Origin of the sequence: Streptomyces sp. NPDC002588 (assembly GCF_040295925.1) — a bacterium.
Taxonomy (GTDB): domain Bacteria; phylum Actinomycetota; class Actinomycetes; order Streptomycetales; family Streptomycetaceae; genus Streptomyces.
The window spans coordinates 57,672-115,342 of the sequence record NZ_JBEOWF010000016.1 but is presented as its reverse complement, the minus strand read 5'-3'; the positions used below and the strand labels follow the sequence as shown (position 1 = coordinate 115,342).

Here is a 57,671-nt window from a genome sequence, read left to right as displayed (position 1 = left end):
GCTGGCCCAGGTGGCGGGGCTGCCGCCGGCCGGGCCGGGCGACGCGTCGGTGGTGACGCTGCCGCAGCGGCGGGACCCGCAGTCGCGCTGACGTTCCCCGGCAGTCGCCGACCGACGGGGACACCCAAACCACATTGACCATCTCTTTGTCGATACGGCCACTTTCGATCCCGTACCGCACCCACTTAAACCGATTCGATCTTCGGATGATCGATCGCATGTCCGAATTGCACGTATTGTTACTCACTAGATCGTGATCATTTTCTAAAGGACCCCTGGTTCGCTGCCGAAGACGACTGTGACCTTGAAAGCACGGTTCGTCCCGGCTTCATCCCCACGAGCCCCACGAGCCGGCCCCGTCCCCCCACCAGGAGGCCTGGTGTCCGTTCTCCTCGAGCAGCCCGCAAGCCTGGTCGCCTACCGCCCGAACAAGCCCACCGCGATGGTGGTCGTGGCCGATCCGCGCGTGCGTTCCACCGTCACCCGCCATCTGTGGGCGCTCGGTGTGCGCGACGTGATCGAGGCCTCGTCCATCGCGGAGGCTCGTCCCCGCATCGGCAACCCCCGTGACATCTGCGTGGCCGACGTCCACCTGCCCGACGGCTCCGGCCTCACCCTTCTGTCGGAGACCCGCGCCGCGGGCTGGCCCAACGGGCTCGCCCTCTCCGCCGCCGACGACATCGGCGCCGTGCGCAACGCCCTCGCGGGCGGCGTCAAGGGCTATGTCGTCACCGGCACCCGCACCAACGTCGGGCTCCCCACCCGGCCCGGCGCCGCCCCCATCGGATCCGCCGCCGCCCGTCTGCACCGCCGCCCCCCGGGTGCCCCGAGCCACCCGGGCGGCTACCGCGAGCTCTCCGGCCGTGAGGTCGAGGTGCTGCGGCTGGTCGCCGAAGGCCAGTCGAACAAGGCGATCGGCGTCTCGATGGGCCTGTCCGCGCTGACCGTCAAGAGCCACCTCGCCCGCATCGCCCGCAAGCTCGGCACGGGCGACCGCGCCGGCATGGTCGCGGTGGCCCTGCGGACCGGCATCATCCATTGAGAACACCCGTTGACACCCCCGTCGACACCCCCGTCCCGCACACCGGGAAGGGGCCGTCCGAAGCGGTCCGTTCCGGTCCGTTCACCCACTCTGCCGCTCCCTGACCACCCCCTGACCGATTCCTGACCGGTTTACGACCCTGAGGTGCCTGCCGACGGAACGTTCCGTCGGCGGGTGCCGTCCACACACGGATACCCTTGACAGGTGACCGACGCCCAAGAAACCGCAGCAGCCAGTTCACTGCGAACCACCGGAGGCGCCCCTCCGGACGACGGCGGATCAACTGCTACTCCAGTTTCCGGGGCGCCGACACCACTGCTCGAACCACGCGAGGGCATCCCCGACGTGATCGCCGACGAGGAGGCCCTCGCCGAGACGATCGCCGCCTTCGCCGCCGGCACCGGCCCGGTCGCCGTGGACGCCGAGCGCGCCTCCGGCTACCGCTACGGACAGCGCGCGTATCTGGTGCAGCTGCGCCGCGAGGGCGCCGGCAGCGCACTGATCGACCCCGTGGCCTGCCCGGATCTCTCCGGCCTCGGCGCGGCCCTCTCCGACGTCGAGTGGGTGCTGCACGCCGCCACCCAGGACCTGCCCTGCCTTCGCGCGATAGGCATGGTGCCGACGCGGCTGTTCGACACCGAGCTGGCCGGGCGGCTCGCCGGGTTCCCGCGGGTCGGCCTGGGCGCGATGGTCGAGGGCGTCCTCGGCTTCGTCCTCGAGAAGGGGCACTCCGCGGTCGACTGGTCGACCCGCCCGCTGCCGGAACCCTGGCTGCGGTACGCCGCGCTGGACGTCGAGCTCCTCGTCGACCTGCGGGACGCGCTGGAGAAGGAGCTCGACCGGCAGGGCAAGCTGGAGTGGGCCCGCCAGGAGTTCGACGCGATCGCCTCCGCCCCGCCGCCGGAGCCCCGCAAGGACCCCTGGCGGCGCACGTCCGGCATGCACAAGGTGCGCAGGCGCCGGCAGCTGGGGGTCGTCCGGGAGCTGTGGGAGACCCGGGACCGGATCGCCCAGCGGCGGGACGTCTCACCGGGCAAGGTGCTGTCGGACGCCGCCATCGTGGAGGCCGCGCTCGCCCTGCCCGCCAACGTGCACGCGCTGGCCGCGCTGAACGGCTTCGGGCACCGGACGGGGCGACGGCAGCTGGAGCAGTGGCAGGCGGCCGTCGACCGGGCGAAGTCGCTCGCCGAGGCGCAGCTGCCGCAGCCGGGACAGCCGGTCGCCGGGCCGCCGCCGCCGCGGGCCTGGGCCGACAAGGATCCGGCGGCCGCGGCCCGGCTGTCCGCGGCGCGGGCCGCCGTGTCCGGGCTGGCCGAGCAGCTCGGCATGCCCCAGGAGAACCTGATCGCTCCGGACACCGTCCGGAGGGTCTGCTGGGAGCCGCCGGCCGCGGTGGACACGGAGTCCATCACGGCCGCGCTCGTGGAGCTCGGGGCCCGTCCGTGGCAGGTGGAGCAGGTCACGCCGGTGCTGGTCGCGGCGCTGTCCGACTGAGGCCGCCGCCCCAGGAAGACGATCGGGGTCGGCAGGATCACCGGCACGGCTCCTGCCGAGATCGTCTCCCGGTGCGCCGCGCAGAGGCCCTTGAAGCGGAACGGGGACGTCGAGATCACGCCAAGATCTTGTGACGGCATACGAAGTGCTCTCGTACAGGACGTTCCGGGCCCATGCCGAGCTCCGAGCGGGTCGACCGCTGCGCCGAAGGTGTGACCTTCGCCGCTTGGACCTCCGGGACTGGGCAGCTACGTTACCGATAAGTAGCATGGGTTCTGAGCGCGCGCTCAGCGCTTGCGTGCCGCAGCAGTGCCATCCCGCACCCTCTGGAGGAGAGCCATCGTGCCTCGTACCGTCAGGGACGTCGTCTTCGTCGACGGCGTCCGTACCCCGTTCGGCAAGGCGGGCCCGAAGGGCATCTACCACGAGACCCGCGCCGACGACCTCGTCGTGAAGGCGATCCGGGAGCTGCTGCGCCGCAACCCCGGCCTCGACCCGAAGAAGGTCGACGAGGTCGCCATCGCCGCGACCACGCAGATCGGCGACCAGGGCCTGACCATCGGCCGCACCGCCGGCATCCTGGCCGGTCTGCCGACCTCCGTGCCCGGCTACTCCATCGACCGGATGTGTGCCGGCGCGCTGACCGCCGTCACCACGGTCGCCGGTTCGGTCGCCTTCGGCGCGTACGACGTCGCCATCGCGGGCGGTGTCGAGCACATGGGCCGCCACCCGATGGGCGAGGGCGTGGACCCGAACCCGCGGTTCGTCTCCGAGAAGCTGGTCGACGAGTCCGCCCTGTTCATGGGCATGACCGCGGAGAACCTGCACGACCGCTACCCGCAGATCACCAAGCTGCGCGCCGACGAGTACGCGGTGCGCTCGCAGGAGAAGGCCGCCAAGGCGTACGCCAACGGCAAGATCCAGGCCGACCTGGTGCCGGTCTCGGTCCGCCGCACCAACCCGGAGGCCGGTGAGACGGGCTGGGGCCTGGTCACCGCCGACGAGCCGATGCGTCCCGGCACCACCCTGGAGAACCTCTCCGGTCTGAAGACCCCGTTCCGCGTCCACGGCCGGGTCACCGCCGGCAACGCGGCCGGTCTGAACGACGGCGCGACCGCCTCGCTGATCGCCTCCGAGGACTTCGCCCGCGAGAACGACCTGCCGGTGAAGATGCGCCTCGTCGCGTACTCCTTCGCGGGCGTCGAGCCGGAGGTCATGGGCTACGGCCCGATCCCGGCCACGGAGAAGGCCCTCGCGCAGGCGGGTCTGTCGATCTCCGACATCGGTCTGTTCGAGATCAACGAGGCCTTCGCCGTCCAGGTCCTGGCCTTCCTCGACCACTACGGCATCGCCGACGACGACGAGCGCGTCAACCAGTACGGCGGCGCCATCGCCTTCGGCCACCCGCTCGCCTCCTCCGGCGTCCGGCTGATGACGCAGCTGGCCCGCCAGTTCGAGGAGCAGCCGCAGGTCCGCTACGGCCTGACCACCATGTGCGTCGGCTTCGGCATGGGCGCGACGGTCATCTGGGAGAACCCGCACTTCGAGGGGGACAAGTGAGCACCACCGCCGAGCTGCTGAAGGGTGCGGCCGACCTGTTCCCGGACGAGGTCGTCACAAGCGCACACGTACGCCATCTGGACCTGCCGTTCGGGGCCGGGCGCTTCGCCCTGATCACCCTGGACAACGGTCTCGACCACACCAAGCCGACCACCTTCGGCCCCGCCTCGCTCGCGAACCTGAACACCGCGATCGACCAGGTGGAGAAGGAGGCGGCGGCCGGCGAGATCGTCGGTGCCGGTGTCACCGGCAAGCCGTTCATCTTCGCCGTCGGCGCCGACCTGAAGGGCGTCGAGCTCCTCAAGGAGTACGACCACGCGCTCGCCATCGGCAAGGGCGGCCACGAGGTCTTCAAGCGCCTGTCGGGACTCGCCGTCCCCACCTTCGCGTACTACAACGGCGCGGCGATGGGCGGCGGTGTCGAGGTCGGTCTGCACTGCTCCTACCGCACGGTGTCCACGGCCCTGCCCGCCTTCTCGCTGCCCGAGGTCTTCCTCGGCCTGGTCCCCGGCTGGGGCGGCTGCACCCTGCTGCCGAACCTGATCGGCGCGGACAAGGCCGTCTCGGTGATCATCGAGAACAGTCTCAACCAGAACAAGCAGCTGGGGGGCGCCCAGGTCTACGAACTGGGCATCGCCGACGCCCTGTTCGAGGGCGCGGACTTCCTGGAGCAGTCGCTGCTCTGGACGGCGTCCGTCCTCAAGGGCGAGATCGTCGTCGACCGCCCGGTCGTCGACCGCGGTGAGGCCTGGGACCAGGCCGTCGCGCGCGGCCGGTTCGTCGCCGACTCCAAGGTGCACGGCGCGGCCCCGGCCGCCTACCGCGCGCTGGACATCATCGCCGCCGCGAAGAACGGCGACCTGCAGCAGGGCTACGACGCCGAGGACGTGGCGCTCGCCGACCTGATCATGGGCGGTGAACTGCGCGCCGGCATCTACGCGTTCAACCTGGTGCAGAAGCGCGGCAAGCGGCCGGCCGGCGCTCCGGACAAGAACCTGGCCCGTCCGGTCACCAAGGTCGGTGTCGTCGGCGCCGGTCTGATGGCCTCTCAGCTCGCCCTGCTCTTCCTGCGCCGCCTGGAGGTGCCGGTCGTGCTGACCGACATCGACCAGGAGCGCGTCGACAAGGGTGTGGGCTACGTCCACGCGGAGATCGAGAAGCTGCTCGGCAAGGGCCGGATCAACCAGGACAAGGCCAACCGTCTCAAGGCGCTGGTCTCCGGTGTCCTGGACAAGGCCGAGGGCTTCTCGGACGCGGACTTCATCATCGAAGCCGTGTTCGAGGAGATCGGTGTCAAGCAGCAGGTGTTCGCGGAGGTCGAGGCGGTCGCCCCGGCGCACGCGATCCTCGCGACGAACACCTCCTCGCTGTCGGTGACGGAGATGGCGTCGAAGCTCCAGCACCCCGAGCGGGTCGTCGGCTTCCACTTCTTCAACCCGGTCGCGATCCTGCCCCTGCTGGAGATCGTGCGGGGCGAGGCGACCGACGACGCGTCGCTGGCCACCGCCTTCGCCGTCGCCAAGAAGCTGAAGAAGACCGCGGTCCTGGTGAAGGACGCCCCGGCGTTCGTCGTGAACCGCATCCTGACCCGCTTCATGGGCGAGATCCAGAACGTCATCGACGAGGGCACCCCGGTCGAGGTCGCGGAGAAGGCGGTGGAGCCGCTGGGCCTGCCGATGTCCCCGCTCGTCCTGCTCGAGCTGGTCGGTCCCGCGATCGGTCTGCACGTCTCGGAGACCCTCAACCGGGCCTTCCCGGACCGCTTCACGGTCTCCCCGAACCTCGCGGCCGTCGTCAAGGCGGGCAAGCGCGGCTTCTACGTCTACGACAGCGGGAAGCCGGAGCTCGACCCGGAGGTCGCCGCGCTGCTGAAGCAGGGCGACGTCGTCCTGAGCGAGGAGCAGGTCCGCGAGCGCGTCCTGGACGCGGTGGCGCAGGAGATCGGGCTCATGCTCGACGAGGGCGTCGTCGCCGAGGCCCAGGACATCGACCTCTGCCTGATCACGGGCGCGGGCTGGCCCTTCCACCTGGGCGGCATCACGCCGTACCTGGACCGCGAGGGCGTCTCCGAGCGGGTGACCGGCAAGCGGTTCCTGGCGGCCGGCGTGGCGTCGGTTCCGGCGTAACCGTCGCACTGATGTGAAGAGGGCCTCCGCCGGTACGGCGGAGGCCCTCTCTCATGTCAGCCGAGGGAAGTCCACGGTCCGGACTCGGGCGACCCCTGGGCGAGTTGACGGGCGGCGGCGAGGCGGCCGTCGGCGCCGAGGACCGCGATGACGGCGCGGCCCAGGGCGTCGAAGGCAGCGGCGGGCGCGCCGGTGATCGTGCCGCCCGGTCCGGTGGCCGGCAGCTCGCGCCAGGGTTCGTCGCCGGGCAGGAAGCGGTGGGCCACACCCCCCTGGTCGCCGCGGGTGACGACGAGCGTGCCGGTCTCGGGGGACGGCGAGGCGGTGACGGCCGGGTTGCCGGGGTGGCGGTGGCGTACGACAAGACCGACCCGAAACGGGTCGTGGCCGCCGAGCCGCAGGCGTCGACCCTGTGGAAGGCGATCCGCTCCGACCCGGAGATCCCCGAGTCGGCGAAGAAGTCCCCGGTGACCGGCGGGAGTTCGTGACCTCCTGACCTCGTGCCGCGGCTCTGCCGGTCAGACCGGGCGCCAGGCCTCCAGGGCCAGGCCCGGTTCGTCCTTGCGGCAGGTGATCAGCAGGTCGCCCGTGGACGGTGACAGGGCGGCGGCGACGACCCGGCCGGCCTCGTCGACGGCGAGCGACACCTCGGCGTCGGTGGGGAGTTGAGGCCCGGAGTCGGTCCACCAGGCGCCGGCCGCCTCCTGTTCGGTGGGGTAGGCGGCGAAGGCGACCCGGCCGGAGGCCGACCGCTGGGCGAGCAACGTGCAGTCGTGGCCGTCGAGTTCACAGCGCACGGCGGCGACCGGGCCCGGACCGGCCGCGGCCAGCAGCGAGACGGGCTTGTCGCCGGGGCGCCAGGCGCACAGGTCGCCGGACTCGTCGGTGAAGAACAGCGTCGTGCGCTGCGGCGAGGTGGCCAGCGCGCGCAGTGTCCCGGACCGGACCCGCGCCTCCAACGCCTCCTCCAGCACCGGCTGCGCCCCCGGCTCCTCCTGCACCCAGTGCAGCAGGGCCCCGGGCACCGAGGCGTACACCTCGACGCGGCCGGACTCCCCGGTCACGGCCGCGAGCCCGTCGTGCAGGCCGTTCCCCTTGAGGTCGCACCACGGTTCCCAGCCGCCCTTCTCCTTCTGGGCGACCATGCTCAGACCGGTCCCTCTGTTGCGGACGAAGACATGCGCGCGTCCCTCGGCGTCGACCGCGACCGCGGGGGTGCCGGTGCGGTCGCCCTTGTTGTCGGGGTGCCCGATCGGGGTCCAGTCCAGGGCCGCCAGACGGGGCCGGAAGTGGGTCGAGTGCACCAGGCCGGCCTCGTGGGAGCGGGTCGGCCGCCAGGCGGCCAGATGGGCGTACGCGTCGGCGCCGTGCCCGATCGCGGCGACCGGGTGCAGTTTCTGGTCGCCTCCCGTCCTGCGTGCGGGCCCCCAGGCGCCGCCCGGCCCGCTCTCCGCGCGGCACAGGACGGCGTCGCCCGAGGACAGATAGACACTGAGCCTGCCGTCGCGGCCGCGTATGAACCAGTCGCCGTTCACCGGATCACTGTAAAACGCCGTGCGGCCCGGCATGCCGTGCGGGGCGTCACACGGGTCCGTCCGTCCGCCCCGTGCACCGCTCCCCGTGCGACGCTTTCCCCATGAGCGACCTCGGCCACGACTCTCCTCTGCTGGTGATCGTCGACGCGGCGAACGTCGTGGGCTCGGTGCCCGACGGCTGGTGGCGGGACCGCCACGGCGCGGCCGTCCGGCTCCGGGACCGGCTGGCGGCGGAGGGTCTGCCCGGCCATGACGGCCCGGTGGAGTTCGTCCTCGTCGTCGAGGGTGCGGCCCGCGGGGTGGAGTCCGTGCCCGGCGTGCCGGTCGAGGCGGCGCCCGGCAGCGGCGACGACCACATCGTCGCCCTGGTCGCCCGCCACGCCGGACGGCCCCGCCTGGTGGTCACGGCGGACCGGGAACTGCGGCGACGCGTGACGGAGTTGGGCGCGGAGGTCACCGGCCCCCGGGCGGTACGCCCTTGATCGCACGCTCCGGGCCACCGCTCGCCCCGGCTACGGCGCGTCCGTGGCCGCGGGTTGGGCGGGGCGGCTGAGGAGGCTGTGGGAGCGGCCGTAGAGGAAGTAGACGACGAAGCCGACGACCATCCAGATGCCGAAGCGGAGCCAGGTCTCGGCGGGCAGGTTGAGCATCAGCCACAGCGAGGCGCACACCGACAGGATCGGGATGACCGGCACCCACGGGGTGCGGAAGGCCCGGGGCAGGTCGGGACGGGTGCGGCGCAGGATGATCACACCGATCGCGACGACCACGAAGGCGAAGAGCGTGCCGATGTTCACCAGTTCGGCGAGCTCGCTGAGGCTGGTGAAGCCGGCCAGGATCGCGATGAGGACGCCGAGCAGGATGGTCGGCCGGTGCGGGGTCTTGAACCGCGGGTGGACGTGGGAGAAGAAGCGCGGCAGCAGTCCGTCGCGGCTCATCGCGAAGAACACCCGCGTCTGGCCGAGGAGCAGGATCATGCAGACGGTGGTGAGGCCGACGGCGGCGCCGAAGCTGATGAAGCCCGCGAACCAGGGGTGCCCGGTGGCCTTGAAGGCGTCGGCGAGCGGGGCGCTCACGGACAGCTTGGTGTAGTGCTCCATTCCGGTGACGACGATCGACACCGCGACGTACAGGACCGTGCAGATGATGAGGGAGCCGATGATGCCGCGGGGCATGTCGCGCTGCGGGTTCCTGGTCTCCTCGGCGGCCGTGGCGACGACGTCGAAGCCGATGAAGGCGAAGAACACCACGGACGCGGCGGTGAAGATGCCCATCACGCCGAAGTTGGAGGGCGCCCAGCCGAACATCAGCTGGATCAGCGGCGACTGCAGGTTGTTGCCGGCCTCGACGGTCTGCGCCTTCGGGATGAACGGGTCGTAGTTCTCGCCGTGGATGAAGAAGAGGCCCGCGATGATCACGGTGAGGACGACGGTCACCTTGACGGCCACGACGACCGTGGTGACCCGCGCGGAGAGCTTCGTGCCGACCACGAGGATGGCGGTCAGCACCAGGACGAGGGCGGCGGCGAGGATGTCGAAGCCGAAGCCGTCGGCGCCTTCTCGTCCGCTGAGCGCCGCCGGCAGGTGCCAGCCCGCGTTGTCCAGGAGCGAGGCGATGTACCCGGACCAGCCGACGGCCACCACCGCCGTGCCCAGCGCGAACTCCAGGACCAGGTCCCAGCCGATGATCCAGGCGGGCAGTTCCCCGAGGGAGGCGTACGAGAAGGTGTAGGCCGAGCCGGCCACCGGGACGGTGGAGGCGAACTCGGCGTAGCACAGCGCGGCGAGCGCGCAGGCGACCCCGGCGGCGACGAAGGCCAGGGCGACGGCGGGACCGGCGTTGTTCTTGGCGACCGTGCCGGTCAGCACGAAGATGCCCGTGCCGATGATGACGCCGACGCCGAAGACGGTCAGATCCAGCGCGGACAGGGATTTCCTGAGCGCGTGCTCCGGCTCCTCGGTGTCCTGGATGGACTGCTCGATGTTCTTCGTCCTGAAGAGGGTGTTGCTCACGGACATACCTCCCACGCTGTCTCGTCCTCGACATGATCGAGAGGGGGCGTATTGCGTATGCCCCGGCGCGGGCGACTTCACGCGAATGGGCCGGTTTCACCACTCTGGCCCGTGGTGAAACCGGCCCGTACGGGCGTGTCGGGAGGTGTCAGTCGCAGGCGGGCTGCACGGAGTCCACCTCGGCGGCCGAAGTGCCGTACTTCCCATCGAGCTTGGCGACCAGGCCGGTGACCTGGCGGGCGATGTCGGGGGCGGTCAGGCCGATCTCCGCCATGACCTCGGCACGGGAGGCGTGGTCGAGGAAGCGCGGCGGGATGCCGAAGTCGCGCAGCGGGACGTCGACGCCGGCGTCCCGCAGGGCCTGGGCGACGGCCGAGCCGACGCCGCCGACGCGGGAGTTGTCCTCGACGGTGACGACCACGCGGTGCCGCTCGGCGAGCGGGGCCATCGCCTCGTCGACGGGCTTGACCCAGCGCGGGTCGACGACGGTGGTGGTGATGCCCTGTTTCTCGAGCAGGCCGGCGATCTCCAGGCACATGGGCGCCAGGGCGCCCACGGAGACGAGCAGCACGTCGGGCCGGTCCGTGCCCGCCTGCCGCAGGACGTCCATGCCGCCGACGCGGCCGACGGCGGGTACGGCGGGGCCGACGGCGCCCTTGGAGAAGCGGACGACGGTCGGCGCGTCGTCGACGGCGACGGCCTCCCGCAGCTGGGCGCGGACCTGGTCGGCGTCGCGCGGAGCCGCGAGGCGCAGGCCGGGGACCACCTGGAGGATCGACATGTCCCACATGCCGTTGTGGGAGGCGCCGTCGGTGCCGGTGATCCCCGCCCGGTCCAGTACGAAGGTCACACCGCACTTGTGGAGGGCGACATCCATGAGGACCTGGTCGAAGGCACGATTGAGGAAGGTGGCGTAGACGGCGAAGACGGGGTGCACTCCGGCGTGGGCGAGGCCCGCGGCGGAGACGGCGCCGTGCTGCTCCGCGATGCCGACGTCGTAGACCCGCTCCGGGAAACGCTTGGCGAACTTGTCGAGGCCTACGGGCTGGAGCATCGCGGCCGTGATGGCGACGATGTCCTCGCGCTCCTCGCCGAGCCTGACCATCTCCTCGCCGAAGACGGAGGTCCAGTCGGCGCCGGAGGAGGCGATCGGCAGGCCGGTGTCGGGGTGGATCTTGGGGACGGCGTGGAAGCGGTCGGCCTCGTCCTGCAGGGCGGGCTGGTAGCCGCGGCCCTTCTCGGTGAGGCAGTGCACGATCACCGGGCCGCCGAAGCGCTTGGCGCGGGCCAGCGCGGATTCCAGGGCCTCGAGGTCGTGGCCGTCGATGGGGCCGACGTACTTCAGGCCCAGGTCCTCGAACATGCCCTGCGGGGCGATGAAGTCCTTGAGGCCCTTCTTGGCGCCGTGCAGGGTGTCGAAGAGCGGCTTGCCGACGACGGGGGTGCGCTCCAGGAGGTCCTTGCCGCGGGCCAGGAACCGTTCGTAGCCGTCCGTGGTGCGCAGGGTGGCGAGGTGGTTGGCGAGGCCGCCGATGGTGGGGGCGTAGGAGCGCTCGTTGTCGTTGACGACGATGACCAGCGGGCGGTCCTTGGCGTCGGCGATGTTGTTGAGCGCCTCCCAGGCCATGCCGCCGGTGAGCGCGCCGTCGCCGATGACCGCCACGACGTGGCTGTCGCGGCCGAGGATCTCGTTGGCCTTCGCGATGCCGTCGGCCCAGCCCAGCACCGTGGAGGCGTGGCTGTTCTCGATGACGTCGTGCTCGGACTCTCCTTGCGAGGGGTAGCCGGACAGGCCGCCCTTCATCTTCAGCTTCGAGAAGTCCTGCCGGCCGGTCAGCAGCTTGTGCACGTAGGACTGGTGGCCGGTGTCCCAGAGCACCTTGTCCTTCGGCGACTCGAAGACCCGGTGCAGGGCGATGGTGAGCTCGACCACACCGAGGTTGGGGCCGAGGTGGCCACCGGTCTTGGACACGGCGTCGACGAGGAAGGTCCGGATCTCCCCTGCCAGCTGGTCCAGCTCCTCCGGGCTGAGCCGGTCCAGATCGCGCGGTCCCCTGATGCGGGTCAGCAGCGGCACCCGTGCCTCCTTGCAGTAAAAGCTGTTCGAGCTGTTGCCGGGCGTGTCGAGTCTAATGTTCCGCCCGGGCGGGCGGACTCCGGCCCATGGGTCATAGGTCACGCGAACGGCCGTACCCATGATGGGCACGGCCTATGACACGCCTGTGCCCGGCGCCTTGTGGGCGCCGGGCACAGTGAGGTTTCCGCCGCAGGTCAGCCGCGGCCGGCCGCCTTCTGGCTCTTGCGGGACACGGAGTCGATGACGACCGCGCCCAGCAGAACACCACCGGTGATCATGTACTGGATCGAGGTGCTCATGTTCAGCAGGTCGAGGCCGGTCTGGATGGACTGGATGACCAGCATGCCCAGGAGGGCGGACCAGACGGTGCCGCGGCCGCCGAAGAGGCTGGTGCCGCCGATGACGGCCGCCGCGATGGCGAGCATCAGGGTGTTGCCGCCGCCGGCGCTCAGCGAGGCGCCCGCGGTCTGGCCCGCGAAGAACATGCCGCCGACCGCCGCGAAGGCGCCGGAGATGGCGAACACGGTGATGCGGACCATCGGCACGTTGATACCGGCACGGCGGGCGGCCTCGATGCCGCCGCCGACCGCGAACACCTTGCGGCCGTACGTCGTGCGGCGCAGCACGAAGTCCACGATCACCAGCGCCGCCAGGAAGATCACCAGCGAGTTGGAGACACCGGCCGCGTCGTTGAGCACGGCCGCGGACACGAACGCCGCGACCGCGAGCAGGCCCACGCGCAGCAGGATCTCGCTGGTCGGACGGAACGGCACACCCGCGGCACGGCGGCGGCGCTGCTCGCCCAAGTTGCCGACCAGGGACAGCACGACGGCGAGACCGGCCAGCAGGTAGGCGCCGATGATGGCCTGGTCCATGAAGAAGGAGTTCTGGCCGAACAGGTGGATCGGGCCGGAGTCCGAGGGAAGGTTGATCGTGCCGCTGGAGCCCAGCAGCCACAGCATCAGACCGTTCCAGCCGAGGAAGCCGGCCAGGGTCACCACGAAGGCCGGTACACCGATCTTCGCGAAGAACCATCCTTGGAGGGCGCCGATGCCGACGCCGACGGCGATCGTCAGGACGAGCGACACCCATGGGTTCATGGAGTGGTCCACCACGAACACGGCGAACAGCGCGGACGCCAGGCCGCTGACCGAACCGACCGACAGGTCGATCTCACCGAGCAGCAGGACGAACACCAGGCCGATGGCCAGCATGCCGGTGGCCGACATGAAGTAGCTGATGTTCGAGAGGTTGTCGGCGCTCAGGAAGAGGTCGTTCTTCAGCTGGAAGATCGTCCAGATGACGATCAGGCCGAGGACCACCGGGATCTGGCCCAGCTCGCCGCCCTTGACCTTGCGCTTGAACTCCGTGACGTAGCCCTTGAGTCCCTCTTCGCGGACCAGCAGACGCGGGTCGACGACGGAGACCGGCGCGGCCGTCGGGTCGTCGGCGGGGGCCACGGTCGTCTGCTCCTCGACCACACCCTCGCCCTTGTCGAGCTTCGTTGCCGTGCCGGCCTTCTCGGGCTCCGGGGAGTCGCCTTGCACGGTCTTCGACGTGTCGCTCACTTTGCCGCCTCCGTGGTGCGACGCCCCGCACGACGGGTCACGGCGTTGTCCGTGGCCCCGGTGATCGCGGCGATGATCTCTTCGTGGCTGGTGTCCTTCACGGGGAAGGAGCCGTTGTTCCTGCCGAGGCGCAGCACGGCGACGGTGTCGGCGACCGCCTTGACGTCGGCCATGTTGTGGCTGATGAGGATGACGCCGAGGTTGCGCTCGCGCAGCCGCTCGACGAGGTCGAGGACCTGCGCGGTCTGCTCGACGCCGAGGGCCGCGGTGGGCTCGTCGAGGATGACGACCTTGGGGTCGCCGATCAGGGCGCGCGCGATGGCGACGACCTGGCGCTGACCGCCGGAGAGGCTCGCGATCGGGATGCGCACGCTCGGGATGCGGATGGAGAGCGTGGACAGCAGCTCGCGGGAGTTCTTCTCCATCGTCACCTCGTCGATGACGCCCCGGCGCAGCAGCTCGCGGCCGAGGTAGAGGTTGCCCACCACGTCGAGGTTGTCGCAGAGCGCGAGGTCCTGGTAGACCGTCGCGACGCCGAGTCCCTGGGCGTCGTGCGGCTTGTTGATGCTGACCGTGCGGCCCTCCCACTCGATGACGCCCTCATCGATGGGGTGGACTCCCGCGATCGTCTTGACCAGGGTCGACTTACCTGCGCCGTTGTCGCCCACGAGGGCGACCACTTCTCCGGCGTGGACCTCCAGTTCGACGTCGGTGAGTGCCTGGACCGCACCGAATCGCTTGGAGACTCCGCGCAACGCCAGCACGGGCGTAGCGGACACGTGAACCATCTCCTTCGCCGCCTGACCGGCGGGGATGCCGCGCTTGGGGTGATGCGCGGAAGGACGTGCGGGCCCCCTTCGGCGTCCGCACGATGTCTACAGAATGAACATGCGCGAATCCGCTGCGCTCGGCAACGGTTCCGTCCGACGCCCGCCCCGATAGCGGGGTGTGAGTGTGGGGCAGGCGTCGGAGGAGTCTCGCGGGACCGCTAGGCGGTCTGGGCCCGAGTCCCGCTTCGGGACTCGGGCCGGGGTGTGCCCGGCGACGTGCGCCGGGCCGGCGACTACTGCAGGCCGGCGGACTTGCAGGCGGCGGCGAAGTCGGCGGTGCAGATGTCCGCGACCGTCCACAGCCCGTCCTTGACGACCGTGTCCTTGATGTTGGTCTTGTTGACCGCCACCGGGGTCAGCAGCTGCGAGGGCACCTTGTCACCGGAGCCGCTGGTCAGCGTGGTGGGGGCGGTGATCTTCTTGCCGTTCAGCAGGTCGACGGCCATCTGCGCGGCGGCCTCGGCCTCCAGCTTGTAGTTCTTGAAGATCGTGGAGGACTGCGTGCCGGCCACGATCCGCTGGATGGCGGCGAGCTCGGCGTCCTGGCCGGTCAGCGGGATGCTGCTGATCTTCGCACCCTTGAGGGTGTTGGCGATGCCACCGGCCATGCCGTCGTTGGCGGCGTAGACGCCGGCGATGTTCTTGGCGCCCAGCTGGGTGATCGCCGCGGACATCTTCTGGGCGGCGACGGTGTCCTTCCAGAGGCCGGACTGCTCGTAGGCGATGTCGACCTTGCCGTCGAGGGCCTTGTGCGCGCCTTCCTTGAACTGGGCGGCGTTCGGGTCGGCGTCGTCACCGTTGATCATGACGACCTTGGCCTTGGTGGTCGCCTTGGAGCCGAGGGCGTCGAGCAGGGACTGACCCTGGAGCTCGCCGACCTTGACGTTGTCGAAGGAGACGTAGCCGCTGACCGGGCCCTGGGCGAGGCGGTCGTAGGCGACGATCTTGACGCCCTTGTTCGCCGCGGCCTGGAGAGAGGACTTGATGGCGGCGGAGTCCTGGGCGGAGATCGCGATGACCTTCACGCCCTTGGTCACCATGCTGCTCACCTGCTGGGCCTGCTTGGCCGGGTCGGCGGCGGCGTTGGCGTACTCGAGCGTACAGTCCGAGCAGAGCGCCTTGACCTTGGCGTCGAAGAACGGCTTGTCGAACTTGTCGTACCGCGCGGTGACGCTGTCGGGAAGCAGCAGGCCGATGGACTTGCCGCCCGAGCTGCTGCTGTCGGAGCCGCTGTCCTTGTCGTCGCCGGCCTTGCCGCACGCGGCAATCGACAGCGCCATGGACACGGCGGTGGCGCCGATCACGACTCTACGCATCGTTGCGTTCATTTGGGGTGTGCCTCCCTGACAGGGCCGCAACGCTGCGGCCGAGGTGGCTCGAAGTCAACTCGGCCGCAAGTTCGACGTCAAGAAGTAAATACTTAACGAGATGGCAACGGCGTCATTCGTTCTCTAAGTGAAGGCAGGTGTCGCGGTCGGCAAAGTGCCGTCCAAAAGGGTCGAATCACCCATCTCACTGAGCGCGAGAGCGAGTGCTCCGAGCACCTCCGCACGGCCACCGAGCGCCCCCGGGAGAACGGAGAGTTGACGCGCCGCACTGGGGATCGCATAGCGGCCGACGGACTCCCTGATCGGACCGAGCACAAGCTCACCGGCCTCGGCGAGATCACCACCCAGGACCACCCGGCTCGGATTCAGCAGGTTACAGAGATTGGCGACTCCACTGCCGACATGGCGGCCGACGTCGGCGATCACCCGACGACAGCCCGGGTCTCCGTCCCTGGCCAGCCGCACCACACCCTCCATCGTCAGGTCGGTGCCATGGCTGGACTGGAGGAGCGGCAACACGTAGCGCGCGGCCGCGAAGGTCTCCAGGCAGCCCCGGTTTCCGCAGCGGCAGACCGGTCCGGATTCGTCAAGTGTAATATGTCCGATTTCTCCCGCAGTCCCGCCGGGCCCCCGGTAGATCTTCCCCTCGATCACCAGACCGGCGCCGACACCGCTCGCGACCTTGATGTAAGCAAGATCACGCACTCCCCGGCCGCTGCCCCAGACGAGCTCGCCGAGGGCGCCGAGATTGGCGTCGTTGTCCACGTGAACAGGCACTCCGAGGCGGCCTCTGAGTTCCTCGGCCGGTCTGGTGCCGATCCAGCCGGGCAGGATCGCGGAGGAGCCGAGCGTGCCGGACTCCAGATCGATCGGGCCCGGTACGCCGAGACCGACCCCCGCGATCTTCGTGCGATCCACCCCGGTGGCCTCTATCAAGCGGGTGACCAGCTGCTCCGCACGGTCGAAGCCCTGAGCCGAGGAGGCGTCCACATCGAGCGGCTCGGACTCCTCGGCGAGCACCTGGTGGGCGAGGTTGCCGAGGGCCACCCGCAGATGGGTGTGGCCGAAATCCACCCCTATGACGATGCCGGCGTCACCGCTGAGCGAGACGCTGCGGGCCCGGCGCCCGCCCGCCGAGGTGGGCGTGACCTCGACGGTTCCGGCGTCCTTGAGCTCGCGCACGATGTTGGAGACGGTCGCGGCGGACAGTCCCGTGGTCCGGGCGATCTCCGCCTGCGTGAGCGACCCGGCCAGACGCACCGCGCGTACGACCCGCTCCAGGTTGGCCCGATGCAGTGACGACTGCGACCCCGGAGTCTCCACGACGACCTCCTGCGCGCGGGACCGCTTCAATGAGGCCCCGTCTATGTCCAACTAGTGAACTCTAAGCTGAGCCGTTCGGGTCCACTCCCGTCAAGAGGTTGAACACTATCCGCGCGGCCGAACGGACCACGCCGAGATGGTCCGGTCCAATGTTGCGGGGTGTGTGGGACCGGCTGCGGGGCGTTGCGGAAAGTCGGATTCCGGGGTGCGCCGTACGGGTGTGCGGGGGTGCGAAAGCGGACGGGTCGTCATGAAAAGCGGCGTACACGGACAGCCCGTGCACCGGGCGTCCGCGTACGCCGCATGAAGGCGGGCGGTTTACTTCACGGCCCCGGCTGTCAACCCCTGCACCACCTGCCGCTGGAAGACGATGTACGCCGCGAGCACCGGGAGCATCGCCATGACCAGGCCGGCGAACAGTCCCGACCAGTCACCCTTGTAGCCCTGGCTGACGGCCAGTTGGACGAGTCCCTGGGTGAGGACCCGTTTGTCGGGGTCGGTGTTGAGGACCGTGGGCAGCATGTACTGGTTCCACTGGCCGAGGAAGTTGAAGATGCCGACGCTGACCAGGCCGGGCTTGGCCATCGGCAGCATGATCTGGAAGAAGGTCCGGGTGTGCGAGGCGCCGTCGACGAACGCGGCCTCCGCCACCGAGGTGGGCAGCGTGCGGAAGAACGCCGTCAGGAAGAACACCGTGAACGGCAGCGAGTAGGCGATGTAGACCAGGATCAGCCCGTGCAGGGTGTTCAGCAGTCCCATGTTGTTCACCACGTAGAACAGCGGGACCAGCGCCAGCATGATCGGGAAACTCATGCCGCCGACGAACAGGAAGTAGATGAACCGGTTGCCGGGGAAGTCGAAGCGGGCGAGGACGTAGGCCGCCATGGAGCCGAGGGCCAGGGTGCCGATGAGCGAACCGCCGACGACCAGGGCGGTGTTGAGGAAGTAGTCGCTCATGTTGGCCTCGGTCCAGGCCCTCGACCAGTTGTCGAGGTGCAGCCGGTCCGGCAGCGACCAGGGCGAGGAGAAGATCGAGCGGTCGTCCTTGAAGGAGGTCATCACCGCCCACAGCAGGGGCAGCACCACCATGACGGCCCAGATGACGAGCACACCGTGCGAGAAGACGTTCAGGGCCCGGCCTTCGCTCCTCGGCGCGGCGGGCGCCCGCCCGGCCGGAAGGCCGGTCTTGGTGACGGGCGCGGGGGCGGGGACGGGGGGTTCGGTCGTCTTCACTCAGTACTCCAGCCGCTCGCGCCTGCCCAGCCGCATCACGACGGCGGCGAAGGCCAGCGTCACGACGAGCAGGGCGACCCCGATGGTGGTGGCGTAGGCGGCCTGACCGTCACGGAACGCCTTCTGGTACACGTACAGGACCATGACGGTGGTCGAGTAGTCGGGACCGCCCGGGCCGGTCGTCATGATCTGTACGACCGCGAACGACTCGGCGCCGAGGGCGAGGATGCCCATGTATACCCAGCCCGACTGCACGGTGTCCCAGAGCAGCGGCAGGGTGACGCGGAAGAACGTGGTGGACCGGTTCGCGCCGTCCAGGAGGGCGGCCTCGTAGAAGTCGGCGGGGACGGCGGCCATGGCCGCCGAGAACAGGACCACGAAGAAGCCGACCGTGGACCAGACGAGGACCGCCATCACGCACCACAGCGCGAGGTCCGGATCGCCGAGCCACACCGGCTGGACACCGCCGAGGCCGATGCCCCGCAGGAACGAATTGACGGCGCCGCTGTCCGGGTTGTACGCGAAGGCGAACAGCAGCGCGACGATCGCGATCGACAGCACTTGCGGGAAGAAATACACGATCTTGTAGAACCCGGAACCGCGCACTCCGGAAATGGCCGGACCGCCCTTTCTCCGCCGGCCGCCGACATTGATCATGAATGCCAGGAACAGGGCGAACCCGATCGTCACCAACGGCACCAGGAGCGCGAACAGCAGGCTGTGCCACAACGACTTCCAGAAGATCTCGTCGTCCAGCATCCTGCGGTAATTGCCCAGGCCGACCATCTTGAATTCGGGGCTCAGTCCGGTCCAGTCCGTGAACGAGTAGTAGATGGACTGGATGAACGGCCAGACCACGAAGAGCGCGTACAGGCCGAGGGGGAGCGCCAGGAACCCCACGATGAACCGGTACTTGCCATGCTGCATCGCCACTCCGGTGCGTCGTGAATACGTTGCTGGTGCTACTGGTGCTTGTAGTGCTTGATCGACGTGTCCTTCGCCGCCGCGTCGGCGTACCCCTGGATCTTGTTGACGGCCTCGACGGGGGTGAGCCGCCCGGCCATCATCTCGCCGAGACCGCCGACGCCGATCTGTTCCTTCTGCAACTGGACGTACCAGTCCTGCATCCGCGGGTTGACGACGTTGTCGCCGGCCTTCTCCAACGCGGCGACGCCCGACTTCAGGCCCGGGGTGAGGGTGATGCCGTCGGTGCCGCCGTTGTAGGCGGTGAGCGACTTGACCTTGGCGGTGAAGTTCCTGGAGGAGGCCTCGCTCAGCATGATGCGCAGCTGCTCCATGCCGCCCGCGGCGTTCTTCGCCTTGTCGGGGACGATGAACGGCTCACCGCCGGAGGCCCAGATGGTGCCGAAGGGCATCTTGTCGGAGGAGTCGATACCGGTGGGCGCGGAGACGGCGAGGTCGAAGTCGGCCGGGATGACCTTCGCCGACTCGTTCTCCACCCAGGAGCCGTTCGGGATGAACAGGGCCTTGCCCTCGGCCCAGGCGGTCTGCGACTGGATGTGGTCCAGGCCCGGGGTGCCCTTGAGGACGTAGCCCTTCTTGTAGAGCTCGTAGTACGCCTCGAAACAGGCCTTGACGGCCGGGTGTTTCCAGGCGTTCGGCTCCAGGTTGTCGATCGCGTCGAGGACCTCGCGGCCGCCGACCTTGCCGATCATCGGGTAGAGCGAGAAGGGGAGGTAGTACGGGTACTTTCCGGCGTACGTCCAGCCGGCCATGCCCTTCTTCTTGGCCTTCGCGCAGACCGCGAGCATCTCGTCCCAGGTCTCGGGGTAGGCGGCGTCCAGCGAGTCCAGGGCCTTCTGCGAGTACCAGACGCCGTAGACGGTGTAGGCGTAGTACATGATCCAGACCGGGTCGCCGTCGAACTGGCCCATCTCGACGATGCCGGGGCGCAGGGTGTCGCGGACCTTCTTGGCCGGGTCGTCGTAGGAGGGGGCGTCCAGCAGCGGGGTGAGGTCGGCGAGCTGCTTCTTGCCGACCAGGACACCCATGTCCATCTGCTCGGCGCCCGAGTTGTCGATGAGGTCGGGCGGGGTGCCCTGGTTGAAGCGGGGCTGGAGCGTGGACTGGATCTTCTGGGTGGCGGTGAACTTCACCTTTGCCTTCGGGAAGCCCTGCTCGTAGATCTTCACGGCGTCCTCGGCGTACTCCTTGCCGAAACCGCCGTCGAACAGGACGAATTCCATCTGTGCGGTCTCGTTCACCGCAAGGGGGTTCTTGGCCGTCTTCTTCCCGGCCTTGGCCTTCTCCTCGCCTCCGCCGCCGCTGCTGGCACAGGCGGCCAGAAAACTCATCGTGGGCACGGAGACCAGGCCGAGTGCGGCCGACCGTCTGATCAGATCGCGGCGGCCCAGGCCCGCCGATTCCTCGTTCACTGCGCCGTTGTGCTCAGAGCTGGATCCCATGTGCTCAAGTCCTCCGCGGTCGGGTCGAGCAGAGTCGTGCGGATCGCGTGAATCGCCGACAGGTATAGTCCAGTTTCCGTCAGCGGATCAAGATCGAGCGCAAGGTTGGCGACCGGTCTTTTCCGAGTTGAGACCTCCCGGAAATATGAGTCATCCGTGGCCGGCTTGGCCGAAAATTCCACGACATGTGCCCCGCTTGGCGCAATCAACATCCTTGACACCGACCACCACTTGGCCCACTACTGATTCCTGCGCACCGAGATGGACAACGTTGTCCGGGGGCTGGTCCGGGCGGGGAGGATGCTCACGCATGCAGTGGTTCGGACGGTTACGCGCGGTCGCGATCACGGCCGCCCTTGTCATGACGGTCGGCTCACCGGGTGTGGCGGTCGCCCAGCAGGCGCCCGTCAGGCTGCCCGCCAGGGCGTTCGCCTCGTCGTTCGAGGCGGGCCAGCCCGCACCCGACTGGGTCAGCACTCCCGAGCGCGCCTCGGGGGTCGACGGCGGCTACGACAGCGGAAGGCTTCCCGGTGATGTGACCGACCAGGTCACCGGCATCCGGGCGAGCGGAGAGAACGCCGGCTCCTTCGAGGTGAAGGAGAACCTCGTCGACCGCGACCCCGACAGCAAGTGGCTGGCCTTCGCCTCCACCGGCTGGGTGGAGTTCGACCTGTCCGCTCCGGCCGCGGTCAGCACCTACGCGCTGACCTCCGCCAACGACGTCCCCGAACGCGACCCGGCGGACTGGACCCTGAAGGGCTCGGCGGACGGCACCACCTGGACGACGCTCGACAGCCGCAGCGGGCAGTCGTTCTCCCAGCGCTACCAGACGAAGACGTACACCCTCGCCGCCGCGGCCGAGTACCAGCACTTCCGGCTGGACTTCACGAAGAACCACGGGGTCGGCATCCTGCAGCTGGCCGACGTCCGGTTCGGCACGGGCGGGGGCGGCGAGCCGACCCCGCCGGACATGCTGACCGTCGTCGACGACGGCCCGACCAGCTCGCCGACCGCGAAGGCACGGGCCGGGTTCACCGGTCTGCAAGCGCTGCGGTACGCCGGGCGGCAGACGGCCGCGGGCCGGGGGTACTCGTACAACAAGGTCTTCGACGTGAACGTGCGGGTCGGCGCGCGGACCCAGCTGGCGTACCGGATCTTCCCCCAGCTCGCCCACGGCGAACTGGACTACGCGGCGACGAACGTGTCGGTGGACCTGGCCTTCACGGACGGCACCTATCTGAGCGGCCTGGGGGCGGTGGACCAGAACGGGTTCCCGCTGTCGCCACGCGGACAGGGCGCGGCGAAGGCGCTGTACGTCAACCAGTGGAACGACGTGCTGTCGTCGATCGGGTCGGTGGCGGCCGGGAAGACGGTCGACCGGATCCTGGTGGCCTACGACTCCCCCGGCGGGCCGGCGCAGTTCCGGGGCTGGGTCGACGACATCGCGCTCCGGACGGCCGCACCCGAGCCGAAGAAGGCGCATCTGTCGGACTACGCGCTGACCACGCGCGGGACGAACTCCAGCGGGAATTTCTCGCGGGGCAACAATTTCCCGGCCACCGCCGTACCGCACGGGTTCAACTTCTGGACCCCGGTGACGAACGCGGGCACCGTGAGCTGGCTGTACGACTACGCCCGGGCGAACAACGCGGACAATCTGCCCACGATCCAGGCGTTCAGCGCCAGCCATGAGCCGAGCCCCTGGATGGGCGACCGGCAGACGTTCCAGGTGATGCCTTCGGCCGCTACGGGCGTCCCGGACACCGGGCGCACGGCACGGGCGCTGGCGTTCCGGCACGAGAACGAGACCGCGCGGCCGTACTACTACGGCGTCCGGTTCGAGAACGGCGTCAAGGCGGAGATCGCGCCGACCGACCATGCGGCGGCCCTGCGCTTCACCTTCCCCGGGGACGACGCGAGCGTCCTGTTCGACAACGTCACCGACCAGGCGGGACTGACCCTCGACAAGGACTCGGGTGTCGTCACCGGCTACTCGGACGTGAAGTCCGGCCTGTCCACCGGCGCGACCAGGCTCTTCGTGTACGGCGAGTTCGACCGGCCGGTGACGGACGGGGCGTCGAGTGGGGAGAAGGGGTATCTGCGGTTCGACGCGGGCGCCGACCGGACGGTCACGCTGCGCCTGGCGACCTCGCTGATCAGCCTCGACCAGGCGAAGGACAACCTGCGGCAGGAGATACCCGCGGGCGCCGGTTTCGACTCGGTGAAGCGGCAGGCCCAGAAGCAGTGGGACGAGCTGCTCGGCACGATCGAGGTCGAGGGCGCGACGGCCGACCAGCTGACCACGCTGTACTCCAGCATGTACCGGCTCTATCTGTACCCCAACTCCGGTTTTGAGAAGGTCGGTTCGAAGTACCAGTACGCCTCGCCGTTCTCGCCGATGGAGAGCCAGGACACCCCGACGCACACCGGCGCGAAGATCGTGGACGGCAAGGTGTACGTCAACAACGGCTTCTGGGACACCTATCGGACCACCTGGCCGGCGTACTCCTTCCTGACCCCCACTCAGGCAGGTGAGCTCACCGACGGTTTCGTGCAGCAGTACAAGGACGGCGGCTGGACCTCGCGCTGGTCCTCCCCCGGGTACGCGGACCTGATGACCGGCACCTCCTCGGACGTGGCCTTCGCGGACGCCTATCTCAAGGGGGTCGGCTTCGACGCGAAGGCGGCCTACGAGGCGGCCCTGAAGAACGCGACGGTCGTGCCGCCGTCCTCGGGTGTGGGCCGCAAGGGCATGGCGACCTCGACCTTCCTCGGCTACACGAGCACGGACACCAAGGAAGGCCTGTCGTGGGCGCTGGAGGGCTATCTCAACGACTACGGCATCGCCCGGATGGGCCAGGCCCTGTACCGCAAGACCGGTGAGAAGCGGTACCAGGAGGAGTCCACGTACTTCCTCAACCGCGCCCAGGGGTACGTGAACCTCTTCGACAAGACGGCCGGCTTCTTCCAGGGCAGGGACGCCGAGGGCGACTGGCGCGTGCCGTCGGCGAGTTACGACCCGCGGGTGTGGGGCTACGACTACACCGAGACCAACGGCTGGGGGTACGCCTTCACCGCCCCGCAGGACAGCCGGGGGCTGGCCAACCTCTACGGCGGCCGCGGCGGCCTGGCGCAGAAGCTCGACGCCTACTTCGCCACCCCGGAGACCGCCTCCCCCGAGTTCGTGGGCTCGTACAACGGGGTCATCCACGAGATGACGGAGGCCCGGGACGTCCGGATGGGCATGTACGGGCACTCCAACCAGGTGGCCCACCACACGATCTACATGTACGACGCGGCCGGGCAGCCCTGGAAGGCCCAGGCGAAGGTCCGCGAGGTGCTGTCGCGGCTCTACACCGGCGGCTCGATCGGACAGGGCTACCACGGCGACGAGGACAACGGCGAGCAGTCGGCCTGGTACCTGTTCTCCGCGCTCGGCTTCTACCCGCTGGTGATGGGCAGCGGCGAGTACGCGATCGGTTCCCCGCTGTTCAAGAAGGCCACCGTGCACCTGGAGAACGGCAAGGACCTCGTGATCAAGGCCCCGAAGAACAGCACGAAGAACGTCTACGTGCAGGGTCTGAAGGTCGACGGCCGGGCCTGGACGTCGACTTCGCTCCCCCACTCGCTCCTCGCGAAGGGCGGGGTCCTGGAGTTCGACATGGGACCGCGGCCCTCGGCGTGGGGCAGCGGGAAGAACGCGGCACCCGTCTCGATCACGCAGGACGACAAGGTGCCGACCCCCCGGAAGGACGTGCTGACGGCCGACGGCGCGCTCTTCGACAACACGTCGGAGACCGACGCGACGGTGTCGGGAGTGGTCGACCTGCCGGTCGGCGGGGCCGCCAAGGCGGTGCAGTACACCCTGACCTCCGCCTCCGACCACACGAAGGCGCCCACGAGCTGGCGGCTGGAGGGTTCGTCCGACGGGACGACGTGGAAGACCCTGGACCGGCGCTCCGGACAGAGCTTCGCGTGGGACCTGCAGACACGGGCGTTCACCGTGGGGTCGGCGGGTAGGTACGCGAAGTACCGCCTGGTGTTCGACGGCCAAGTGCAGTTGTCAGAAGTGGAGTTGCTGTCCTGAACTGGATGGACCCCGCCTGGTTGCCCCCGGAGGCCTTCGGGCCGCTGGGGGCTCGGCGCACCCTGATCCGGGGCGCCGGTCCCCTGGTCGGGACCGTGCGCGGCGAGGTGAGCGAGGCCTGTGAGCGGTTCGGCGGCGAAGTCGTACGGGACGGCCCGTACGACCTGCTGCTGGAGCTGACCGACGGCGGACTCGGCCCGGAGGACCACACGTACGCCCGGGAGGGCGGTACGACGACGGTCACCGCCTCCGACGGTCGCGGGCTGCTGTACGGCCTGTTCCATGTCGTGCGGCTCGGCGAGGAGGCGTTCACGCGCGGCCGGCCGCGCGAGATCCACCGCCCCGCGACGGGCGTGCGCATGCTCGACCACTGGGACAACGTGGCCGTGCACCCGGTCATGGGCCAGGTGGAACGCGGGTACGCGGGCGGCTCGCTGTTCTGGCGGGACGGCCGGGCGCGGGGATGGACGGACCGGGTCCGGGCGTACGGCAGGCTGCTCGCCGCCTGCGGGATCAACGCCGTCTGCGTCAACAACGTCAACGTGCACGCGACCGAGGCGCGGCTGCTGACCGACCGGATCGGCGAGGTCGCCGAGATCGCGCACGCGCTCAGGCCGTACGGCATCCGGACGCATCTGTCGGTGACCTTCGCCGCGCCGGTCGTGCTGGGCGGGCTGTCCACCGCCGATCCGCTGGAGGACCCGGTGCGGGACTGGTGGGCCGCGGCCGCGCGCGGGGTGTACCGGGTGATCCCGGACTTCGGCGGCTTCGTGGTGAAGGCCGACTCGGAAGGGCAGCCGGGGCCGTTCACCTACGGGCGCAGCCACGCGGACGGGGCGAACATGCTGGCCGCCGCGCTCGCCCCGCACGGCGGCACGGTCCACTGGCGGGCCTTCGTCTACGACCACCGGCAGGACTGGCGGGACCGCTCGACGGACCGGGCGCGGGCCGCGCACGATCATTTCGCCCCGCTGGACGGGCAGTTCGCGGACAACGCGGTGCTCCAGGTGAAGCACGGGCCGATGGACTTCCAGGCGCGCGAGCCGGTCTCCCCGGTGCTGGGGGCGCTGCCGCGCACCCGGCTGGCGGTGGAGGTGCAGGCCACCCAGGAGTACACCGGGCAGCAGCGGCACGTGTGCTGGCTCGGGCCGATGTGGAGCGAGGTGCTGGGGTTCCGCCCGGAAGGCGGACTGGGGCCTTCTGTCGGTGAGTTGGCTCAGGAGCTGGTGGCCGTGTCCAACGTGGGCGACGACCCGTTCTGGACCGGGCACCCCTTGGCGCAGGCGAACCTGTACACCTTCGGCAGGCTGGCCTGGCAGCCGGACGCCGACCCGGGCCGCGTCCTGGACGAGTGGATCGGCCTCACGTTCCCCGGCGCCCCCGACCGGCTGGCGGAGGGACTGCACCGGGTGCTGGACGGCTCCTGGCGGACGTACGAGAAGTACACGGCACCGCTCGGGGTGGGGTTCATGGTGCAGCCCGGGCACCACTACGGGCCGAGTGTCGACGGCTACGAGTACAGCCCGTGGGGGACGTACCACTTCGCCGACCGCGACGGCATCGGCGTCGACCGGAGCGCGGCGACCGGTACCGGGTACGCGGCGCAGTACGCCAAGCCCTGGGCCGACGTCTACGAGTCCCGGGAGACCTGTCCGGACGAACTGCTGCTGTTCTTCCACCATGTGCCCTACGGGCATGTGCTGAGGAGCGGCAGGACGGTGATCCAGCACATCTACGACACCCACTTCGAGGGCGTCGAGGAGGCCGAGGAGGCCCGCCGGGTGTGGGCGGGCCTCGCCGGCCTGGTGGACCCGGCCCGGCACGCGCGCGTGGCGGAGCGGTACGAGGAGCAGGTGCGCTGTGCCCGGGAGTGGCGGGACCAGGTCAACACCTACTTCCTGCGCAGGTCGGGGGTGCCGGACGCGCACGGCAGGCTCATCTACTGAAGGCGCAGGACGGCGACTCCGAGCGGGTCCAGCGGGAGGGACTCGCCCTGCTCGTACGTCTTCCCGGTCAGCAGGTCGGTCGCGGCCTGCCGCATGGCCAAGTGAGCCGCGTTCGTCGTGTGGTTCAGGAGAAACAGCAGGGAGGTGCCGTCGGCGGTGACGCGGGTGGCCGTCTCGACGCCGGGCTGGTCGGCGCAGGGGCCGGTCAGGTCGTGGCGGGCGAGGACGCGGCGCACGACGTGGCCGACGCCGGGCTGGTCGAGGGCGGTGGCCACGTACCAGGCCTCCCCCGTCCCGTGCGCGTGGCGGGTCACGGCGGGGGTGCCGGCGTAGAAGTCGTCGCCGTAGGTGCCGACCGCCTCGGCGCCGCGCAGCCGCACGATCTCGAAGACCAGCCGGGCCTCCGTGGTGAACTCCCCCATGGACACGCGCTGTACGACGTCCTCGGGGCGGGCGTCCCATTCGTCGACGCGGATGCCGAACAGCGGGGCGAGGGGGCCGGGGACGTCGGTGAGGAAGGCGCGGTCGTGCTCGTCGGAGCGGGCGGTGAGGAAGGTCGCGAGGACGGTTCCCCCGCGCCGTGCCACCGCCTCCAGGCGCTCGGCCAGGTCTCCCTTGACGAGGTGGAGGACGGGGGCGAGGACCACGTCGTAGGGCGTGAGATCGGCCGTGACCGGTACGACGTCCACGTCGGCGCCGGCCTCGCGGGCCGCCCGGTAGTAGCTGTGGACGACGTCCGGGTAGCGGACCAGGCGGGAGGGGCCGTCGGAGATCTCCAGGGCCCACCAGCTGTCCCAGTCGAAGAGGAGCGCGGTGCGGGAGGGGGTGCGGGCGCCCAGGGTCGCGGCGCCCAGTGCCGCCAGCTCGGCGCCGATCGCCTCGACTTCGAGGAAGGTGCGGGTGTCGTCGCGGCCGGCGTGGCCGATCACCGCGCCGTGGTATTTCTCGCAGGCTCCGCGGGAGGCGCGCAGTTGGAAGTAGAGGGCGGCGTCGGCTCCGTGCGCGATCGCCTGGAAGGTGGCCAGGCGCAGTTCGCCCGGCCTGCGCAGGGGGTTGACGTCGCGGCAGGCGGTGGTGGACGGGGTCTGTTCCATCAGCCAGAAGGGGGCGCCGTCCTTCAGGCCCCGCATGAGGTCGTGGGCGAGGGCCGGTCGCGTGGGCGGGGCGTCCAGGGGCGGGTAGTTGTCCCAGGAGGCGAAGTCCAGATGGGGTGCCCAGCGGTGGTAGTCGAGGGGCCGGTAGGCGCCCATGAGGTTCGTGGTGACGGGGGTGTCCGGATCGTGGGCGCGGACGGCCTCCTTCTCGGCGGTGAAGCAGCCGAGCAGGGCGTCCGTCATGAAGCGCTGGTAGTCGAGGGTGATGCCCTGGAACGCGGTGTGGTCGGGGCCGCGCCAGTGCTCGGTGAGGGCGCTCGGGGGCTCGATCTGGTCCCAGTCGGTGTAGCGGTGCGACCAGAAGGTGGTCCACCAGGCGTCGTTGACGGCGTCCAGGGTGCCGTGCCGGTCCCGCAGCCAGGCGCGGAAGGCTTCGGCGCAGAGGTCGCAGTAACAGGCGCCGCCGTACTCGTTGTTGATGTGCCAGGCGAGCAACGCCGGGTGGTGACAGTAGCGTTCGGCGAGGCGGCCGGCCATCGCCGTGGACAGCCGGCGGTAGGCGGGCGAACTGGGGCAGAAGTTGTGGCGCTGACCGTAGCGGTGCCGGCGGCCCTCGAAGTCGGTGCGGCCCACTTCGGGGTACTTCCCGGCGAGCCAGGGCGGGAGGGCGGCGGTGCCGGTGGCCAGGCAGACCCGGCGGCCCTCGGCGGCGGCGCGGTCGAGGACGCGGTCGAGGACGGTGAAGTCGTGGACGTCCTCGGCGGGCTGGGTGAGGGACCAGGAGAAGACCCCGACGGTGAGGGTGTCGATGCCGGCCCGGGTGAAGAGGCGGTGGTCCTCGTCCCAGACGTCCTCGGGCCACTGCTCGGGGTTGTAGTCGCCGCCGTAGGGGATCTTCGGGGTGTCCGGGGTGTGCGGGCTCATGCGGTGAAGTCCTCCTGGGTCTCGGCGATCACCGGGCGGCCGGCGTGCAGCAGGGACAGCAGCAGCGGGGCGGCGAGCAGGGCGGTCAGGGCCTCGGTCAGCAGCGCGGTGGTCCCGGCGGCGAGGACGAGCAGGGACGCGGCGGCCAGTGTGGTCCGGCGGTGCCGGAGCAGGAAGCGGGCGGCGAGGCGGGCGGTGTCGCGGGCGCGGAAGGTGAACAGCGAGGTGACCAGGAGGGCGTGGGCGCCCCACAGGAGCGAGGCCGCGCCGATGAGGGCGAGCAGCGCCGCCCACCAGCGGGGCAGGCCCGTGGCCCGGAAGTGGGTGAGGGTGAAGGCGATCACCGTCAGCCAGGCCAGCAGAGGGGCCCAGAGCTTGAGGGCGGGCACGGCGTTGAGCCGCCAGCCGCGCCGGTAGACGCGGGCCGGATGCAGGTCGGTGAGGTCGCGGCCGCGGTGGTGCAGGGCGTACAGGGCGGCGGAGGCGGCCGGGCCGAGCGGCAGCAGGCAGAGCGCGGCGAGGGGCAGGTTGGCGGGGTCGGGGCCGAGGAGCAGCAGAGCGGCGAAGCCGGGAGCGGCGGCGGCGAGGAGCAGGGCCTCGACGGTGAGGAGGGTGTGGATCAGGGCGGCGGCACGGGAGAGGACACCGGTGCCGAAGCCGGTGGCCGTGCCGCTCACGAGGGCTCCCCGCCCAGCAGTCGTCCCTCGTCCCACCAGGCGGGGGTCTCGTCGGTGACCGGGGTCAGTTCCACGAGCGTGATCTCGTGGCGGGACAGGGTCAGGTCCAGTTCGGCCCGGCCCTCCCGGACGGGCAGGCGGCGGTGGCCGCGGGCGGGCTCGGCGGCCTCGTGCAGGACGTCCAGCTGGGCGCGCCCCGGCGAGCGCGGGCTGCCCATGTGCCGCCAGACGGAGTAGGCGTTGCCGTGCTCCTCGTCGACGGTGGACCGGCGGACGAAGACCTCGCGGGCGGCGGCCGGGAGGGACAGCCGCAGCCGGTGCCGGTCGGGGCCGGGCGTCTCGCCGGTCGGGTCGACGGGCGCCCAGGCCAGGGCGGTGACCCGGCCGTCGGGGTGGCGGGTGACGAGGTGGTCGTCGCCGCGGGCGAGCAGGTCGGGGCCCATCCGGGCCATGAACGCGTAGAGGTGGTAGGTGGGCTTGCGGACCTGCCGGTGGGTGAGCAGTCCGAAGCCGCCGTGGAAGAGGGCGGTGGGCACACCGGCCTCCTCGAACATGTCGCTGAAGGTCCAGTAGGAGAACGAGTCGACGAGGTCGCCGCCGCCGGCCAGTACCGGTGCGAGGTAGGCGGCGTGGAAGGCGGTGTCGTGGACGGGGTTGTCGGGGCGGTAGGAGGAGTTGAACTCCGTGATGTGCACCGGGAGTCCGGCCAGACGGGTGCCCTTGAGGCGGTCGCGGGGGGTGGCGAACTGGTCGAGCAGGCCGCGCGCCGGGGCCAGCGTCTGGTGGACGCCGAACGGCACGTGCTGGGCGGGGCCGGAGGTGTAGGCGTGCTTGGAGACGAAGTCGACGGGGACGTCCCGGTGCCCCGCGAACTCGGCGAACCTCTCCAGCCAGTCGTCGGCGCCCGGGGAGAGGGCCGGGCCGCCCACCTGGAGCCCTGCGTCGACCTCCTTCACGGTGTGCGCGGTGACCTCGTAGAGCCGGTGGTAGGCCGGTTCGTCCGCACCCTGCCAGAAGTCGGGGAGATTGGGTTCGTTCCACACCTCGATGGGCCAGGTGCGGACCTCGTCGAGGCCGTAGCGGTCGACGAGGTGGCGGAGTGTCGCGCGGACCAGGTCGGCCCATTCCCCGTGGGAGCGGGGCGGCGTGACGTTGCCGCGCCACCAGAAGACCGTGCGGTCGCCGGAGGCCAACCCCTCGGGCATGAAGCCGAGTTCGAGGAAGGGCCGGATGCCGAGGTCCAGGTACGCGTCGACGACCTGGTCGACGTAGGTGAAGGAGTGGTGGACGTGGCGGGTGCCCTCGTGGTCGTACGGGCGGTGCACGCCCATGCCGTCGCTGAGCAGGCCGTGGCCGCGGATGTACCGGAAGCCGATGTCCCGCTGGAGGAGGGCGAGGGAGTCCTGGTAGTCGCGGCGCAGGGCGAGTTCGATGCGGCCGGTGCCGACGCAGTGGCGCCAGGCCTCGGAGAGGCGGCCGGAGGGCTCGGCCGGGACGCGGATCACCCGTTCTCCTTCTTGAAGCGGTCGCGTGCCTTGTTGTGCATCTCGACCAGCCGGTCCGCGTTCTTGGCCTTCAGCTCGGCGACGTAGGCGTCCCATTCGGACAGCGGCCGCTTGCCGAGGGCGAACTTGAGGGTGTTCTGGGTGACGTGGTCCCGCAGCGGGGTCTCCCAGAGCGAGGCCTGCTCCTGTTCCACGGACTGCAGGGGGTGGGCCGGGTCGACGGGCAGTTCCTCGCGCTGGGACATGGCGTCCTGGAACCTCCGCTCGTCCTGGGAGAAGGTGGAGGAGACCAGGGCCCAGCTGCCGCCGTAGGCGAAGACTCCGTTGTAGAAGCCGTAGTCCTTCTGGAGGTCCTTCGGCGCGTCGGGGTCGGAGCCCATCAGGCTGATGCCCGGCTTCAGTTCGTACCGGCCCGAGGAGTAGGTGTAGGTGGTGCCCTGGACCCCCCATCTGGCGAACCGCTGGCCCTCGTCCGAGTACCAGAGCCAGTCCACGAACTGCATCATCGCGACGAAGGTGTCGCTCTTCAGCGCCTTGCTGGAGATCATGACCCCGTTCTCCAGCCGGGTCCCGCTCAGCAGGACCGGGCCGGCCGGGCCGAGCGGCACCGGCACCATCTCGATCTTCGCGCCCTTGACCTGCCTCTCCAGGTTGTAGCGGTAGTTCTGGACCAGCTCCTGCGGGTTGGCACTGATCGCGAAGGACTTCTCGCCGAGCAGTTTCTGCACCGCCTCGTCGTCGGTCTGGGTGAAGCTCTCGGGGTCCATCAGTTTCCCGGCGACCAGCTTCCTCACGTACGCGACCATCTGGCGGTAGCCGTCCGTGGCGCCGGTGAAGACGAACTCCCCGGCCTTCGAGTCGTAGCTGATGTTGTCGTAGGTCCAGCCCGCCCTCACGCCGTACGCCTGGCCGAGGTAGCTCATCAACGCGGCGGCCGGGAAGGGGGTGTTGGTGCTCCAGCGGTCGGAGAACGGGTAGCGGTCGGGGTACTCGGCGCGCAGTGCCCCGAAGACCTCGTACACCTCGTCCAAGGTGGTGGGCAGGCTCAGGCCCAGTCTGTCCAGGACGTCGGTGCGCAGGGAGAGCGAGTAGCCGGACTTGACCTTCTCGTGCAGACCGGGCAGGAGGTAGTACCTGCCGTCGGACTGGCGGATGGCGTCGAGCTCCGGCTCCAGCTTCCATTTGCGCACCTTGTCCCGGAAGTTGGGCATCAGGTGCACGTATTCGCTGACGGGCAGGATCGCGCCCGAGGACACGAAGGCGACCTCGGAGGGGTGGTACGTCTTGGGGATCAGGAACGGGGCGTCGCCCGCGCCGATGAGGACGCTGCGTTTCTTCTCGTAGTCGCTGAGCGGGACCGCGATCGGCTTCAGGGTGATGCCGGTGCGCCGGGTCAGCTCCTTCCAGAACAGCCAGCCGTCCTTCAGCGGGTAGTTCGGGTTGTTGTTGTGCAGGACCGAGAACGACAGCGGCTTCGACGCCTTGAACTGCTGCCCGGCGCGGTACTCCCGCATCGCGCCGTTCTGCTTCTTGGAGAGGTCCTTGGAGTCCCCGCCTTCGTCGCCGCTCCCACAGCCGGTGAGACCGGCCAGACCGATGAAGCCTGCGGCGGCGAGGATCTGACGTCGTGACAGCTGACCTGCGTTCTTCACGGACACTCCCTTGTGTGGGGGCCGGCTCTCAGCCCTTGACCGCGCCGAGCATCACGCCGGAGACGAAGTAGCGCTGGACGAACGGGTACACGCTGAGGATGGGCAGCGCGGTGAGCACGATCGTGACCGCCTGGATGTTCGCGCCGACCTGGCTGAGCTGGTCGGTGGCGGCGCCGGCGTTGCCGCCCGTGGTGGCGCCCGCGATGAGGTTGCGCAGATAGACGGTGGCCGGCATGAGCTCGGTCCGGTCCATGTAGAGGTACGCCGAGAACCAGGAGTTCCAGAAGGACACCGAGTAGAAGAGCACCATCGTGGCGACCACCGCCTTCGACAGCGGCAGCACGATCCGCAGCAGGATGCCGTAGGTGCTGAGCCCGTCGAGTTGGGCGGCCTCCTCCAGGTCGTCCGGCAGGCTCTCGAAGAAGGCCTTCATCACCAGCAGGTTGAAGACGCTGATCGCGTTCGGCAGGGCGATCGCCCAGACGGAGTTCTTCAGGCCGAGGCTGGTGACGAGGACGTAGTTGGGGATCAGGCCGCCGGTGAAGAACATGGTGAAGACGGCCACCCCCACGAGCACGCCCCGGCCCCTGAGGTTCTTCTTCGACAGCACGTAGGCGTAACAGGTCGTCAGGATCATGGCCACGGCGGTGGACACGACCGTGTAGAACACGGTGTTGCCGTAGTTGCGCCAGAACATCGTGTCGTGGAACACGATCTTGTACGTGGTGAGGTTGAACCCCTTGGGCCACAGGGTGACTTCACCGGACCGGATCTGGCGTTCGCCGCTAAAGGACCGGGCGACGATGTTGACGAAGGGGTACAGGGTGACGACCACGACGAGAGTGAGGATCACCCCGTTGACACCCTGGAACACGCGGTAGGAGCGGCTCGGTCTCACCACAGGCTCGTCCCCGTCGTGCGGCGCGACAGCTGGTTCGCGGTGGTGATCAGCACCAGTCCGACGACCGCCTCGAACAGCCCGATCGCGGCGGCGTAGCTGAAGCTGTTGGACTCGACACCGGACCGGTAGACGTAGGTGGAGAGCACGTCGGCCGTCGGATAGGTCAGCGGGTTGTACAGCAGCAGGATCTTCTCGAAACCGACCGCCATGAAGGTGCCGATGTTGAGGATCAGCAGCGTGATCATGGTGGGTCGGATGCCGGGCAGGGTGATGTGCCAGATCTGCTTCCAGCGGTTCGCGCCGTCGATGCGGGCGGCTTCGTAGAGGTCCTCGTCGATCGTGGTGAGCGCGGCGAGGTAGAGGATCGTGCCCCAGCCGGCCGTCTGCCAGATCTCCGAACCGACGTAGATCGTGCGGAACCAGCCGGGCTCCTGGATGAACCGGACCGGATCGTGCCCGAACCAGCCGAGCACCTGGTTGACCGGACCGTCCGCGGCGAGTGTCTGCAGGGTGATGCCCGCGACGATCACGATCGACAGGAAGTGCGGCAGATACGAGACCGACTGGACGAACCGTTTCAGCGACCGTCTGCGCACTTCGTTGAGCAGCAGCGCCAGCACGATCGGGACGGGGAAGCAGAGGACGAGCGTGAGCGCGCCCAGCCAGAGGGTGTTGCGGAACACCTGCCAGAAGGTGGGGTCGGTGAGGAACATGCGCACATAGCGCAGGCCGACCCACTGCTCGCCGAGGATCGAGCCGCCTGGCTCGAAGCGCCGGAAGGCGATGACGTTGCCGATCATCGGCAGATAGCGGAAGACCAGCAAGAACAGCAGCGGCAGCACGGCCAGCGAGTACAGCTGCCAGTCCCGGCGCAGCGATCGGCGCAGGCCGCGGCGGGCCGGGCGTGCGGGGCTCGGCGGGGGCTCCGGTGGGTCCTGGGTGCCGGGTGGAGAGGCCGACGTGGTGGAGGTGCTCATGCTCGGTCCTCCCATGGAGGAGAAGTGGAACCGAAACTTTCGAGCTCTTACCGGTAACTTCGCGGCAACTTAAAGGCACTCAGAAAGCGCTGTCAATGGGTGCTGCAGCGAAGAGTTGAGGCAGAGGCACGGCGTTGGAACCGCCCGCGGACGGGGTAGATCCCGGATGTCGGCAGCGCAGACTCCGCAAGTTTCCATGTCTCGAACGATTCCTGCGAGGTGCCCCGTGCCCGCGTTCGACCTGCCCCTGTCCGAGCTGGAGCGCCATCGTCCGGCTCCCGAAGAGCCCGCGGACTTCGACGAGTTCTGGCAGGGCACCCTCAAGGAGGCCGCCCAGTGGGCCCCCGTGGTGTCGGTACGTCCGGTGGAGACCGGCCTACGGCTGACGGAGACCTGGGACGTCACCTTCCGCGGCTTCGCGGGGGATCCGGTGCGGGCCTGGTTCAGCAGACCGGCGGGGGCGGACGAGCCGCTGCCCGCCGTCGTCGAGTACGCGGGCTACGGCCGTGGCCGCGGACTCCCGCACGAGCGCCTGACCTGGGTGAACGCCGGATACGCGCATCTGCTCATGGACAACAGGGGCCAGGGCGACCAGTACGGCTGCGGCGGCGACACACCCGACCCGCACGCCGGCGCGCCGGGCGGCCCCGGGCCGGCGGTCCGCGGTCTGCTCGCGCCCCGGGACCATCACTACCGCCGGCTGATCACGGACGCGGTCCGCGCGGTGGCCGCAGTGCGCGCGCTCCCCGGCGTGGACGCGGCGCGCACGGTCGCCGTGGGCAACAGCCAGGGCGGCGGGCTCGCCCTGGCGGTGGCGGGCCTGGTGCCCGACCTGGCCGCCGTGCTGGTCAGCGCGCCGCTGCTGTGCGGCATCCGCCGCGCTCTGGACCTCACCGACGCGGGCCCGTACGGCGAGATCACGGCCTATCTGGCGGTCCACCGGGGCGCCGGGACGGCCGCGTACCGCACCCTCTCCTATCTGGAGGGCGTCTCCTTCGCCCGGCGGGCCCACGCCCCGGCCCATTTCGGGGTCGGGCTGCGCGACACCGTGTGCCCGCCGAGCGGGGCGTACGCCGCCTTCAACCGGTACGGCGAGTCGGGCGGCGCGGACCCCCGCAAGGAGATCCACGCCTACCCGTTCAACGGGCACGAGGGCGGCGACGCGGTGCACGTCCGCCGCCAGCTCGACTGGCTGCCCGAGGTGTTGGAGTTCAGCCCGTCGCGAGGGTGAACACGTGCAGATCCGCGTCGTCGGGCAGTCGCACGCTCGCGATCGCCCTGCCGTCCGGAGCCGCGAACGGCTTGGTGGCGAACACATAGGTCACCACCGGGTCCTTGTCGGCCCCGGCCACGTTCCGGTACTCGCTCCTGGCGACGACCTCGTTGCCGTACTGGACGGTGCCGCCGCCTCCGCCGACGGTCCAGTCGGTGAAGGAGAGGTCGACCGTGCCGGTGGTGCCGTCGGTGTAGGTGACGGTGGCCGTGGTCTGCTGGTTGCCGTTGACCGCGCTGCCGACGAAGGACAACTTCTGTGCGGGCTGCGGCAGTCGGATCGTCTGGCCGGCGGCCGAGACGTTGTCGGGCCGTGCGCTCGGCGAGTCCGGCCAGGTGAAGGCCAGCCCGTCCACCGTTCCCTGGCCGCCCGGGGTGAGTCCGGCGGCCGCGAGGGCCTGGCGGGAGTAGCTCCAGCCACCGCCGTCGTAGTCGGCCTCGTCGTGGTCGCCCGTGTCGTCCGAGACTCCGGTGTTGTTGTAGGCGGCGAGCAGGGTGCCGGGGGCGGCCACGGTCAGGGCGACGGGCTGCTCGTACGAGGTGTCGCCCGAGGTCACCGTGACCTTCACGTCGTAGAAGCCCTGCCGCAGGTCCTCGCCGGAGCCGAGGGTGATCTGCTGTGAGCCGTCGACGACGGTTCCCTCGGCGGGAGTCGCCGTGATCCCCTCGGGTGTCTCCACCCGGAACCGCACCTCGGGCCCGCTGCCGCCGCTCAGGGACAGGGCCCGGATGCCCACCTCGGTGCTGTCGCCCGGCGCGAGGGTCGCCGTGGTCGGGCCGACCCCGATCTGGTACGGCTGCTCGCCCGCCCGGAAGGAGGGCGGGGCGTCGGCGGGGTCGCTCCCCCAGGTCTTGTCCGGCGTGCCGGAGAGCGTGTAGTCGAGCCGGCCGCCGTCCCTCACGAACGACGCCGGAAGCCAGGGCCGGTCGCTGGTACGGCCGTCGACCTTGAGGGAGCGGATGTACGGCGCGTCGGCGCCGGCGCCCTGCGCGCGGACGGAGATGTCGCCGCCGTGCGGCCGGTCGATCTCGATGCGCGGGAACAGGGGCGACGCGAGGGTGAGTTCGGCGCGGGACGGCACCTGCGGGTACATGCCGAGCGCGGAGAAGACGTACCAGGCCGACATCGCGCCGAGGTCGTCGTTGCCGGGGATGCCGCCGGGCTTGGTCGACCACAGCCGGCTCATCGCCGCGCGGACCGTCTCCTGCGCCTTGTACGGGGCGCCCGCGTAGTCGTACAGGTAGGGGACGTTGATCGACGGCTCGTTGTCCAGCTCGGACTTGTCGCCGCCGCTGCCGGTGAAGGCCCAGTCGCCGTCGGCGTCGTGGAAGAACGCGTCGAGGCGGTCGAGTGCCTTCTCCTCACCGCCCATCGCGGCGAACAGGCCGGCCGGGTTGTGCTGCACCATCCAGGTGTACTGGGCGGCGCTGCCCTCGACGAACCCGTTGCCGGTGGCCGGGGTGAACCCGGTGACCCAGCTGCCGTCGGCCTTGCGGTTGGCGATGTACCCGCCCGTGGGGTCGGCGGCGATGTTGAAGTTGTTCTGCCACCACTGGGACCGGCGGGCGAAGTCGGCCGCGGTCTGCTTCTCCCCGGCCGCAGCGGCGAGTTGGGAGAGGGCGAAGTCGGCGCCGGACATCTCCAGCGTCTCGGCGGCCCCGCCCCAGGCGTTGGAGACGGACGGCATGTAGTGCAGCTTCAAGTACTTGTCGAGGGAGGGTCGTTGGCCGACGGACAGCACCGGCTTGCCCGACGCCGACAGGTCCTGCTCGGTCGGTACGGTCGCCGCCTGCACCAGCGAGTCCAGCGCGCCGCGCAGGTCGAAGTCCGTGCCGCCGAAGGCACGGATGCCGGCGAGCGCGGCCGGTGAGGGGTCGCCGTTCATGACGTGCGTGCCGCTCGCTCCGTGCAGCCAGCGGTCCCAGACGCCGCCGTTCTGCCGGGCGAGCTCGTACAGGGACTGCGCGATGTCCGAACCGGTGCGCGGGTTGAGGAGGGTCAGCAGCTGCACCTGGTCGCGGTACACGTCCCAGCCGGAGAAGGTGCCGTACTGGGCCTGGTGGCCGCGGCTCACGGTGTGCACCTTGCCGTCACCGCCGCGGTATCTGCGGTCCGCGTCGCTGATCACGTTCGGGTGCAGGAGCGCGTGGTACAGCGCGGTGTAGAAGGTGGTGCGTTCCTCGTCCGTGCCGCCGCCGACCCGGATCGCGTCGAGGCGGTCCCGCCAGGCGCGGCCGGCCGCGTCCCGCACCGCGTCGAAGGAGCGGTGCGACGGGTTCTCCGCCGCCAGGTTCGCGGCGGCGCCCGCCTGACTCACGTACGAGATACCGACCTTGACGTTCACCGGACCGGAACCCGGCTCGAACTCGACGTAGCCGCCTGCGCCCTTGCCCGCGACGGGACGTCCTCCGGCCGAGAACCCGCCGGTGCCGCCGCTCGCCGAGGTCGAACCGGGGTTCAGCGTGCCGTCCTGCCAGGTGCCCGTGGACTTGAAGGCTCGGTCGAAGCGGGCGGTGAAGTAGAGGGTGTAGTAGGCGCGTCGGCCTTCCGGGTCGAGGTAGCCGCAGAAGTTTCCGGAGGTGACCGAGCCGGAGACCGTGCGGGTCGCCGGGTCGATGGTGACCGACGAATCGGTCGAGCCCACCTCGGAGTTGGCGGTGCGGATCAGCAGGGAGGCGGGCTTGTCGTCCGGGTAGGTGAAGCGGGCCGAACCCGTGCGGGCCGTCGCCGTGAGGTCGGCGGTGACACCGGAGGCGAGGCCGACCCGGTAGTTGCCGGGCTCGGCGCTCTCGTCGGCGTGGCTGAAGTCGGAGGCGTAGACGGCGTCCTTGGTGTCGCTCGCGGGTGACGAGGTGACCTCGCCGGCGTAGGGGAAGAAGGGGATGTCACCGCCGCCGCCCGCGCAGCCCGTGCCGGACATGTGGGTGAGGCTGAAGCCGCGGATGCGGGTGACGTCGTACTGGTAGCCGCCGGGTGCGGCGGTACGGGTGGCGTCTCCCCTGGTGTTCTCCGGGCTCCAGGAGAGCATGCCGAACGGGGTGACGGCGCCCGGGAAGACGTCGCCACCGTTGCTGGTGCCGATGAGCGGATCGACGTAGGCGGTGGGGTCGTCGACGAGACCGGGCGGGGCGGCGGAGGCCGCCAGGGCGGGGGTGCCACCGGCGACCGCGAGAACGGCCGCCAGCAGCAGGGACGTAGGACGGAAACGCATGACGCGGCCCCTCCTCCTTCGGACGGGTCGCGCACCACGGGTCGCACAAGCCGCAGGGACAGTAGCGTGCGCCACCCGTACCACGGAAGAGCGCGGGTGGGTTTCGCGACGCGCTTGACATCGTTGTCTACAGACAGGGTAGAGTCATGTACAGACCAAATCGATAACGTTGTCGCGTACCGAGCGCCGCCCCAAGCCACGTACCACCCGGACGGTCCGTCTCCCCCTCGGACCGTCCGGCTCGCGGACCCGGTGGCACACCGCCACCGGGTCCGCCCCGAGCAGCCGGTCAGCCGACCCGGCAGGGAAGTGCCGTGGCGGGGTCGCCGCCGTCGCCCGAGACGACGTAGCCGAAGGTCGCGCTCTGCCCCGGACTGAGCGAGCCGTTCCAGTCGGCGTTGTGGACCATCACCGCCTGGCCGTCGTAGGTGGCGTTGCCGCTCCACAGACTGACCACCGACTGGCCGGCGGGCAGCGTCCAGTCGACCATCCAGCCGAGCATCGCGACATCACCGGAGTTGGTGACGGTCACCTCGGACTGGTAACCGCCGCTCCAGCTGTTGGTCGTCCGGCGGGTGGCGGTGCAGGTGCCCGGAACGGGTTCGCCGGGATTGCCGGGCTCGTGGATGCCGGTCACCTCGCCGTTCCCGCCGTCGAAGACGACGTCGGAGCAGGAGTAGAAGGTCTCCGCGCTGTCCGAGCGCTGCCAGACCATGTAGATGATGTGGCGCCCGGACTTGCCGGCCGGAAGCTGTCCGGTCCAGGAGTAGTTGGCCTCGACCGTGCCCGGACTGCCGTTGAGCGGCGGGTGGTCGACGGAGAGGAAGGGCTGATCCTCCATGTCGTCCCAGGTGAGCGTCTTTGTCGGGTCGAAGCCGTCCTTGGTGACATAGACGTAGAACCAACCCGGGTGGGCGGCCCAGGCGTTGTAGGAGAAGTCGACGGTCGCCCCGGCGGTGAGGTGGGTGAGCGGCCAGTCGCCGCGCGGGGCGTTGAAGCCGGTGAAGTTGGTGTTGCCGCCGCTGCACAGCTGGCCGTCCGGGACGAAGCCGCGGGTGCGGCCGGCGCCGTCGGAGCGCAGTACGGAGAACCAGTTGTAGAACGGCGTGGTGCCGCTGACCTGTTGGGCGTTCTTGCAGGCGGGGTTGACCGGCTTGATCTCACCGGTGTCGGTGAGGCCGTCCTGCCAGCAGAGGAAGGTACGGCTGCCGGGTTTCATCGGAGTGCCGTGGGCCTCGGCCCGGCCACCGGTCGTGACGACCAGGCCGACGGCGGGGACGGTGGCCAACAGGGCCAGGAGGACGAGGAGGAGGGCCCGGGAGCGTAAGCCCCGCCCTAATTTTGATGTGATCATGACAGACGACATGGCGGAGTCCGTCCTTCCGTGTGCGGACCGTGCGCGTGCGAGGGGGATGGTGCGGGACGCGGGTGCGCGAGACGGGAGCGTGAGGCGGGAGCGGGCCCGGTGCCCCAGCGGGTTCCGGTCCGCCGGGGACCGACGTATGGGAGCGCTCCCACCTCACCTGTGCCGGAAGGTAGCGCCGTACGGTCCACTTGTAAACGGGTCGTACGGCGCTTCTAGGTTCCGCAGTTTCGCGAGCACTTCCGCATGATCATGAGCACCATTCGAGCATTTCCGCGTGATCATAGGCAGCGGTAACGCTCGGTAGTTGTCACTTGTCGACTGTTAACGATTTTCTGGTTTGAGCGGTATGCCATGTTCGCACCGTTCCAGTATGGCCGCACAGCGCTCCGGAAAGGGCCGTAGCAAGCACAACAGCCCTACGGCGTCGATTCGGTACGTCGACGGGTCGCACAAGGTCGAGACGGCCGTCGGCTTCCATGTTCTGGTTCCCTGGCGAAGGCCGCTGAGAACCACGTCCCAGGGGCAGGAACTGATAGACGAAGCGCGTCGACTGCTCCAGATACTCGATGCACAGCAGCGAGGCACCACTTCCTCACTCACTCAAGGACTTGATCAAGTGAAATGAGGAGTAGCCCTGGCCGTTTCCAAGGGTCTGGGCGGCTGCCTGATCCGTCCGCGCTGAGGCTGGTCACCGCTACTGAACGGACTTCCATTCCTGAGCCCCGGAATTTCAGCAGCGCAGGCATGCGCGGGTGCTGCACTCTGGGCGCGGACTTCGTGTTTCAGGTGAGGGGCAATCAGCCCAGGCTGTTCGCGGCGCTGGACGCACTGGACTGGGGCACGGGGCCGGTCGGCCACGAGGAGACCGTGCGCGAGCACGGCCGCAGCGTGCGGCGCACGATGCAGGTCCGGCCGGCTCCTGACGATCTGCCGTTCCCGCACGTCAAACAGGTCTTCTCGTGTGAACGCTGCGTCACCACCTGAGGGGGCGCCGGTCAGCGCGGTGGCGATCCTGGGCGTTACCAACGCGAGTGCCGAGCGGGCCTCAGCTGCCGAACTTGCGCAACTCTGCTTCAGTCAGTGGCAGTTGGAGGTGCTGCACTTCCTGCGGGACACGCTCTACGCCGAGGAATCCTCCCGCGTGCGTACCGGCTGAGGCCCACGCGTGATGGCCGCCCTGCGCAACCTCGCCATCGGCGCACACCGCCTCGCCGGACGCACCGGCATCACCGAGGCCACCCGCTGGGCCGACCGCGCCATGCACCGCCCGTTCGACCTCCTCGGACTCCCGCGTAGATCTTGAAACGGCCGTGGGTGCGATGGGCTCCGAGCTCCCCGACGCGGACTTCTACCGCGATGCCAGCCTCATGGCGGCCTCGCCTACACGCCGGAATCCCTGCGCTGGATCTTCTCCGACCTGACAGAGCTTCCTGTGGACGGCGCTGTTCCGCCGCGACGGCGCCGTGTGAGATCTCAGGGGTTTTCCGTCTCCGCCGCGGACTGCTCGCCCCACTCTGCCGCCTTGCGCAGCCACTCCTCGGCCTCGTCCGTCCGGCCCTGGCGGCGGCACAGTTCGGACAGGGCGCGCATCGCGTAGATCTTCGACTCGTCGAGTAGTTCGGTGTCCTCGGGGTAGATGGTGTGGATGGCGCTACACAAGTGGGACTCGGCCTCGGTGAGTTCGCCGACCTCGATGAGGGCGGCGCCGAGCTGGACGCGTCCGCGGAGGTCGGAGCGGTCGGCGGCCTTCCTATACCAGGTGATCGCGGTCGGGAGGTCGCCGCGGAGGCGGTGAACGTCGCCGAGGCGGGACATCGCGTCGGCCCGGCCGAGTTGGGCAGCGCGTTCGTACCAGCGTTCCGCAGCTGGAAGGTCGCGGTCGCCGGCGAGGACGGTGCCGAAATCGCGAACGATCTCGCCGCCGTCGTGGGTGTTCCGTATCCGTTCCCACCATTCGGCGAGGCCGACCGCGTCACGGCGGACGTGCATCATGTGGGCCGCCTCGACCTCCGCGGGCCGGTAACCGCCCTCCGCGGCACGGCGGAACCAGTCGAGGGCCTCCTGCCACCGGCCGACGATCGGGCGGAGGTGGACGCCTAGGCTGTACGCGGCCACCGGCTCGCCCCCGTCGGCCGCGGCCCGGAAGAGCGACTCGGCCCGGTCCCAGTCCCTGCCCTGCCGGGACAGCAGCACGCCCAGGTTGACTTGGGAGGCCGGATCGCCGAGCGCGACCCCCTGCTCGTACCACTCCAGCTCCGCCGCGGTGTCGCCCCGCTCCCCTGCGAGCGACGCGAGGATGTGGACGGCGGTGGCGTTGCCCGCCGCTGCGGCCCGCCGCAACAGGCGGTCGGCCTCTGCCGGTTGGTCCCGGCGGATCAGTTCGCCCGCGAAGTAGGTGATCACCAGGCCCCTGCGCTCGGCGATCGCGGCGTCCAGCCAGGCACGCAGGTCGTCCGTCCGGCCGGCCTCGTACAGCAGCTGGGCGACGTCCGATGCCGCGCTGTCGTCACCGGCCGCCGCCGCCCGGCGCATCAACGCCTCGCCCTCCTCGGGACGGTTGCAGTTGACCAGCAGGAGAGCTCCGAGGCATGCCATCGCGCGGGTGTTGCCCGCGTCGACGTACGGGCGGAGCCAGCGCTCGTAGCGGGTGGCCCAGTCCCAGCCGTCCCGCACGCTGCTGCCGGAGCTCAGCAGCAGCATGCCGACCTGTTGCGCGATCACGTCGAAGTCGGCGTCCTTGGCGTAGTGGGAAAGTGCAACGTCCATCACGGCGGGCCGGTCCGTCGTAATGGCGTCGTTCCAGGCCGGAGCCATGATGCCGGTGAGGTCGTCGCCGGTGGCGTGGTCCAGCAGGATTCCCCATACGGCCTCGGGTATGAGGGCCGCCGCCTCGTCCCGCTGGACGTGGTCGACCAGGTAGTCGAACGCCCCGAACGTGCCGTCCTCATAAGGGATCAGGCAGGAGCTGGCGCCGGACACCCGCTCCGTCGCCCACGCCACGCCCGCGTCGAGGTCCGCGGAGCGGTGGATGTCGCGGGGGTCGAGATAGTGCGGGTACATCGCCCGCAACAGCGCCAACGGGACGGGGCGGTGGTATCCGGCCCGGCGGCAGTCGACCGCGGCGGACACCAGCGCGGCCCCGACCAGGCCGTCGCCGTCCCGCCCGGCCTGCCAGCGGTCGACGGCGGCCGGGCCCGCCGCCAGATACTCGGCCAGGCCGGTGTCGCCGCCGCGGTCCAGCCACTGCGCGATCCGCGAATCGTCGCGCCGCCCCTCGGCCCGCTGCCTTTCCGCGGCGCTGGTCCTGAAGGCGGGGCGTACGACGGTGGCCAGCCGCAGCAGGTCGCCGAACGTGTCGGGCGACGTGGTGCGGCGCGCCTCCGACCGCAGGGTGGCCAGGATGACAACGTCCGAACGGCCGGGCGGGGCGAGCCGATTGAACAGATGGGCCGTCAAGCCGCGTTCATTCCAGAAGCGTTCGAGGTCATCGAGCCAGACGACTGCGTCGCGCAGGGAGCCGGACGGCTCGGCCAGCGCGGCGAGCGAGGCGTTGTCCGCGGGTACGAGCAACTGGCGGCCGGCGGCCACCCGTCGCATCGACTCCGCCGCCGCCCGCGACTTGCCGGCCGCCGACCGCCCCTCCACGATCACCAGCCCGCCACCCGCCACCGCCCGGTCCAACTCCGCATCACAGTCCCGCGGCACGTACACCGGAAAGGCCCCGGTCGCGACGACCCCGCTACCGGGCAGCGCCTCGGGCGCGGCGGCAGGATGCACCCGTAACTGACGCAGCCCCAGATCCCCGACCCGCGGCACGCTCCCATCGGGCATGAGCAGCAGCACGGACGCGGCCGGCCCATCTGCACCGGGCATCACGAACGTGGCATTGACCTGCACGCCGACGCCTTTTCTCGCAACGGCGAGCCCGATGTCACCCCCGGCAGCGACGGCCCCTTGCCCGGAGGCGTTGACATTGACTGCGCCGAGCGGAGCGACGGAGGGCACGGCTTGGCCGCGGGCCGCGCCTGGCGAGCCCGGATCTCCGGACACGGTGACCGGGCCGGGGCCGGCTGCGCCGGGCGCCGGGGCCGATGTCGGGCGGGTGTCGGGGGCCGAGCCGACTCGCCCTGGGGCTGTGACGGGGGCGCCCTGCCTGGCGGCCGAGGTGCCGCGGGTGTTGGCGGGCGAGCCCGGATGCCCGGGCGCGGTGACGGTTGCTGCGTCCTGGGGGGCGGTGGGTGCCCCGGTGGCTTGGTCATCGGCCACGTCGGGCGGCGGGTCTACTGGGGGCGGCTTGCGGCGCTTGCGGGGCAGTGGGCTCATGTCCCGGCCGGGTCGGCGCCAGGGTCGCCCGTCACCGCGTAGCCGACGTCGCCGCGGGTCGCAATGGAACCGGGGCCCGATGCTTCGACCGTCACGTCGCCGGCCGCCGTGGACGGCGGCATCGTCACGGGAGCGGCCGACAGGGCGGCGCCGCCGGTGGCGGCCACACCGATATTGCCGCCCACGGCGATGGCGCCGCGGCCCGACGCTGTGACCGTCGCGCTCTGCCCGTCGCCACTCGCCGCGGCGGCCGGCTCAGCGGGCCCCCCGGTGAGCGCGTGCATCGACGCGGAGAACGTCCCCAGCGCCACCACCGTCCCGGCGATCCCCGACCACTGTCCGGCCGTGTTGAGGTCGACGGTGAAGGCCACCACCACCAGCGCGACCGCCGCCGCCGCCCCCAGACCCACTCCGCACCAGGCCACTGCTCTCGTCGCACCCGTCATAGCGCGCTCACCCCCTGTCAACCATCGTAGGAGCCAAGTCACTTCAGGCCAATGGTGCGCGGTGCCACCGCGCCGTACGCGCCCAACCGCCACTGGTCCTGCCTCCCGTCCCCGATCTGCGCCCAACCGCGCCAGCAGGCCCCCTGAGCACCCCGGCGCCACCTGGGCCGGACCCTCTGCCGACGCGGACACCAACCCTCCGATTACGGACAGCAGGGGATCAGGGATGGCAGACTCGACCAGCAACGGAGCATCTCTGGTAACCGCGAGTTGGTGCGAGAACCCTCGTCCTACCGGAGCTCCGTCCCGCTCGGCACGCCGACACGCCGCCCGTTACCCACCCCACGCCCCACAGCCGATCTTGAAGCGGCCGTGCCTGCCAAGCAGCCGCAACATAGCCGACGATCGCCGGTTTGGGTGACCGGCGATCGTCCCGACCATTGAAGCTCACCCACCTGCCCCGAGCTTCCCGCGGAGAACATGGAGAGCGCACCCTTCTTGTGGCCCTCGGCACCAGGTCCGCCACCGGCAGTGACTGCCCCTCAGGGCCTGGTCGGCAATTCTGCTCGTGATCACCGAATGCGTACGCTGCTCACCGGACGCGGATTCCAGTGTTTCCGCAGGAGCCAGTGCTCATGAAGTCGCGCTCCCTACAGCGCTGTCGTGCACGGCCCGAGGGAACGACCCTCTTCCGGAACCGGTCCTGTGGTACGCCTTGTGGCCTTGTGCCCTCTTGGCCTCGTGCCCTCGTCGACAGCGGAAAGGCATCTGTATGCGCAACTCGGGCGGACTGATCGCGGACACCTACGGGCTCGGTTCCGGGCCGTGGACGATGGCACCCGTCACCCGGGGCGCACTGGGGCGGATCTGGAAGCTGTCCGGCCCCGGCTCCGCATGGGCGGTGAAGGAACTTCTCTTCGGCTGCGACGAGCGGCAGGTCGACCGGGAGTTCGAGCTGCGGAACGCCGCCGGGCAACTGGGCGTCTCGGCGCCCCGTCTCCTCCCGACGCGCGCCGGCGCCCGTGTCGCACGGTTACCCGCCGCGCCGGGCGGGTCGTGCGTGAAGCTGTACGACTGGGTCGACGGGACCAGGGCGGACCCTTCCGATCCGGAGATCCAGCGCTGGTGCGGCCGTACCCTGGCCTTCCTGCACCGGGCCGGGGAAGGCGCGGACGGGTCCCCGGACGCCTGGTACGAAGAGTGCCCCGGGGAGGCCGACTGGGCACGGTTGCGCGAGCGGGTCCGGCGGGCCGGGCTGCCGTGGTCGGACGCGCTGGGCCGGTTCGCCGCCACCTCCGCGCCGGAACTCGCACGCCATGTCACTCCGTCCGCCCCCGGTGATGTGGTGACCTCTCATCTCGACATGCAGCCGCAGAACGTGCTGGTCGGTCCGGACGGGCCGGTTCTCCTCGACTGGGACAACGCCGGGCCCCTCTCCGCGGAACGCGAACTCGCGCGTGCCGTGTACGTGTGGTCGGGCGGGAACGCCTTCCGCGCCGGTTCGGCCCGTCGGCTGGTGCGCGCGTATCTGGATTCCGGCGGGCGGGCGGTCGTCAAGGGCCTGGACTCGTTCTCGGTCCTCTTCGCCACGGCGCTGAACTACGTCCGCGTGCAGGCCGAGTGCGCGATCGATCCGGCCGTGACCGCCGAACAGCGCGAGTTCGCGAGCGGTCAGGTCGTCGAGTCCCTGCGGAGCCTGCCCGATCCGGCCGCCGTCGCCCGGCTGACGGAGGCCCTCGAAGCGGAGTGGTGAGGACGGACCGCGCTCACAGCAGCGAGGCCCGGGAGCTCCACGTCAGTGTGTCCGCGCCCAGTTCCCCGGTCAGCGGCAGTTCGACGGTGAACTCCGTACGGCCCGGTTCACTGTGCACGTCGATGCGGCCGCCGTGGGCCGCGGTGATCGCGGCGACGACGGCGAGGCCGAGGCCGGAGCCGGTGCCCGCGGTGGCGCGGGCGCGGGAGGCGTCGGCGCGGGTGAAGCGTTCGAAGACCCTGGGGAGGAGGTCGGGGGCGATGCCCGGGCCGTCGTCGCGGACACGGATCGTGCCCAGGCCGTCCCTGGCCTCCACGACCGCCGTGACCGTGGTGCCCGCGGGGGTGTGGACCCGCGCGTTGGCCAGCAGATTGGTCACCACCTGGTGCAGACGGGCCTCGTCGCCGAGGACGAGCGGTGAGGTGTCGAGGCGGAGTTCCAGCTGCCAGTCGTGGTCGCCGCCCCTCGCGCGCGCGTCCCACACCGCCTCGGCGACCAGGGCCGCGAGGTCCACCTCGGCGGACTGCAGCGGCCGGCCCTCGTCCAGGCGGGCCAGCAGGAGCAGGTCCTCGACCAGGCCGGTCATGCGCGCCGACTCGGCCGTCACCCGGCGCCAGGCGAGGCCGGGTTCGATGCGGTCGGTGCCGCGGTTCATCAGCTCCGCGTAACCGGCGATGGAGGCGAGCGGGGTGCGCAGCTCGTGGCTGGCGTCGGCGAGGAAGCGGCGCATGCGTTCCTCGCTGCGCCGCACCCGCTCCTCGCCCCGCCGGCGCTCGGCGAGCGAGGACTCGACGTGGTCGATCATGCGGTTGAGGGCGGCGCCGACCTGGCCGGCCTCGCTGCCGGGGTCGGTGTCGCGCTCGGGCACCCGGGGCAGAGCGGTCACCTCGCCCATGGCGAGCTGCGCGTGGGAGACCTCGACGGCGGTGGCGGCGACCCGGCCGAGGGGGCGCAGTTGCCGTCGTACGACGACCGCGCAGACGCAGCCGGCGGCCGTCAGGCCCACCGCCGCGACGGCCGCCTCGATGACGACGAGGCCGCCGATCATGTCCTGGACGTCGTCCATCGGCAGACCGGTGAGGACCCGGACACCGTTGTCGTCCAGCGCGGTGATGCGGTAGGTGCCCAGGCCCGGGACCTTCCGGGTGTGGAACGAGCCGTCGGTGCGGATCCCCGACAGGGCCGAGGTCTGGGCCTTGGTGAGGCTCTGCGGCGGGGCGTCCTCGCCGACCGTCGCCGCGGCGAGGACGCCGCCGTCGGTGTCGAGCCGGGCGGCGAGCAGGCCGGCCGGGGGGCCGCTCTCGTCGAGGAAGGTCAGGTCACGGGGGAGGTCCGGATACCGCGAGGCCCCGCCGAGACTGCGCTCGGCCGCGTCGCCGACCCGGTCGTCCAGGTTGCCCAGCAGGTAGGCACGTTGGACGAAGACGGTGGTGAGGGCCATCGCGGCGCAGACCGCGACCAGGACGGCGGTGATGAACAGGAGGAGACGGGTGCGCAGGGAACGGACCCGGGAGCTGCGGACGTTCATCTCCCGTCCTCCACCGGCCTGATGGCACAGCGCGGCCCGCGCACGGTGTGGATCAAAGGCGCCCGGCCGCGGGCGAGCTTCCGGCGCAGGCTGGAGATGTGCACCTCGACGAGGTTGCCGCCGCCGTCGAAGGAACCGCTCCGGACGCGGTCGAGGATCCGAGTCCTGCTCGGCACCTGGCGCGGATGCTCCATCAGCGGGCCGAGCGGGCCGAACTCCGTGACGGTGAGGGTGACCGGGGCGCCGTTGCGGCGCGCCTCGCGTGACTCGGGGGTCAGCATGAGGTCGTCGTCGGTGCGGTACTCCAGGGCGTCGCGGGCGGTGAGCGGGAGGACGGGCAGCCCGGGGTTCCCGTGGCGCGGCCGGCGCCGGACCTGGATGCCGTCGAGGTCGGGCAGCATGCCGTCGAGGACGACGGCGTGCGGGGCGCAGCGGCGTGCCTCGCGCAGCGCGCTCTGCCCGTCGGGCGCCGGGTAGGGGCGCCGGCCCGCCTCGGTGACGGCCACGGACAGCACGTCGGTGAGCGCGGGTTCCTCGTCGACGATGAGGACGCGGACCCGTCCGCCGCGGAACCCCGGGGTGCCAGTCATGTCCGGATTCTGTCCCGGCCGGCTGGGGGAACGCTGTGTTCCAGCTGAGCCGCAGCCGTGCGAAACAGTCCTCCACCAGGCACGACCTGGCTTCGCGGACCGGCGTGGATTCGCCAACTGCCGTGACCGAAGGGGGCATTGGCACGCTTCGGCCACCGGATTTCCTTGAGCGGTCTGTGACCTGGCACGCAGGCTGAACTCCGTCTTCCGCTCACCGGCGGAAGCTTTTGAGCGCGTTTCAGGGGAGGACGTCCACCCATGCGAAGACTCCACGCCCTGTGGGTAGTGGCCGCGGCCGCCGGACTGCTCGCGGGGGCGATCCCGCCCGCGACCGCCGCTTTCGGAGCCTCGACCACCACGACACCCACAGGCCCGCACACCACGGCCCCGCAGATCGTCACACTCATCACCGGCGACACCGTGTCGCTCACCAAGGGACCGGACGGCAAGAACGCCGTCGACGTCCGGCGCGGCAAGGGCCGCGAGGCCGCCACCTTCCTGTCCAGCGAGAAGGACGGCGAGATCAGCGTCCTGCCCTCGGACGCCATCCCGTTGATCCAGGCGGGCCGGCTCGACCCGACCCTGTTCAACATCACCCAGTTGGTCAAGCAGGGCTACGCGGACACGAAGACCGGTGCCACGCCGGTGATCGCGACCTACAGCAAGGGCAGCGCGACCCCCGAGGGCGCGCGCCGGACGCTGGCGCTGCCCGGGATCGACGGCGCCGCGCTGAGCGCGAAGAAGTCCACCGACTTCTGGGCGGACGTCGCCCCGGCCCTGGGCACCACGCCCACCAGCACGGCCGCGAAGCGGCTCGGCGAGGGCATCGACAAGATCTGGCTGGACGGCAAGGTGACGGCGTCCCTGGATGTGAGCGTGCCGCAGATCGGCGCGCCCGAGGTGTGGAAGGCGGGCTACGACGGTACGGGCGTCAAGGTCGCGGTCCTGGACACGGGCGTGGACACCGGGCACCCGGACCTGGCCGGGAAGATAGCCGAGTCGCAGAGCTTCGTACCCGGCGAGTCGATCCAGGACGGCTTCGGCCACGGCACCCATGTGGCGTCCACGATCGTCGGCTCGGGCGCGGCCTCGGGCGGCAGGTTCAAGGGCGTGGCACCGGGCGCGGAGCTGAACATCGGCAAGGTGCTGGACAACACGGGCCACGGACAGGACTCCTGGATCATCGCCGGAATGGAGTGGGCGGCGCAGTCGGGGGCGAAGGTCGTCTCGATGTCGCTCGGCGGTACGGCGTACGGTCCCTCCGACGTGCTCAGTGAGACCGTCGACGAGCTGTCCGCGTCCACCGGCACCCTCTTCGTGATCGCGTCGGGCAACTCGGGCCCGGGCGAGCAGACCGTGGGCACCCCGGGCATCGCCGACTCGGCGCTCACCGTGGGCGCGGTCGACAAGTCCGACAAACTGGCCTCGTTCTCCAGCCGCGGCCCGCGCCCCGGCGACTACGCGGTCAAGCCGGAGATCACCGCGCCGGGCGTGAGCATCACCGCGGCCCGCGCCGCCGGCACCACGATGGGCACGCCGGTCGACGACTACTACACGACGGCCAGCGGTACTTCGATGGCGACCCCGCATGTCGCGGGTACGGCGGCACTGGTCGCGCAGGCGCATCCGGACTGGACCGGTGAGCAGATCAAGGAGGCCCTGGCCAGCACGGCGAAGACGAACGCCGACAACTCGGTGTTCGAGCAGGGCGACGGGCGGGTCGACGCCGTTCGGGCCGTCGAGCAGGACGTCTTCGCGACCTCGACGCTGAGCTTCGGCAAGTTCGAGGACGGCGACACCGGAGTCGCCACCAAGGACATCACGTACACCAACACCACCGACAAAGCGGTGGAGTTGAAGATCTCGTCGTCCCTCCCCGACGTCACGTTGGGCGACACCACGCTGACCGTGCCCGCGCTGGGCACCGCGACGGTACCGGTCGGCGTCGACCCCGCGAACGAGACCGAGGGCCGGTACACGGGTCACATCACGGCGACCGCCGACGGCATCCAGGTCACCACGGGTGTCGGCTTCGAGAAGGCGCCGAAGACGTACGACCTCAAGGTCTCGCTCCTGGGCCGCGACGGCAAGGCGCCCACCAGGGCGTCGATCTTCACGCTCATGGAGCTGAACGGCGCGATCCCCGACGCCTACGGCTTCCTCGGCTCCGGCTACACCTGGCAGGTTCCGGCCGGCACCTACTCCATCGCGGCCTGGATCCCGGACAGCGACGGGGGTGGTCTGGCCGTCGGCACCTCGGTGGTCGGCAACCCCGAGATCAAGGTGAACGGGGACACCGAGGTCGTCCTCGACGCCCGCAAGGCGGTGGAGATCAAGCCCAAGACGAAGCAGGAATCCGAGTTCCAGGGCTTCAGCTCCAGCTGGCACCGCGAGGGGCCGAGCAATGCCTGGGGGCTCACCTACAGCCAGGGCTTCTGGACCGACCACCTCTATGTGGCACCGACCGAGAAGGTCACCGAGGGCACCCTGGAGTTCTCCGCCAAGTTCCGGCTGTACGCGAAGGAGCTGACGGCGAGCGTCACCAGCCCGGAGAAGACCGCGCTGTCCTCGCTCTACTACTCCCAGACGTACGAGGACTTCCCGCTGAAGATCAGCGGTGACCACAAGGTCCAGGCGGTGGACGCGGGCGGCGGTACCGAGGCCGACTTCGCGGGGCTGGACGTCAAGGGCAAGGTGGCGGTGGTCGCGCTCGGCGCCACGGAGCGGGCACAGAGCGCTCTGGACAACGCGACCAAGGCCGGTGCGGGTTACCTCATCGCCTACCGCAAGACACCCGGTTTCTGGATCGAGGCCGTGGACCGCGCGACCACGGTCCCGCTGATGATCGCCACCGGTGAGGAGGGCGCCAAGCTCGGCGACCTGCTGAAGACCGGCAAGAAGGTCACGCTGAAGCTGAGCGGCACGCCGGTCAGTCCGTTCGTCTACAACCTGCTCGTCGCGCAGAGCGGCGCCATCGGTGCGAACCAGACGTACGCCCTGAACAGCTCCAACACGGTGAAGCGGAAGGCCGATTACTACGGGGCCACGGCCGGCGAGATCGGCGCGGACACCCTGTACACCTTCCGCCCGTGGCAGCTCTACGGCATCGAGAACAGCGTCTCCATGCAGCTGGGCACGGAACGCGACGAGTACTACTACGTCGACCCCGACACCCGTACCTGGCACGTCACCTATCCGAACTGGAACACGTTCAGGGGCCAGTGGAGCCCGCTGCAGACCTTCAGCAAGGCGGGCACAGCCCCCGCCGAGAACTGGCTGCGTCAGGTCATCCGCCCCGGAACCAGCGAGGAGTACGGTCTCTCCCAGCGCACGGGCGACAAACTCACCATGCAGCTGGCGGAGTTGACCGACTCCACGCCGGGTCACTACGGCTACATCGACGGCACCGACAACACCGCGCAGGGCAAGCTCTACGCGAACGGGCAGCTGGTCGGTGACTCGACGTTCGGCGGGTACGGCACCTTCGACGTGGCCGCGGACAAGACCTCGTACCGCTTCGACCTCGACGTGCAGCGCAAGGCGGCCTGGGCCAAGTACTCCACGAGCACGCACACCGAGTGGACCTTCGCCTCGGCGCACACCGACACCGAGACGGCGCTGCCGATACTCACCGTCGGTATCGCCCCGAAGGGCCTCGACCTCCTCAACCGGGCCAAGAGCGGCGGGGAGCTGGAGATCGGGCTGCCGGTCGCGAACCAGCTGGGGAGCGTGAAGGCGCGCAGCCTGAAGGCCTGGGTCTCCTACGACGACGGCACGTCCTGGAAGGAGGTGAAGGTCAAGGACGGCAAGGCGGAGTTCAAGGCCGCGAAGGGCGCCGGGTCGGTGTCGCTGCGGGTGAAGGCCACCGACTGCGACGGCAACGGGATCGACCAGACCGTGCTGCGGGCGTTCGGCCTGAAGTAGGAGACACCGCCGACTATTCCTCAGTCTTAACAAAGATCCTCTACCGTGCCGGGACATGGTGAACACGGCACACGACACGGCAAGTTCGACCCCTGCCGCGAGCCCTTGGGCCGCGGTGGGGGTCTCCGCCTTCGAGGAGCTGGTCTACCAGGCGATCCTCCATCAGCCCGACGCCGGAGCGGCCGGCTGGGCGCTGCTGACCGGCGCCGGCTCCCCGGCCCGGGTACGCGAGGCCTGCAACCGGTTGCTCACGCTGGGGCTGCTCCAGCCGCCGGACTCCATGGGCGGGATGCGGGCTGTCGACCCCCGGGTGGCGGTCCGGGCGCTGATCCGGCGGCGCGAGACGGAATCCGAGCTGCTCGCCTCGACGGCCGAGGAGCTGGCCACCGCGTACGAGGCGGGGCTGCTGCGTGAGGAGCCGGCCCGGCTGATCGAGGTGGTCTCCGGTGAGGGGGCCATCGCGGCCCGGCTGCAGGAGCTGTACGCGCGGGCCGAGCGCGAGGTGTGTCTTTTCGACACTCCCCCGTATCTCGCCCCGCCCGCTCCGCAGGAGGACCTCCAGGCCGATCTGCTGCGCCGCGGGATCGTCTCCCGGGGGATCTACGCGGCGACCGCACTGGAGGATCCGCGATCGCTGGCCCAGGCCTTACGCATGGCCGAACTCGGTGAACGGGCAAGGGTATTGCCGTCGGTGCCGGTGAAGTTGGTGATGGTGGACGGGAGTCGGGCGCTGCTGCCGCTGACCGCGTCGGCGGCCGGCGGCTACTGCTGCGTCGTGGTGCGGCACTCGGCGGTGACCGAGGCCCTGCAGAAGCTGTTCGACATGGCCTGGCAGCAGGCGACACCACTCGGCCGGCCCGCGGAGGACGGTGAACTCTCCGAGGAGGAGCAGTCATTGGCGCGGCTGCTGGCGGCGGGGATGAAGGACGAGGTGGTGGCCCGCCATCTCGGCGTGAGCCTGCGGACGCTACGACGGCGGGTGAGCGAGCTGCAGGAGCGGCTGGGGGCGGCGAGCCGCTTCCAGCTCGGGGTGCGGGCGGCGCAGCGCGGCTGGGTGTGAGCCCCGTACGGCGGAGGGCCGCACCCCCTCACCGGGGGTGCGGCCCTCGTCCGCGTCGCCGTACCGCTTACTTGCGGATCAGCGAACGCAGCACGTACTGCATGATGCCGCCGTTGCGGTAGTAGTCGGCCTCGCCGGGGGTGTCGATGCGGACGACCGCGTCGAACTCGACGCCCGTGTCGGTGGTGACCTTCACCGTGCGCGGGGTGGTGCCGTTGTTGAGCTCCTCGACGCCGGTGAAGGAGAAGGTCTCCTCGCCGGTCAGGCCGAGGGACGCGGCGGAGGCGCCCTCCGGGAACTGCAGCGGCAGGACGCCCATGCCGATGAGGTTCGAGCGGTGGATGCGCTCGTACGACTCGGCGATGACGGCCTTGACGCCGAGCAGCGCGGTGCCCTTGGCGGCCCAGTCGCGGGACGAGCCGGAGCCGTACTCCTTGCCGGCCAGGACGACCAGCGGGATGCCCTGCTCGATGTAGTTGCGGGAGGCGTCGTAGATGAACGCCACCGGCGCGTCCGCCTGGGTGAAGTCGCGCGTGTAGCCGCCCTCGGTGCCCGGCGCGATCTGGTTGCGCAGGCGGATGTTGGCGAACGTGCCGCGGATCATGACCTCGTGGTTGCCTCGGCGGGAGCCGTAGGAGTTGAAGTCACGACGCTCCACACCGTGCTCGGTGAGGTACTTGCCGGCCGGGGTGTCGGCCTTGATCGCGCCGGCCGGGGAGATGTGGTCGGTGGTGACCGAGTCGCCCAGCTTGGCGAGCACCCGGGCGCCGGCGATGTCGGAGACCGGGGCGGGCTCGTGCTGCATGCCCTCGAAGTACGGGGGCTTGCGGACGTAGGTCGACTCGGCGTCCCACTCGAAGGTGTTGCCGGTCGGGATCGGCAGCGCCTGCCACTGGGCGTCGCCGGCGAAGACGTCCTGGTAGGACTTGTTGAACATGTCCTCGCCGATGGCGTTCGCCACGACCTCGTTGACCTCGGCCTCGGAGGGCCAGATGTCGGCCAGGTGGACCGGCTTGCCTTCCTGGTCCGTGCCGAGGGCGTCCTTGGTGATGTCCACCTTCATGGAGCCCGCGATGGCGTACGCGACGACCAGCGGCGGGGAGGCCAGGTAGTTCATCTTGACGTCGGGGTTGATGCGGCCCTCGAAGTTCCGGTTGCCGGAGAGGACCGAGGTGACCGCGAGGTCGTGGTCGTTGACGGCCTTGGAGACCTCCTCCGGCAGCGGGCCGGAGTTGCCGATGCAGGTGGTGCAGCCGTAGCCGACGAGGTTGAAGCCGACCTTGTCGAGGTACGGGGTCAGCCCGGCCTTGTCGAAGTAGTCGGTGACGACCTTCGAACCCGGGGCGAGGGTGGTCTTGACCCACGGCTTGCGGGTCAGGCCCTTCTCCACGGCCTTCTTCGCGACGAGCGCGGCGGCGACCATGACGTACGGGTTGGAGGTGTTGGTGCAGGAGGTGATGGCCGCGACGGTGACCGCGCCGTGGTCGATCTCGTAGGTCGAGCCGTCGGGGGCGGTGACCGTGACCGGGTTGGTCGGCACGCCGTTGGAGGCGGCCGGGGAGTCGGAGGCCGGGAAGGACTCCTTGCCCGCCTCGTCGTCGTCGGCGACGTAGTTGCGGACGTCGCTCTTGAACTGCTCGGCGGCGTTCGCGAGGACGATACGGTCCTGCGGGCGCTTCGGGCCGGCGATGGACGGGACGACCGTCGAGAGGTCCAGCTCGAGCTTCTCGGAGAAGTCCGGCTCGGCCTTCGGGTCCAGCCCGAGGCCCTGCTCCTTGGCGTACGCCTCGACGAGCGCGACCTGCTGGTCGCTGCGGCCGGTCAGGCGCAGGTACTTCAGGGTCTCGTCGTCGATCGGGAAGATCGCGGCGGTGGAGCCGAACTCCGGCGACATGTTGCCGATGGTGGCGCGGTTGGCCAGGGAGGTGGCGGCGACGCCCTCACCGTAGAACTCGACGAACTTGCCGACCACGCCGTGCTTGCGGAGCATCTCGGTGATGGTGAGCACGAGGTCGGTGGCGGTGGTGCCGGGCCGCAGCTCACCGGTGAGCTTGAAGCCGACGACCCGCGGGATGAGCATGGAGACCGGCTGGCCGAGCATCGCGGCCTCGGCCTCGATGCCGCCGACGCCCCAGCCGAGGACGCCGAGGCCGTTGACCATGGTGGTGTGCGAGTCGGTGCCGACGAGGGTGTCGGGGTAGGCCTGGCCGCCTCGGACCATGACGGTCCGGGCCAGGTGCTCGATGTTCACCTGGTGGACGATGCCGGTGCCGGGCGGGACGACCTTGAACTCGTCGAACGCGGTCTGGCCCCAGCGCAGGAACTGGTAGCGCTCCTTGTTGCGGCCGTACTCCAGCTCGACGTTCTGCGCGAAGGCGTCGTTCGTGCCGAACTTGTCGGCGATGACGGAGTGGTCGATGACCAGCTCGGCCGGGGCCAGCGGGTTGATCTTCGCCGGGTCGCCGCCGAGCTCCTTGACGGCCTCGCGCATGGTGGCGAGGTCGACGACACAGGGAACGCCGGTGAAGTCCTGCATGATCACACGGGCCGGCGTGAACTGGATCTCCTGGCTGGGCTGGGCCTGCGAGTCCCAGCCACCGAGGGCGCGGATGTGGTCGGCGGTGATGTTCGCGCCGTCCTCCGTGCGGAGCAGGTTCTCCAGCAGGACCTTGAGGCTGTAGGGGAGTCGGGCCGAGCCCTCCACCTTGTCCAGGCGGAAGATCTCGTACGACTCGTCGCCCACCTGCAGCGTGCTGCGGGCGTCGAAGCTGTTCGCCGACACGACGGTCTCCTTCATTGATGTGCGCGTACCACCGCATCCTGCCGCCGCGCGGCTTGGCCGATCCGCTAAGGTAAGGCTAAGTTAGGCAGCCCTTACCGAGGTGGGCGGCTGCGGTGCGCCTCGGCAGATATCTCGATGTCGAGATAACTCTAGTACATGGGCGCCGGATGGTCATGCCCGGGCCCGCCGTCCGGTCCCAGTGAAGGCTGGACGGCTCGACGCGGCGTTCCAGGAGCTGGTGGACCGCTACGGGACAGAGGGCCGCTCACCGGTGCACCCCGAGACGCGATTCCTCGTCGCCCGGGCGGCGAATCGCGCTGTCGGCTGCGGAGCTCTCCAACCGTCCGGCGATCCGGCCATCGGTGAACTCAACAAGCTCCTTCCGGGACCCGACCGGGAGAGCGCCGACAGCTGAGCCATACCCTCCGGGCCATGAGGTGACCGAGCGGGGGTAGACGACTGCGGACAGGCACCGTGAAAGGTGACGACGACAGGAGGACCCATGCCTCTCACCTTCCGCAAGAGCTTCCGCATCCTCCCGGGGGTGCGCCTGAACATCAATCGCCACTCATGGTCGATCACCACGGGCGGCGGCGGACACGGCCCGCGGCACACGCACAGCAGCACGGGGCGCCGTACGACGTCGATGGATCTGCCCGGCCCCTTCGGGTGGCGCCGCACGCGTACCTCCAAGCGTCATTGACCGGGATTCACCCGAACGGACCTGCCAACGAGCGCCATCTCATATCTGAGATAACCTCAGCCTCATGGCAGACGATTACCTCGTACGCATCGGCAGGCTCATCCGTGATGCCCGACAGCACCGGGGCTGGACACAGGCACAGCTGGCCGAGGCGCTCAACACCAGTCAGAGCGCCGTCAATCGGATCGAGCGCGGCAACCAGAACATCAGCCTTGAGATGATCGCTCGGATCGGTGAGGCACTGGACAGCGAGATCGTCTCGCTGGGCTACGCGGGTCCGATGCATCTGCGCGTGGTGGGCGGCCGCCGGCTGTCCGGCGCGATCGACGTGAAGACCAGCAAGAACGCGTGCGTGGCGCTGCTGTGCGCCTCACTGCTCAACCAGGGTCGCACGG

The 57,671-nt window shown here is 70.1% G+C and carries 41 protein-coding genes and 3 pseudogenes (2 of these 44 cut by a window edge); 19 read left to right on the top strand and 25 right to left on the bottom strand.

Annotation, left to right across the window (positions count from 1 at the left end):
- The 3 genes from ABT057_RS20090 to ABT057_RS20080 all read left to right on the top strand — a co-directional run.
- On the top strand, nucleotides 1-91 hold the end of the coding sequence (locus ABT057_RS20090; RefSeq protein ID WP_352344418.1) for a DUF3000 domain-containing protein. 587 nt of this gene lie to the left of the window's left edge; the window shows 91 of its 678 coding nt (coding positions 588-678); the start codon falls outside the window, past its left edge; the stop codon is at nucleotides 89-91.
- Between the two features lie 288 nt (nucleotides 92-379).
- Nucleotides 380-1,042 carry a response regulator transcription factor gene (locus ABT057_RS20085; protein WP_189715754.1) on the top strand — a complete coding sequence of 221 codons (663 nt, stop codon included), beginning with the start codon at nucleotides 380-382 and terminating at the stop codon, nucleotides 1,040-1,042.
- A gap of 204 nt (nucleotides 1,043-1,246) precedes the next feature.
- Entirely contained in the window at nucleotides 1,247-2,536 is a 1,290-nt protein-coding gene (locus ABT057_RS20080; protein WP_352344417.1) for a ribonuclease D, read from the top strand.
- An 11-nt stretch (nucleotides 2,537-2,547) separates the two neighbouring features.
- On the opposite strand, the pseudogene ABT057_RS20075 reads toward ABT057_RS20080, so the two are convergent.
- Nucleotides 2,548-2,682, bottom strand: a pseudogene (locus ABT057_RS20075) (carbohydrate ABC transporter permease); the annotation flags it as partial.
- Nucleotides 2,683-2,878: 196 nt separating this feature from the next.
- On the opposite strand from ABT057_RS20075, the gene ABT057_RS20070 reads away from it, so the two are divergent.
- The gene (locus ABT057_RS20070; RefSeq protein ID WP_352344416.1) at nucleotides 2,879-4,096 is read left to right on the top strand and encodes a thiolase family protein; all 1,218 of its coding nucleotides are present in this window, start codon (nucleotides 2,879-2,881) and stop codon (nucleotides 4,094-4,096) included.
- Nucleotides 4,093-6,222, top strand: coding sequence for a 3-hydroxyacyl-CoA dehydrogenase NAD-binding domain-containing protein (locus tag ABT057_RS20065; RefSeq protein WP_352344415.1), 2,130 nt, complete (start codon nucleotides 4,093-4,095; stop codon nucleotides 6,220-6,222). Before ABT057_RS20070 ends, ABT057_RS20065 begins: the two co-directional genes overlap by 4 nt.
- Nucleotides 6,223-6,278: 56 nt before the next feature.
- On the opposite strand, the gene ABT057_RS20060 is transcribed toward ABT057_RS20065, so the two are convergent.
- Nucleotides 6,279-6,488 (bottom strand): hypothetical protein, encoded by a 210-nt coding sequence (locus ABT057_RS20060; protein WP_352344414.1) that lies wholly within the window; start codon nucleotides 6,486-6,488, stop codon nucleotides 6,279-6,281.
- Nucleotides 6,489-6,572: 84 nt separating this feature from the next.
- On the opposite strand from ABT057_RS20060, the pseudogene ABT057_RS20055 reads away from it, so the two are divergent.
- Nucleotides 6,573-6,710, top strand: a pseudogene (locus tag ABT057_RS20055) (LCP family protein); the annotation flags it as partial.
- Nucleotides 6,711-6,740: 30 nt separating this feature from the next.
- Here ABT057_RS20055 and ABT057_RS20050 read toward each other — a convergent pair.
- Nucleotides 6,741-7,757, bottom strand: a complete 1,017-nt coding sequence (locus ABT057_RS20050) for a PLL family lectin (protein ID WP_352344413.1) — start codon at nucleotides 7,755-7,757, stop codon at nucleotides 6,741-6,743.
- Nucleotides 7,758-7,858: 101 nt separating this feature from the next.
- Here ABT057_RS20050 and ABT057_RS20045 point away from each other — a divergent pair, with 101 nt between their 5' ends.
- Nucleotides 7,859-8,239, top strand: a complete 381-nt coding sequence (locus ABT057_RS20045) for an NTP pyrophosphohydrolase (protein ID WP_352344412.1) — start codon at nucleotides 7,859-7,861, stop codon at nucleotides 8,237-8,239.
- A gap of 30 nt (nucleotides 8,240-8,269) precedes the next feature.
- Here ABT057_RS20045 and ABT057_RS20040 read toward each other — a convergent pair whose 3' ends face one another.
- From ABT057_RS20040 to ngcE, 9 genes are all read right to left on the bottom strand, one after another.
- A complete protein-coding gene (locus tag ABT057_RS20040) occupies nucleotides 8,270-9,769 on the bottom strand; it encodes an amino acid permease (protein ID WP_352344411.1) in 1,500 nt (499 codons plus the stop codon).
- A gap of 148 nt (nucleotides 9,770-9,917) precedes the next feature.
- Nucleotides 9,918-11,846 (bottom strand): 1-deoxy-D-xylulose-5-phosphate synthase, encoded by a 1,929-nt coding sequence (gene dxs, locus ABT057_RS20035; protein WP_352344510.1) that lies wholly within the window; start codon nucleotides 11,844-11,846, stop codon nucleotides 9,918-9,920.
- A gap of 194 nt (nucleotides 11,847-12,040) precedes the next feature.
- A complete protein-coding gene (locus tag ABT057_RS20030; RefSeq protein WP_502973946.1) occupies nucleotides 12,041-13,414 on the bottom strand; it encodes a sugar ABC transporter permease in 1,374 nt (457 codons plus the stop codon).
- Nucleotides 13,411-14,202 carry an ATP-binding cassette domain-containing protein gene (locus ABT057_RS20025; RefSeq protein WP_352344410.1) on the bottom strand — a complete coding sequence of 264 codons (792 nt, stop codon included), beginning with the start codon at nucleotides 14,200-14,202 and terminating at the stop codon, nucleotides 13,411-13,413. The genes ABT057_RS20030 and ABT057_RS20025 overlap by 4 nt, the downstream gene beginning before the upstream one ends.
- A gap of 275 nt (nucleotides 14,203-14,477) precedes the next feature.
- Nucleotides 14,478-15,560, bottom strand: a complete 1,083-nt coding sequence (locus ABT057_RS20020; protein WP_352344409.1) for a sugar ABC transporter substrate-binding protein — start codon at nucleotides 15,558-15,560, stop codon at nucleotides 14,478-14,480.
- Nucleotides 15,561-15,695: 135 nt separating this feature from the next.
- Complete coding sequence (locus tag ABT057_RS20015) at nucleotides 15,696-16,895, bottom strand: ROK family transcriptional regulator (protein ID WP_352344408.1); 1,200 nt, start codon at nucleotides 16,893-16,895, stop codon at nucleotides 15,696-15,698.
- Between the two features lie 318 nt (nucleotides 16,896-17,213).
- The gene (locus tag ABT057_RS20010) at nucleotides 17,214-18,128 is read right to left on the bottom strand and encodes a carbohydrate ABC transporter permease (RefSeq protein WP_352344407.1); all 915 of its coding nucleotides are present in this window, start codon (nucleotides 18,126-18,128) and stop codon (nucleotides 17,214-17,216) included.
- Complete coding sequence (locus tag ABT057_RS20005; RefSeq protein WP_352344406.1) at nucleotides 18,129-19,055, bottom strand: carbohydrate ABC transporter permease; 927 nt, start codon at nucleotides 19,053-19,055, stop codon at nucleotides 18,129-18,131. It abuts the gene before it with no gap.
- A 35-nt stretch (nucleotides 19,056-19,090) separates the two neighbouring features.
- Complete coding sequence (gene ngcE / locus ABT057_RS20000) at nucleotides 19,091-20,554, bottom strand: N-acetylglucosamine/diacetylchitobiose ABC transporter substrate-binding protein (protein ID WP_352344405.1); 1,464 nt, start codon at nucleotides 20,552-20,554, stop codon at nucleotides 19,091-19,093.
- Between the two features lie 361 nt (nucleotides 20,555-20,915).
- Here ngcE and ABT057_RS19995 point away from each other — a divergent pair, with 361 nt between their 5' ends.
- Nucleotides 20,916-24,641, top strand: a complete 3,726-nt coding sequence (locus ABT057_RS19995; protein WP_352344508.1) for a GH92 family glycosyl hydrolase — start codon at nucleotides 20,916-20,918, stop codon at nucleotides 24,639-24,641.
- A gap of 5 nt (nucleotides 24,642-24,646) precedes the next feature.
- Nucleotides 24,647-26,587: an alpha-glucuronidase gene (locus ABT057_RS19990; RefSeq protein WP_352344404.1), complete on the top strand. Its 1,941-nt coding sequence runs from the start codon at nucleotides 24,647-24,649 to the stop codon at nucleotides 26,585-26,587.
- Here the strand turns inward: ABT057_RS19990 and ABT057_RS19985 are convergent.
- From ABT057_RS19985 to ABT057_RS19960, 6 genes are read right to left on the bottom strand one after another with little or no spacing between them, the layout of a single operon-like run.
- On the bottom strand, nucleotides 26,581-28,605 hold the full coding sequence (locus ABT057_RS19985; RefSeq protein ID WP_352344403.1) for a beta-galactosidase: 2,025 nt from the start codon (nucleotides 28,603-28,605) through the stop codon (nucleotides 26,581-26,583). The genes ABT057_RS19990 and ABT057_RS19985 overlap by 7 nt on opposite strands.
- Nucleotides 28,602-29,282: a hypothetical protein gene (locus ABT057_RS19980; RefSeq protein ID WP_352344402.1), complete on the bottom strand. Its 681-nt coding sequence runs from the start codon at nucleotides 29,280-29,282 to the stop codon at nucleotides 28,602-28,604. The genes ABT057_RS19985 and ABT057_RS19980 overlap by 4 nt, the downstream gene beginning before the upstream one ends.
- The gene (locus ABT057_RS19975; RefSeq protein WP_352344401.1) at nucleotides 29,279-30,787 is read right to left on the bottom strand and encodes a GH39 family glycosyl hydrolase; all 1,509 of its coding nucleotides are present in this window, start codon (nucleotides 30,785-30,787) and stop codon (nucleotides 29,279-29,281) included. The genes ABT057_RS19980 and ABT057_RS19975 overlap by 4 nt, the downstream gene beginning before the upstream one ends.
- Entirely contained in the window at nucleotides 30,784-32,439 is a 1,656-nt protein-coding gene (locus ABT057_RS19970) for an ABC transporter substrate-binding protein (RefSeq protein ID WP_352344400.1), read from the bottom strand. Before ABT057_RS19970 ends, ABT057_RS19975 begins: the two co-directional genes overlap by 4 nt.
- Nucleotides 32,440-32,467: 28 nt before the next feature.
- The gene (locus ABT057_RS19965; RefSeq protein WP_352344399.1) at nucleotides 32,468-33,340 is read right to left on the bottom strand and encodes a carbohydrate ABC transporter permease; all 873 of its coding nucleotides are present in this window, start codon (nucleotides 33,338-33,340) and stop codon (nucleotides 32,468-32,470) included.
- On the bottom strand, nucleotides 33,334-34,317 hold the full coding sequence (locus tag ABT057_RS19960; protein WP_352344398.1) for an ABC transporter permease: 984 nt from the start codon (nucleotides 34,315-34,317) through the stop codon (nucleotides 33,334-33,336). The genes ABT057_RS19965 and ABT057_RS19960 overlap by 7 nt, the downstream gene beginning before the upstream one ends.
- A 226-nt stretch (nucleotides 34,318-34,543) precedes the next feature.
- Between ABT057_RS19960 and ABT057_RS19955 the strand changes: the two genes are divergently transcribed.
- A complete protein-coding gene (locus ABT057_RS19955) occupies nucleotides 34,544-35,548 on the top strand; it encodes an acetylxylan esterase (protein WP_352344397.1) in 1,005 nt (334 codons plus the stop codon).
- On the opposite strand, the gene ABT057_RS19950 is transcribed toward ABT057_RS19955, so the two are convergent.
- Nucleotides 35,529-38,801 carry a GH92 family glycosyl hydrolase gene (locus tag ABT057_RS19950; protein ID WP_352344396.1) on the bottom strand — a complete coding sequence of 1,091 codons (3,273 nt, stop codon included), beginning with the start codon at nucleotides 38,799-38,801 and terminating at the stop codon, nucleotides 35,529-35,531. The genes ABT057_RS19955 and ABT057_RS19950 overlap by 20 nt on opposite strands.
- A gap of 289 nt (nucleotides 38,802-39,090) precedes the next feature.
- Nucleotides 39,091-40,167, bottom strand: a complete 1,077-nt coding sequence (locus ABT057_RS19945) for a lytic polysaccharide monooxygenase auxiliary activity family 9 protein (RefSeq protein ID WP_352344395.1) — start codon at nucleotides 40,165-40,167, stop codon at nucleotides 39,091-39,093.
- A 786-nt stretch (nucleotides 40,168-40,953) separates the two neighbouring features.
- Between ABT057_RS19945 and ABT057_RS19940 the strand changes: the two genes are divergently transcribed.
- The 4 genes and pseudogenes from ABT057_RS19940 to ABT057_RS19925 form a co-directional block, all read left to right on the top strand.
- Nucleotides 40,954-41,151: a hypothetical protein gene (locus ABT057_RS19940; RefSeq protein ID WP_352344394.1), complete on the top strand. Its 198-nt coding sequence runs from the start codon at nucleotides 40,954-40,956 to the stop codon at nucleotides 41,149-41,151.
- 19 nt (nucleotides 41,152-41,170) lie between these two features.
- Nucleotides 41,171-41,323 (top strand): hypothetical protein, encoded by a 153-nt coding sequence (locus ABT057_RS19935; protein WP_352344393.1) that lies wholly within the window; start codon nucleotides 41,171-41,173, stop codon nucleotides 41,321-41,323.
- 12 nt (nucleotides 41,324-41,335) lie between these two features.
- On the top strand, nucleotides 41,336-41,470 hold the full coding sequence (locus ABT057_RS19930) for a hypothetical protein (protein WP_352344392.1): 135 nt from the start codon (nucleotides 41,336-41,338) through the stop codon (nucleotides 41,468-41,470).
- 4 nt (nucleotides 41,471-41,474) lie between these two features.
- Nucleotides 41,475-41,602, top strand: a pseudogene (locus ABT057_RS19925) (SAM-dependent methyltransferase); the annotation flags it as partial.
- A 38-nt stretch (nucleotides 41,603-41,640) separates the two neighbouring features.
- Here ABT057_RS19925 and ABT057_RS19920 read toward each other — a convergent pair.
- Nucleotides 41,641-44,064 (bottom strand): SEL1-like repeat protein, encoded by a 2,424-nt coding sequence (locus ABT057_RS19920; protein ID WP_352344391.1) that lies wholly within the window; start codon nucleotides 44,062-44,064, stop codon nucleotides 41,641-41,643.
- 422 nt (nucleotides 44,065-44,486) lie between these two features.
- Nucleotides 44,487-44,936 (bottom strand): hypothetical protein, encoded by a 450-nt coding sequence (locus ABT057_RS19915; RefSeq protein WP_352344390.1) that lies wholly within the window; start codon nucleotides 44,934-44,936, stop codon nucleotides 44,487-44,489.
- A 772-nt stretch (nucleotides 44,937-45,708) separates the two neighbouring features.
- Here ABT057_RS19915 and ABT057_RS19910 point away from each other — a divergent pair.
- Nucleotides 45,709-46,689, top strand: coding sequence for a phosphotransferase enzyme family protein (locus tag ABT057_RS19910; protein ID WP_352344389.1), 981 nt, complete (start codon nucleotides 45,709-45,711; stop codon nucleotides 46,687-46,689).
- Between the two features lie 13 nt (nucleotides 46,690-46,702).
- On the opposite strand, the gene ABT057_RS19905 is transcribed toward ABT057_RS19910, so the two are convergent.
- Nucleotides 46,703-48,217, bottom strand: a complete 1,515-nt coding sequence (locus tag ABT057_RS19905) for a sensor histidine kinase (RefSeq protein WP_352344388.1) — start codon at nucleotides 48,215-48,217, stop codon at nucleotides 46,703-46,705.
- Nucleotides 48,214-48,807 (bottom strand): response regulator transcription factor, encoded by a 594-nt coding sequence (locus tag ABT057_RS19900; protein ID WP_352344387.1) that lies wholly within the window; start codon nucleotides 48,805-48,807, stop codon nucleotides 48,214-48,216. The genes ABT057_RS19905 and ABT057_RS19900 overlap by 4 nt, the downstream gene beginning before the upstream one ends.
- Nucleotides 48,808-49,065: 258 nt before the next feature.
- Here ABT057_RS19900 and ABT057_RS19895 point away from each other — a divergent pair, with 258 nt between their 5' ends.
- Nucleotides 49,066-52,731: a S8 family peptidase gene (locus tag ABT057_RS19895; protein WP_352344386.1), complete on the top strand. Its 3,666-nt coding sequence runs from the start codon at nucleotides 49,066-49,068 to the stop codon at nucleotides 52,729-52,731.
- Nucleotides 52,732-52,786: 55 nt separating this feature from the next.
- The gene (locus ABT057_RS19890) at nucleotides 52,787-53,791 is read left to right on the top strand and encodes a helix-turn-helix transcriptional regulator (RefSeq protein ID WP_352344385.1); all 1,005 of its coding nucleotides are present in this window, start codon (nucleotides 52,787-52,789) and stop codon (nucleotides 53,789-53,791) included.
- A gap of 67 nt (nucleotides 53,792-53,858) precedes the next feature.
- Here the strand turns inward: ABT057_RS19890 and acnA are convergent, their stop codons facing one another.
- Nucleotides 53,859-56,573: an aconitate hydratase AcnA gene (gene acnA / locus ABT057_RS19885; protein WP_352344384.1), complete on the bottom strand. Its 2,715-nt coding sequence runs from the start codon at nucleotides 56,571-56,573 to the stop codon at nucleotides 53,859-53,861.
- 502 nt (nucleotides 56,574-57,075) lie between these two features.
- On the opposite strand from acnA, the gene ABT057_RS19880 reads away from it, so the two are divergent.
- Nucleotides 57,076-57,276, top strand: a complete 201-nt coding sequence (locus ABT057_RS19880) for a DUF4236 domain-containing protein (protein WP_352344383.1) — start codon at nucleotides 57,076-57,078, stop codon at nucleotides 57,274-57,276.
- Between the two features lie 64 nt (nucleotides 57,277-57,340).
- A protein-coding gene (locus ABT057_RS19875; RefSeq protein ID WP_352344382.1) for a UDP-N-acetylglucosamine 1-carboxyvinyltransferase crosses the window boundary here: on the top strand, nucleotides 57,341-57,671 show its beginning. The gene runs 1,199 nt beyond the window's last position; the window shows 331 of its 1,530 coding nt (coding positions 1-331); its start codon is at nucleotides 57,341-57,343; the stop codon falls past the right edge of the window.

Excerpts from the sequence above, each read along its gene's own strand:
- ABT057_RS19900 (WP_352344387.1), bottom strand. The coding sequence starts at position 48,807 with ATGACTGGCACCCCGGGGTTCCGCGGCGGACGGGTCCGCGTCCTCATC.
- ABT057_RS19995 (WP_352344508.1), top strand. The coding sequence starts at position 20,916 with ATGACGGTCGGCTCACCGGGTGTGGCGGTCGCCCAGCAGGCGCCCGTC.
- ABT057_RS19960 (WP_352344398.1), bottom strand. The coding sequence starts at position 34,317 with ATGAGCACCTCCACCACGTCGGCCTCTCCACCCGGCACCCAGGACCCA.
- ABT057_RS19905 (WP_352344388.1), bottom strand. The coding sequence starts at position 48,217 with ATGAACGTCCGCAGCTCCCGGGTCCGTTCCCTGCGCACCCGTCTCCTC.
- ABT057_RS19950 (WP_352344396.1), bottom strand. The coding sequence starts at position 38,801 with ATGCGTTTCCGTCCTACGTCCCTGCTGCTGGCGGCCGTTCTCGCGGTC.
- ABT057_RS20025 (WP_352344410.1), bottom strand. The coding sequence starts at position 14,202 with ATGGTTCACGTGTCCGCTACGCCCGTGCTGGCGTTGCGCGGAGTCTCC.
- ABT057_RS19890 (WP_352344385.1), top strand. The coding sequence starts at position 52,787 with ATGGTGAACACGGCACACGACACGGCAAGTTCGACCCCTGCCGCGAGC.
- ABT057_RS19915 (WP_352344390.1), bottom strand. The coding sequence starts at position 44,936 with ATGACGGGTGCGACGAGAGCAGTGGCCTGGTGCGGAGTGGGTCTGGGG.
- ngcE (WP_352344405.1), bottom strand. The coding sequence starts at position 20,554 with ATGGGATCCAGCTCTGAGCACAACGGCGCAGTGAACGAGGAATCGGCG.
- ABT057_RS19910 (WP_352344389.1), top strand. The coding sequence starts at position 45,709 with ATGCGCAACTCGGGCGGACTGATCGCGGACACCTACGGGCTCGGTTCC.
- ABT057_RS19945 (WP_352344395.1), bottom strand. The coding sequence starts at position 40,167 with ATGTCGTCTGTCATGATCACATCAAAATTAGGGCGGGGCTTACGCTCC.
- ABT057_RS19880 (WP_352344383.1), top strand. The coding sequence starts at position 57,076 with ATGCCTCTCACCTTCCGCAAGAGCTTCCGCATCCTCCCGGGGGTGCGC.
- ABT057_RS19895 (WP_352344386.1), top strand. The coding sequence starts at position 49,066 with ATGCGAAGACTCCACGCCCTGTGGGTAGTGGCCGCGGCCGCCGGACTG.
- ABT057_RS20020 (WP_352344409.1), bottom strand. The coding sequence starts at position 15,560 with ATGCGTAGAGTCGTGATCGGCGCCACCGCCGTGTCCATGGCGCTGTCG.
- ABT057_RS19985 (WP_352344403.1), bottom strand. The coding sequence starts at position 28,605 with ATGAGCCCGCACACCCCGGACACCCCGAAGATCCCCTACGGCGGCGAC.
- ABT057_RS19930 (WP_352344392.1), top strand. The coding sequence starts at position 41,336 with ATGGCCGCCCTGCGCAACCTCGCCATCGGCGCACACCGCCTCGCCGGA.
- ABT057_RS20005 (WP_352344406.1), bottom strand. The coding sequence starts at position 19,055 with ATGCAGCATGGCAAGTACCGGTTCATCGTGGGGTTCCTGGCGCTCCCC.
- ABT057_RS20045 (WP_352344412.1), top strand. The coding sequence starts at position 7,859 with ATGAGCGACCTCGGCCACGACTCTCCTCTGCTGGTGATCGTCGACGCG.
- ABT057_RS19990 (WP_352344404.1), top strand. The coding sequence starts at position 24,647 with ATGGACCCCGCCTGGTTGCCCCCGGAGGCCTTCGGGCCGCTGGGGGCT.